This window comes from Pseudomonas sp. B6002 (assembly GCF_013385985.1).
Classification (GTDB): Bacteria; Pseudomonadota; Gammaproteobacteria; order Pseudomonadales; family Pseudomonadaceae; genus Aquipseudomonas.
In genome coordinates, this window is record NZ_JACAOY010000011.1 from 61329 (window position 1) to 117951 (window position 56623).

A 56623-nucleotide genomic window follows, 5' to 3' on the forward strand; every position below is an offset into this window, starting at 1 on the left:
AGTCCGGTTGTGGCCGGTGCGGACGATTCCAGCCTGGCTGGGCATGTTGGTAATCCGGCCTGGATGGTCGCGGGCGACGCCACTGCTGCGGGTGGTTTGCCTCGGGCGCTTGCAGTGGATTGCTCGTAGCCGCCGGAGTGCTGAAGTGCCAATGGCCGTGAGCCGATGCTCTGCTGATGTGTGTCGACATAAAAATCTCTTTCAGATTATGGGGTGCCCACCTTCACCAGGCAGGTACGTTATGGGTGGTCATAATCTGAGCGGCGTTCCTGACATATGCAGTTTGATAGCGGCGATTCCGACAATGCCTATTGCCTATTCCGAATCGCTGTCACGTAAACCCTCGGTTGTAGCCGCTGAGCGGTGAAGTGGACGACGGGCGCTGTCGACGGATCAGCGTGTAGACGGTAACGGCGAAGCAACAAATTCTCCCTGGCACACACCTCGTAACTGTTGCTCAAACTGCTCGATAATCGCCGGCCAGCCCTGACGGCTGGCATGTTGCCGGGCATTGAGGCGCATGCGGCGCAGGCTTTCGGCGTCTTCCAGCAACCAGTTGGCCGCCTCACAGAATGCGTTTTCGTCCCCCGGCATCGCCAACACGCCGTTGTAGCCATGACGAATATGCTGGGTCGCCGCGGCCTGGTCATAGGCCACCACTCCCAACCCCGACGCCATGGCTTCCAGCACCACATTGCCAAAGGTTTCAGTCAGGCTGGGGAACAGGAACACATCACCCGAGGCGTAATGCCGCGCCAGCTCTTCACCGCGCAAAGTGCCGCAGAAAATCGCCTCCGGCAGTTCCTTCTCCATGATTGCCCGTTGCGGCCCATCGCCGACGATGATCAGTTTCATCTGGCGCATGGGGTAGGTGTCTTGCAATGTCTCGAAGCAGCGCTTGAGCAGCCCCAGGTTTTTTTCCTGCGCCAATCGACCTACATACAACACAGCGGTTTGCTCGTCGTTCAAGGCCCAGCTTTCACGCAGCGCGTTATCGCGCTTTGCCGGGTGGAACAGCTGGCTGTCAACACCGCGCGACAGCATGCCCAAACGTTCGAAATGCCGGCGCTCCAGTTCCAGTCGCTGACTGGCACTGGGCACCAGGGTCAAAGTCGAGCGGTTGTGAAACCAGCGCAGGTAATGGGTGACCATCCGGCTCAACACACTCAAGCCGTATTGGTTGGAATACTGCTGGAAGTTGGTATGAAAACCGCTGACCACACTGATGCCCAGTCGCCGCGCTGCACGCAGGGCAGACAGGCCCAGTGGCCCTTCGGTTGCGATATACAGCACATCCGGGCGCTGGCGCGTCCAGCGCCTGAGCAACTTGTGCATTGACGACTGCCCCCACTGCAGGCCGGGGTAACCCGGCAACGGCCAGCCACGGCACAGCAGCAGTTCATCGTCGCTGGGCCGGCTCTGGTCACTGCCCTGGCGTGGGCGTACCAGCTCGACTTGATGGCCGCGCGCGCGCAAACCCTCGCACAGGCGGCCAAGGGTATTGGCCACCCCGTTGATCTCTGGCGGGAAGGTTTCGGTAATAAGGGTGATGTGAAGCGAGGCTGTCGTCATGACCCACAGTGTCACCGTGGGCCATGTCGTCATTGTGTCTTCCAGATGATGGATTTATGACGGGGTCACTTTTTGCTGCTGTGCCATGGCCTCGGCACCTTGTTCACGCACCCAAAACAACGTGGCGCCGGCCACTGCGGCCGGCATCATCAGCAGGTTGACCACCGGCACCAGCAACACCAGGTAAACGATCCCGCCGAAGCTCATGCTCTGCCAGCGTTTCTGGCGCAGCCAGGCGAGCATTTCGTTCCAGCCCAGCTTATGGTTGTCGGCCGGGTAGTCGATGTACTGGATCGCCATCATCCACACGCCGAACAACAGCCACAGCGGCGCGGCGACCAGGTTGACCACCGGAATGAACGACAGGATAAACAGGCCGATGGCCCGTGGCAGGAAGTAGCCCAGCTTGCGCATTTCCCGGGCCAGGGTGCGCGGCACCATGGCGATCAGTTCACCCCAGCTGAAGGCCGGGAAGTCATCCGTGCCGCGCACCACCACCTCAACTTTCTCCGAGAGAAAACCGTTGAACGGCGCGGCGATGATATTGGCCAGCATGGTGAAGGTGAAAAACACCATCAACACCACCAGCACCACAAACAGCGGCCACAAGAGGTAATTCAGAAAACCCAGCCAACTGGGCAGCGTCGGCATCAAATGGTCGACCCACACGCTGAACTGGTGGCCGGCGAAATAGATCAAGCCGACGAACAGCACCAGGTTGATTGCCAGCGGCAGCAGCACAAACAGGCGCAGGCCAGGGCTCAACACCAGTTTGAGGCCTTCACGCAGGTATTGCGGGCCGGAAAGAGCAGGGGCAGGCATGGAGAACTCCGAGCAGAGGGACGACCGCGCCGACCTTACCGGCTTTGCTTAACAGGCGAAAGCCACGACATCAGCAGTAACAAACCCATCGATCAACCGGGTCGACTGCATAGAGACCACCTATGAGCTGGATTGTTATTCCGTATTTCCTTAATCTTGCCCCCCTCTATACGCTGCACCCATTATTTTCAGGACGTGCGAGTTCAAGCCTTCCCCAAGTGCTTCGCGGTCCTTTTTTATTCCAGCCGCCCTGTTGCCCGGGTGGTCGATAGGAGTGAGTCATGTCTGATACCCGTCATTCGCGAGTGATTATTCTCGGTTCCGGCCCTGCCGGTTACAGCGCTGCCGTCTACGCTGCCCGGGCCAACCTCAAGCCGCTGCTGATCACCGGCATGCAGGCGGGCGGTCAGTTGACCACCACCACCGAAGTCGACAACTGGCCGGGCGACGTCCACGGCCTGACCGGCCCGGTGCTGATGGAACGCATGAAAGAGCACGCCGAGCGCTTCGAAACCGAGATCGTGTTCGACCACATCAACCAGGTCGACTTCTCCAAGAAGCCTTACAGCCTGACCGGCGACAGCGGCGTCTACACCTGTGACGCACTGATCATCGCCACCGGCGCCAGCGCCCGCTACCTGGGCCTGCCGTCGGAAGAAGCGTTCATGGGCAAGGGCGTTTCCGCCTGCGCGACCTGCGACGGTTTCTTCTACCGCAACAAGCCGGTGGCTGTGGTCGGTGGTGGTAACACCGCGGTGGAAGAGGCGCTGTACCTGGCCAACATCGCCAGCACCGTGACCCTGGTTCACCGTCGCGAAACCTTCCGCGCCGAGAAGATCCTGATCGACAAGCTGCACGCCCGTGTCGCCGAAGGCAAGATCATCCTCAAGCTCAACGCCACCCTGGACGAAGTCCTGGGCGACAACATGGGCGTGACCGGTGCCCGCCTGAAAAACAACGACGGCAGCTTCGACGAGCTGAAAGTCGACGGCGTGTTCATCGCCATCGGCCACACCCCGAACACGTCGCTGTTCGAAGGCGTGCTGGAAGCCAAAGACGGCTACCTGGTGGTGCAGGGCGGCCGTGAAGGCAACGCCACTGCTACCAACATCGAAGGCATCTTCGCCGCCGGTGACGTGGCTGACCACGTGTACCGCCAAGCCATCACTTCGGCCGGCGCCGGCTGCATGGCGGCCCTGGATGCCGAGCGTTACCTCGATGGGTTGAAGGACGCTTCGTTCTAAATCCGTTGAAATAAAAAACCGGCTGAAAAGCCGGTTTTTTTATGCCCGCGATCCAATCAACACCACAAGACAACTGTGGGAGCTGGCTTGCCTGCGATAGCGGTGTGTCAGCCACCACCGCCATCGCGGGCAAGCCCGGCTCCCACATTGACCGTGTTCCGTTGTTGATTCAGCGGCGGGTCAGTGGCTGCGCGGTGAACTTCACACCCGCCAGACCGTGCGCGATCAACGCACGAATGTTGCCATGGTCGCTGCCCTCAGGCGTGGCCACCACCGAGCGGTAATGCTCACCAAACGCCAGCAACGCTTCCTGATCGCTCAAGCCTTCCAGCAGTGCCAGGCCCAAGGTCTTGCACGAGCCTTCGTTCTGTCCGGCTGCGTTATCCACGGGACCATTGGTGAACGCTTGCGGCTGGTAGTCGTAACCGGCAGCGACAAAGGCCAGGGTATCGGCAAATACATGTTCGCCGCTGTTGAGGCTGGCACGCAGGGCATTCAAATCAGTCATGGGTTTTTCCTTTGGCAAACGCCGCCTGTTGGTCGGCGCTGGCTTCTTTCTGGTAGTGGGCTTTCCATTCGGCATACGGCATGCCGTACACCACTTCGCGGGCGTCATCGAGGCTCAGCTCGATGTGGCGTTCGTCGGCCTCGGCCTTGTACCACTTGGACAAGCAGTTGCGGCAGAAACCGGAGAGGTTCATCAGGTCGATGTTCTGCACATCCTTGCGGCTGTCCAGGTGGGCCACCAGCCGGCGGAAGGCGGCGGCTTCGAGTTCGAGGCGTTGTTGATCGTTCATAGGGCTCACGCAAATCTCAGGGGTTAGCGGCTGGCCGCCAGGGTAATCGACACCGATTCGGCAAAGCGTAGCGCATGGGGCTTGTCCACTTCGACTTCGGCATACAGCACAGACTCGTTGCTCATCACCAGGTCCAGCAGCTCCTGGGTCAGGCGCTCCAGCAGGGCAAAGCGGTTGCCTTCGACGTGGGCAATGATGGCCTTGGTGATGGTGCGGTAGTTCAGCGCGTGGTCGATATCGTTGTCGCGCACGGCTTCCTGCGCGGCGTACAGGATGGTCAGGTTGATCAGCACGTCCTGCTTGTTGAGGATCTCATCCTCGTTGATGCCGATGTACGTACGCAGGCACAGGTCCTTGACCCGGATGCGCGCCATGCCTGGTTGAAGTTGTGGCATTGCTACTTGCTCCGTCCAATCAGTTGCAGGAACTCCATGCGCGTGGTGTTCGACTCGCGGAACGCGCCGAGCATCACCGAGGTGTTCATGGTTGAATTCTGTTTTTCCACGCCGCGCATCATCATGCACATGTGCTGCGCCTCAATCACCACCGCCACGCCGGCCGCCTGGGTGACGCTCTGGATGGCGTCGGCGATTTGCCGCGTGAGGTTCTCCTGGATCTGCAGGCGCCGTGCATACATGTCGACAATGCGCGCCAGCTTCGACAGGCCCAGTACCTTGCCCGTCGGGATGTAGGCCACGTGGGCCTTGCCGATAAAGGGCAGCAGGTGGTGCTCGCACAGCGAGTACAGCTCGATGTCCTTGAGGATCACCATCTCGTCGTTATCGGAGGTGAACAGTGCACCGTTGACGATGGTTTCCAGGTTCTGCTCGTAGCCATGACACAGATACTGCATGGCCTTGGCGGCGCGCTTGGGCGTGTCGAGCAACCCTTCGCGCTCCGGGTCTTCGCCCAGGCTCTTGAGGATCTCGCGGTAGTGTTGGGGCAGGGACAAGGTCATACAACATCCTCACAAACGGCTTACTTGATATGCCGCCCGCCGTTGACGGTCAGGGTGGTACCAGTGACATAAGGGTTATCCAGCAGGTAACGCACGCTCTGGTAGATCACTTCGGGCCCGGGCTCGATGCCCAGGGCCGATTTGGCCAGGACCTTGGCGCGGTAGGCCGCGTCGTCGCCCTCGTTGAACATCACCATCGCCGGGGCGATGCCGTTGACCTTGATCAGCGGCGCGAACTGCGCGGCGAACGACAACGTGAGGCTGTCGAGCCCGGCCTTGGTGGCGCAGTAGGCGATGTGCTGGCGGCTGCCCTTGCGCACCACGTCATCGCTGATGTGCACGATGTCTGCCGGTGTCGAGCGTTGCAGCAAGGGTGAACAATGCAGGTTGATCAGGTAGGGCGCAAGCATGTGCACGCTGAACATGTCGCTAAACGCTTGGCTCTCGTCGCCTGGGGCTTCTGCGACCCACGCCGAGGCGTTGTGGATGATCGCGCGCAGGCTGTCGGTGTGAGTCTTCAGCTCAGCGATAAAGGCCAGGATCCCGGCCTCGCTGGAGAAATCGGCAAACACGCCCACGGCACCACGCTCGCGCAGGGCGTGTACGCCAGGGCGTTCGCTGCGGTAGCTGAAAATCACCGAGTGGCCGTCATCCAGCAGGCGCTCGGCACAATGCAGGCCGACACGCTGGCCGGCGCCGGTGATCAGGATCGGGGCGTTTGTTGCATTCATGGGGGGCTCGATTCGCTGGCAGGCTCAAATCATACCAGCGACCGCGCCCCCTGTACTCACGCGGCGGCTTCGGTGGCCTTGCGAGGTGCGGGTGCGGGATGCAGCCAGCTGGCGAGCAGGTGAGTCGACAGCGGAATGAACAGGTAAACCATCAATGGCGTGAGTGCCAGGGTGCTGACCAATACGCGGGGAGCCAGGTCCAACTCGCCGAGCAACGGGCCCAGTACAAAGTTGAAAATCAGCGACACCGGGAAAAACGCCAGCCAGATCGCCACCGCCTGCTTCCAGCGCGGTGGCCGTGAACCTGCCGCACCAAACCAGCCATCAATGCCGCTCACGCGATGCTCTGACGGGTCGGCAAACAGCTCACTGCCACGACCCAGCCAGGCGCTGCGGGAGGCGGAAAACTCCCAGGCATGCAGGGTCTTTTCGTCGGCAAAGCGGAAGATGATCTGGAATTCGTCATCGTGGGGCGGCGGGGCGAGCACGCCTGAGCCCAGGTAACCAGGGAAGTCGGTGGCCAGTTGTTCGCCTTCGCGCAGCCAGCTCATCAATTCTTCATAGCGCCCTTTGGCCACGCGGCGCGCAACCATCAGGGTGACGGGTGAGGTAGACATTGTGTATCTCCAAGTAATCAGGTGCGCTGGGCCGGGTAGGCGGCGCACAAACGTAGCGGCCGGGTGGGGCTGCTACGTAAAAACAGGCAAGGATTATTCCTGTTTTGCCCAAATACGCCAGAGACTTCGGACAGATCGCCGCAGACCTTGAATCGGCGACGGCAATCGGCGTTAAATAGGATCCACATTTGCACGGCTGTTTCCGACTCCAGATGCCCGAAATCATTGCCCCACAGCGTGAAACCACACAAGACAGCCAGGCTGACGACGTGGTGTTGTTTCCGATTCGCGAAGTCGCAAGGCTGACCGGCGTCAACCCGGTCACATTGCGTGCGTGGGAGCGACGGTACGGGCTGATCCAGCCCGTGCGCACCGAAAGCGGGCACCGGCTGTACTCAAGCACCGATATCGACACCGTGCACCGCATTCTCGACTGGATCGAGCGCGGCGTAGCGGTGAGCAAGGTGAGCAAGATCCTGGCGCGTGATGAGTTGCGCAGCGCGCCAACCAGCACATCGCGCGTCGATACCGAGATGGAGTGGAGCCAATGGCAAGTGCAATTGCGCCAGGCCATCAGTGCATTCGATGACCGCCAGCTTGACCGCCTATACGGCCAGATCTTCTCGGCCTACTCCATGGCCGTGGTGTTCCAGGACATCCTGATGCCGCTGTGGCAGCAATTGCTGCGGCACCATGGTGGCTTCGGCCAGGCCAGCGAGTGGCTGTTCTTCGACAACTTCCTGCGCTCACGTACCGCGCAACGGCTGCAAATGGCGACGGCAACGCCTGCGCCCAGGGTGCTGTTATCCGCCATCGCCGGGGAGTGCCGCGAGCTGGAGTTGTTGGTTGCAGGCTTGTTGATGTCGACGGAAAACCTCGCGGTCAAAGTCCTGGGGGTTGGTCAGCCCTTCGATGAGCTGACGCTGGTCTGCGAAAAGACCCGGCCCCAGGCGCTGGTGATGTTTTCCAATCGTTTTCCTGGCAGTGAGTTGCCGTTGCGCCTCAAGCGTCTCGCCATGACGCTGGATTGCCCGCTGCTGCTGGCCGGTGATGCATCAGACTTGGCAGAGGCGAGCCTGGCAGGCTCGTCGATTGGCTGCCTGGGCAACGACGCACGGCTGATGCAGCGCCGCTTGCAGCAGTTTCTCAGCGGTCAGCTGGATACCTGATCTCAGGCGTGCACCTGTGGATGCACCAAACGGTGCTGATGCAGGATGAACTGGCGTAGGCGCTCGGTCTCATCCGCATCGCCCTGGCTCAGGCGATAAGCGAACAAACCCCGGGCGGTTTCCCGCTCCAGCGTGCCGCGCAGTGCGATGCGTTCGTAACCGGAAGGGCTGAACCACAGCGAAAAGGTTTTCGGTGGTTTGATCCGGCCACGAATTTCCACCAACACACCCTTGAATGACACCTCGTGCACCCACAGCGCGCCCGGGTTGCCCTTGACGTTCTCCAGTGCCACCGGGGTTTCCAGTGCCAGCCGCCACGGGCGGATCATCGGCCCATCTTCAAAAATGCTCGGCACGCCCAGGCGCAAATGCACCGCGTGAAACTCATCCTCCACCAGATGCAGGGGGAAGGTGAGTTGCTGGTTGTCGAATTGTGCCTGGATGGTGAGGTGGTCGTGAGCGGCCAGCCGGGTGAGCAAGTCACGGATCTGCGCGCCGCCGTTGACGGTCAGGCTCGACGATGCGTCCCGCAGGTTGAGCTGCGGGTTGTGCTGCATGTTCTGGATGAAGTCCAGTTCGTCCTGGGTCAGTAGAGCGTCGCGATGCATGAGAGTGCTCACGGTGAGACATTAAAAAGCCATTATCGCTCTAAAGGCCGCGTTTTCTACAATTTGTTGGTTCCGCTCGTCGCCTGAAGGGCGGCCAACTGGTCTTTCAATTCGGCCACTTGTGCCTCCAACTGCGCAACGCGCTGCTGCGCCTTGACCTGCGTGGTCACGTCTTTTTGCACGCCCACAAAATAGGTCTGTTTGTCGGCCTCGTTATACACCGTCGAAATCGACAGCTCGTTCCAGAAGGGGGTGCCGTCCTTGCGATAGTTGCGCAGGGTTTCCCGGCAGGAATCGCCGCTGTCGAGGGCCTGGCGAATGGCGATCAAGGCGGGCTGGTCACGGTCGCCCGACTGCAGGAAGCGGCAATCCTGATAAAGGATGTCGTCCACACCATAGCCGGTTATCCGCTCGAACGCCGGGTTGACGTAGATCAGCGGTTTGTCCTTGCCTTCGCGCTCTGCGATGACGATGCCATCGTTGGAAGCGTTGATGACCATTTGCATCAGTTGGGCGTTGATCATTGAGCGGTCCATGGCTGGAGTTTGAAAAGTGGAGTTTATGGCATGCCTTGAATGTTGCACGACGCACGCCGAAACATTTGCGGTAGCTGCTAATATCCCACGCTTTCGCTCAACTACAGGATCAGATTGATGAAAGTCGCCATCCTTTCCGGCTCGGTGTACGGTACCGCAGAAGAAGTCGCCCGCCACGCCGCCGGCATCCTCAACGCCGCCGGTTTCGAAGCCTGGCACAACCCGCGCGCCACCTTGGCCGACGTGCAGGCCTTCGCTCCCGAGGCGTTCCTGGCGGTGACGTCCACCACCGGCATGGGTGAGCTGCCCGACAACCTGCAGCCGCTGTACTCGACTATTCGTGACCAACTGCCTGCCGCCTGGCGCGACCTGCCTGGCGCCGTGATCGGCTTGGGCGACGCGAGCTACGGCGATACCTTCTGCGGCGGCGGCGAGCAAATGCGCGAGCTGTTCGGCGAGTTGGGCGTGCGCGAAGTGCTGCCAATGCTGCGCCTGGACGCCAGCGAAAGCGTGACCCCCGAAGCCGATGCCGAGCCGTGGCTGGCGGAGTTGGTCACTGCACTGCGCGGCTGACCGGAAACTCGCGCAGCAACGCCAACCAGGCCTGGGCGGCTTTCGACAGATAGGCGCCCTCACGCCAGATAAAGGCGATGTCCCAGCGCAGATAGTCCGGCGCCTTGAGCGTCAGGCGCACCACCCCCGGTCGCACTAGCCCACGGGCGACCACACTGGGCAGCAGCACCACCCCCTGGCCGGCTGCCACCAGTGCCACGAGAAAATCCGCCTGCCCGCTGCGGCCGATCTCCTTCGGGGTGAAGCCCAACTGCTGACAGGCTTGCATCAACCGATCGTTCAACACAAAGCTGCGCTGGTACATCAGGAATGGCGTGTCGGCCAATTCTTCCAGGCGCACCTGGGCGTTTTCCGCCAGCGGGTGGTCCATCGGCAGCAGGGCATCCAGCGGTTCATCGCAGAAGGCTTGCCAGGCAAAGGCCGGGTCGCTCGGCATCAGGCTGCCACCCACGTCCAGTTCGCCACTCAAGATCGCCTGCTCGATGGTGCGGCTGCCGCCTTCCAGCAATTGGATAGTGACGTTTGGGTAGCGCCTGCGGTATTCGGCAAACAACCCGGCAAACAGCGTGTCTCCCGCCAGCAGCGGCAGGCCCAGGCGCAACTCGCCACGGGTCAGTTGCTGCATGTCATCCAGTTCGCTGAGCAATTCGGACTGCAGGCGCAACATGGCCTCGGCGCGCTGCAACACCACCTCGCCTGCGGCGGTCAGGCGGATCTGCGAACCCGTGCGCTCCAGCAACGGCACGCCCAGGTTTTGCTCCAGTTGCGCAACCTGTTTGCTCACGGCCGATTGGCTGATGTGCAGGGTTTTACCGGCCTGGGTAAAACCCCCTCGGTGGATCACTTCGACAAAGCTGCGAAGCTGTTTGAATTCCATGGGCCTGATTCCAGTTTGGAATAGTTGGCAGTCTAACAATTCGCTGTGGGGATGGGCATGGCCTCTTTAAAATGGCCTTCTGCGAGGAACCCAAGCCCATGAAACGTTTCACCCTCAAACATCTCGGCCGCCTGCTGACTGAGCTGGTCGTGCTATTGGCCATCTACCTGCTGGGCTGCGAACTGGCCGTGTGGCTGAACTGGCCAATCCCGGGCGGTGTGGTGGGCCTGGGCCTGTTGCTGGCGACCTTTGCCAGTGGGCTGGTCAAGCCGGCCGCCCTGCAATTGGGCGCCGGGGTGTTGATGGCGGAGATGCTGCTGTTCTTCATTCCGGCCTTGATGAGCCTGCTCGATTACGGCGGCCTGTTGCGCAACGATGGCTGGCGCATCCTGTTGGTGATCGGCTTCAGCACGTTGGCGGTGATGCTGGTGACCGCGTTCACCGTCGAGCTGGTGTGCCGCTGGAGAATGCGCCGTGAAGCTTGAGCTGATGCCGGTGTTCTGGCTCGCCCTGACCCTGGGTGCCTATATTTTCAGCCGCTGGATCTATCGCCGCACCGGGCGCTATCTGCTGTCGCCATTGATCCTGGTACCCGTGCTGTTGCTGGCGGTGGCCGTGCCGATGAAAACTGCCTATGCCGAATACGCCGCCGACACCCATTGGCTGATGCTCGTGCTGGGCCCGGTCACCGTGGCGTTCGCCGTGCCGATCTGGCAACAGCGCCGCTTGCTGGCACGTCACTGGTCGGCGTTGCTGTTGGGCATGGTCGCAGGCAGCGCGGCGTCCATCGCCACCTCGTTCGGCCTGGCCAAGGCGTTGGCGCTGGACAGCTCGGTGACGATGTCCTTGGTGCCGCGTTCCATCACCACACCGTTTGCCATGCCCGTATCTTCCGACCTCGGCGGCGTGCCGGAACTCACCGCCGTGTTCGTGATGTTTACCGGTGTGTTCGGCGCCATGCTCGGCGGTGTGCTGCTCAAGTGGTTGCCACTGCGCACACCGCTGGCGCGGGGCGCTCTGTTTGGCGTGGGCGCCCATGGCGCGGGTGTCAGCCGGGCGCGGGAAGTGGGCGGCGAAGAGGGCTCGGTGGCGGGCCTGGTGATGGTGTTGACGGGGTTGCTTAACCTGTTTGCCGTGCCTTTATTGGCGGCGCTTCTCTGACGCCATTTGGACTATTCTTCTGACTGACTCGTACGGTCATCAAGCTGGCTGCCAAGGCAACTACGGCGGCTGGGGTGTCTGACTAGACTGGCCCATCACTAAAAAAACAATAAATAAGAAGTGCGCCAAGGAGGTCATTGCCGTGAGCCTAGCCCCCGCTCTAACGCCACAGAATGTCAAAGCCCAAGTCAGCGCTGCCGAATGGCAAGCCCGTGTCGACTTGGCGGCCTGTTATCGCCTGGTGGCGTTGCATGGCTGGGACGACCTGATCTTCACCCACATATCGGCCAAGGTGCCGGGCACCGATGACTTCCTGATCAACCCTTATGGCCTGATGTTCCATGAGATCACCGCGTCGAGCCTGGTCAAGGTCGACCAGGCCGGCAACAAGCTGATGGACAGCCCCTACGAGATCAACCCGGCGGGCTACACCATCCACAGCGCCATCCATGAAGTGCGCCACGATGTGACCTGTGTGTTGCATACCCACACGGCTGCGGGTGTGGCGGTGGCCGCGCAGAAGCAGGGCGTGTTGCCGATCAGCCAGCAATCGATTTTCGTGCTGTCCAGCCTGGCTTACCACGCCTATGAAGGCGTGGCGCTGAACCACGAAGAGAAAGCCCGCTTGCAGGCCGACCTCGGCGAAAACAGCTTTTTGATGCTGCACAACCACGGCCTGCTCACCTGCGGCAGCACCATCGCCGACACCTTCCTGATGATGTTCACCTTCCAGCGCGCCTGCGAAATCCAGGTGCTGGCGCAAAACGGTGGGGCGGAACTGATTGCCATCGGGCCGCAGATTCTGGCCGGGGCCAAGGCGATGGTGGCCGCTGTCACAAAGAGCGCGCAAGGTATGGGAGGCGCGCTGGCCTGGCCGGCGCTGCTGCGTAAGCTGGACAGCCAAGACCCGGGGTATAAAAGCTGATGCCACTCGCCGAGATCCCGCTCAGAGCCTGGCGCAAACGCAGCCAGGCCTTCGACTTCCGTGGCCGCACGATCCGTTACTGGGTGGCCGGGCAAGGCGAACCGCTGCTGTTGATTCATGGCTTCCCCACCGCCAGCTGGGACTGGCATTACCTGTGGCAGCCCCTCGCCCAGCGCAACCTGGTGATTGCGTGCGACATGCTGGGGTTCGGCGAGTCCGCCAAGCCGCTGGATCACGACTATTGCCTGTTGGAACAGGCCGACTTGCAACAGGCCTTGCTCGACCACCTGCGGGTGGAACAGCCGGTGCACGTGTTGGCCCATGATTACGGCGACAGCGTCGCCCAGGAATTGTTGGCGCGGCACTACGAAGGCCGGTTTCAGATGGCCAGTTGTGTGTTCCTCAACGGTGGCTTGTTTCCGGAAACCCATCGCCCGGCCCTGGTGCAGAAACTGCTGCTCAGCCCTCTGGGCTGGATGATCGGCCGTACCTTCGGGCGCAACGCGCTGTCGAACAGCTTCAGCCAGATTTTCGGGCCTCACACACGTCCCAGCGAAAGTGCCCTGGATGACTTCTGGAGCCTGATCAATTGCAACGACGGCACGCGCATCCTGCACAAACTGATCGCCTACATTCCCCAGCGCCGTCGCCAGCGCGAGCGTTGGGTCGCGGCGATGCAGCGCGGTGACGTGCCTTTGCGGGTGATCGATGGCGAGGTCGACCCGATCTCCGGCGCGCACATGGTGGAGCGCTATCACCAGTTGGTGCCGCACGCTGACACGGTGCTGCTGGCCGGCATCGGTCATTACCCGCAGATCGAGGCGCCGGTGCAGGTACTCAAGCATTACCTGGCGTTTCGCGAGCGCATCGCCGGGCCTGTGTGGGAGCTGGCTTGCCTGCGATAGCATCACCTGGGTACAACTGAAAACCCGAGGTGCCTGCATCGCGGGCAAGCCCGGCTCCCACATAAGCCAGTGTCCAAACACGTGAACCTGCGCACAATCATCCCGCTGCCTTATCGAGCACCATTCAGCCTCGGCCGACTTTATTGTGACCGCAGGCGCTGTGCCTGACACTCAACCTATTCCCATTGTCGCCAGCGGAGTTCGGTATGAGTGAGTCAGTGCAGTTCCAGGATAAGGTCGTGATCGTCACCGGTGCCGGCGGCGGGTTGGGCCGGGCCCATGCGCTGCTGTTCGCCAGGCATGGGGCCAAAGTGCTGGTCAATGACCTGGGCGGATCCACTCAGGGCGAGGGCGCCAATGCCTCCGCTGCCGACCGCGTGGTCGCCGAAATCCGTGAAGCGGGCGGCATTGCCGAAGCCAACCATGACTCCGTCACCGATGGCGACAAGATCGTCCAGAACGCGCTGGATGCCTTCGGCCGCATCGACGTGGTGGTCAACAACGCCGGCATCCTGCGCGACAAGACCTTCCACAAAATGGACGACAGCGACTGGGACCTGGTTTACCGGGTGCATGTCGAAGGCGCCTACAAAGTCACCCGCGCCGCCTGGCCGCACCTGCGTGAACAAGCTTACGGCCGGGTGATCTTCACCGCGTCCACCTCGGGCATCTACGGCAACTTCGGCCAGTCCAACTACGGCATGGCCAAGCTTGGCCTGTATGGCCTGACCCGCACCCTGGCGCTGGAAGGGCGCAAGAACAACATTCTGGTCAACGCCATCGCCCCCACGGGCGGCACGCGCATGACCGAAGGCCTGATCCCGCCGCAAGTGTTCGAGCGGCTCAAGCCGGAACTGGTCAGCCCGTTGGTGGTGTACCTGGGCAGCGAGGCGTGCCAGGAAACGTCGGGGTTGTTTGAAGTGGGCGGCGGCTGGATCGGCAAGACCCGTTGGGAACGCAGCCTGGGCGTGGGCTTCGACCCGGAAGCCGGGTTCTCGCCGGATGATGTGGCTGCGCATTGGGCACAGATCTGCGACTTCGAAGGCGCCGCTCATCCCAAGGACAACATCGAAGCATTGAAGGAGATGATGGCCAACTTACAGAAGTTCAGCCTCTGATCGTTGCTGGAACACTGCTGAATCCCACGGGGCGCTGAGAGCGCCCCGTTTTATTTGGGGCATAAAAAAGGCCGCTGCAAAGGCAGCGGCCGAAGTAAGACGTTGGATCAAGGAGCGACAAATCAACGTCAGTGAACACCGATAACAGATTGAAAACAGGCATCAATCCATTTGAATCCAGCTGTTCTTCCGGTTGCGGAAGCGGGCGGTTCGCCCTGAAAGCCCGCTAAGAGTAGTCGGTTGTAACAGAATGAGTAATAGCGGATCGGGACAAGGACTGTTACTGAATCGGCAATAGTTGCTTTGCGTGCTATCCATGCCCCTGATAACCCACCATCCACCCGGTCCATGCCCCCGCGAAAACCCCGGCCAGAGCGCCGGCTAATCCTTTCGAGCGACAGCACGAATACCCCTTTGGTGCGCTTATCGCTCCTGATGCGCGGCAGTAGGGTGGGGCCTTCTGTCACTCACCGGGGAAGACGCATGACAAAAACAACAATGCGCGCCATCTTCACGCCGCAAGCGCTGGCGGCTGCGGTTGCACTGGGTTGCTGTGCCCAGGCGCAGGCTGTTTCGTTCAACATTGGCGAGATCGAAGGGCAATTCGACTCCTCGCTGTCGGTCGGCGCGAGTTGGGGCATGCGCGATGCCGACAAGAAGTTGGTGGGCACCGTCAACGGTGGTACTGGCCAGGCGTCTACCGGCGATGACGGACGCCTGAACTTCAAGAAAGGCGAGACCTTCTCCAAGATTTTCAAGGGCATTCACGACCTGGAACTCAAGTACGGTGACAGCGGCGTGTTTGTGCGCGGCAAGTACTGGTACGACTTCGAGTTGCAGGACGAAGACCGCGAATTCAAGCAGATCAGCAACCACCACCGTGACGAGGGCGCGCGTTCTTCGGGCTATGAATTGCTCGACGCCTTCGTTTATCACAACTACTCCATCGGCGATCAGCCGGGCAACGTGCGGCTGGGCAAGCAAGTGGTCAGCTGGGGCGAGAGCACCTTTATCGGTAACTCCATCAACAGCATCAACCCCATCGACGTTTCGGCGTTCCGACGCCCGGGCGCAGAGATCAAGGAAGGGCTGATCCCGGTGAACATGCTGTTCGCCTCCCAGAGCCTGACCAACCAGCTGACAGTGGAAGGCTTCTACCAGTTGAACTGGGAAAACACCGTCCTGGATAACTGCGGCACATTCTTTGGTGGGGATGTGGCGGCCCACGGCTGTAATGACAACTACACGGTCGGTAACCCGGCGATTGCGCCGTTGCAGCCCGTCGCCGCCGCGTTTGGGCAGGGCTTTCAAGTGACGCGCGAAGGGGTGATCGTGCAGCGTGCACAGGATCGCGACGCCCGTGACAGTGGCCAATTCGGTACGGCGTTGCGCTGGTTGGGGGATGATACGGAATACGGCCTGTACTTCATGAACTACCACAGCCGCACCCCGACCGTGGGCACCATCACCAACAACACGAGCCTGGCCAGGCTCGGTGCGATCGCCGGTGCAGCCAATGGTCTCGCGCCCGGCTCTGGCGCAGGTCTGGTCCAGAGCCTGATGCTTGGTCGTGGCCAGTATTACCTCGACTACCCGGAAGATATCCGCCTGTTCGGCGCCAGCTTCTCCACCACCTTGCCCACCGGCACGGCGTGGACCGGCGAGATCAGTTACCGCCCCAACGCTCCGGTGCAACTCAACACCACCGACCTGACCCTGGCCCTGATCAACCCGGTCGCCGGGCAACTGGCCTCGCCGATCCGCAGCAACTTCGGTGACGACAACAAAGGTTACCGCCGCAAGGAAATCACTCAGATTCAAAGCACCCTGACCCAGTTCTTCGACCAGGTGCTGGGCGCTGAACGCCTGACACTGGTAGGCGAAGCGGCTTACGTGCACGTCGGCGGGCTGGAAGACAAATCCAAACTGCGTTACGGCCGCGACTCGGTATACGGCGCCTACGGCTTCCAGGGTGACACCGACGGTTTCGTCACGGCCAACTCCTGGGGTTACCGCGCCCGGGCGATCCTCGACTACAACAACGCCATTGCCGGGGTGAACCTCAAGCCTAACCTGTCCTGGTCCCATGACGTGGCCGGCTATGGCCCCAACGGCCTGTTCAACAAAGGCGCCAAGGCCATCAGCGTTGGGGTGGATGCGGATTACCGCAGCACCTACACCGCAAGCCTGAGCTACACCGACTTTTTTGGCGGTGACTACAACACCCTGACCGACCGTGACTTTATCGCCCTCAGCTTCGGCGCGAACTTCTGATCTGGCTTAAAGAAGGATAAGACTCTATGCGTAAGATATTTGCGGTGATGGCCCTCAGCCTGTTGGCCGCCAACGTGATGGCGGCGGTGTCGCCTGAAGAAGCCGCCAAGCTCGGCACCACCCTGACCCCCATGGGCTCGGAAAAGGCGGGCAACGCCGATGGCTCGATCCCGGCCTGGACCGGCGGCATCCCGAAAAACGCCGGTGCGGTCGACAGCAAGGGCTTTCTCGCCGACCCGTTCGCCAGTGAGAAACCGCTGTTCGTGATCACCGCAGCCACCGTCGACAAGTACAAGGACAAACTCTCCGACGGCCAGGTAGCGATGTTCAAGCGCTACCCCGAGACCTACAAGATCCCGGTCTACCCCAGCCATCGCACGGTCAACCTGCCGGCGGACATCTACGAGTCGATCAAACGCAGCGCCTTGAACGTGCACGCGATCAACGACGGTAACGGCCTGGAGAACTTCACCGGCAATCGCTACTACGCGTTTCCGATTCCGAAGAACGGCGTGGAGGTGCTGTGGAACCACATCACCCGCTACCACGGTGGCAACCTGCGCCGCATCATCACCCAAGCCACCCCGCAGACCAACGGCAGCTACACCCCGATCCGCTTCGAAGAGGAGGTGGCGGTACCGCAATTGATCCCGGACATGGACCCGGCCAAGGGCGCCAACGTGCTGACCTTCTTCAAGCAGTCGGTGACCGCGCCGGCGCGCCTGGCCGGTAACGTGCTGTTGGTGCACGAGACCCTCGACCAGGTGAAGGAGCCGCGCCTGGCCTGGATCTACAACGCCGGCCAGCGCCGCGTGCGTCGCGCGCCGCAAGTGGCGTATGACGGGCCGGGCACGGCGTCCGACGGCCTGCGCACCTCGGACAACTTCGACATGTTCTCCGGCGCGCCCGACCGCTACGACTGGAAGTTGGTGGGCAAGAAGGAGATGTACATTCCCTACAACAGCTACAAGCTCGACCAGCCAACCCTCAAATACGACGACATCATCAAGGCCGGCCACATCAACCAGGATCTCACCCGCTATGAGCTGCACCGCGTGTGGGAAGTGGTCGGTACGGTCAAGCCTAGCGAGCGGCACATCTACGCCAAGCGCCACATGTACATCGACGAAGACAGCTGGCAGGTGGCGCTGGTCGATCACTACGACGGCCGTGGCCAACTGTGGCGGGTGGCCGAAGGTCATGCACAGTTCTACTACGACCATCAGGTGCCGGCCTACACCGTGGAAACCCTGTATGACCTCATCGCCGGACGCTACATCGCCCTGGGCATGAAAAACGAAGAGAAGAGCAGCTTCGTGTTCGGCTTCGCAGCGAAAGCGGCGGACTACACCCCGGCAGCCCTGAGGTCCGAGGGCATTCGCTGATCGCAATGTGAAATGTTGTTCAACTGTGGGAGCTGGCTTGCCTGCGATGACGATAGTGAATTCACTGCCGTCATCGCAGGCAAGCCAGCTCCCACAGTCGGTTTTATGCATGGCTTGAAATCAGTTCGCTGAATACTTCTTCAACAACCGCCGACCACAGGACTAGGGTAGGCGCCAGGTTGCATAACAATAAAAAAGCAGGATGCAGCAATGACCGCCATGACACGCTGCCTGGACCGTCCTGGATTCATGCCACGGCTGTCCTCCCACCATTTATTGCGCCCGCGCCTGGCCGAACCGTTGCTGGCGGCGCAGGTGCGCGTGAAATTGCTCTGCGCGCCCGGTGGCAGCGGCAAAAGTGCGTTGCTCGCCGAATGCGCCTTGCAGGCGCCCACGGGGTGCCAGGTGCACTGGCTGCCACTCAATGGCGTGGCCTTGAGCCCCCTCGATCTGTGCCAGCGGCTGGCGCAAAACCTGGGTCTGGCGTTCACCGATGAAGCCACGCTGTTGCTGGACCTCTCCCGCTGGCAAACCCCGGCGTGGATATTCCTCGATGATTTCTGCCGACTGCCTACGCCAGACACCGACGCCTTGCTCGACCGCCTGCTCACCGCCAGCAGCCCCACGCTGACGTGGTGGCTGGGTGCGCGCCGACGGCCGTTGTGCAACTGGCCACGCTTGCTGCTCGACGATGAGTTGCTGGAGTGCAGCGCCGAACTGGCATTCAACCCGGCAGAGGTCCAGTCACTGCTGCGGCATGCGCCAGGGCAGTCGGTTGAGCGTGTCATGCAGTTCAGCGGCGGCTGGTGCGCGGGCGTGCGCATCGCCTTGCTGGGCGATGGCCACCCTGAAAAGACCTTGCTCGACTACCTGCAACACGAACTGTTTGGCACCTTGCCGGCCGAGCTGGCGGAGGCCTGGCGCGTGCTCGCCCATCTGCCGCGCTTCAATGCGGGGCTGTGCGAGCACTTGTTCGGCTTTGGTGACGGTGACCACTACCTGCGCGATTTACAGGCGCTTGGCGCGTTCATCCAGCCGTGGGAGGACACTGACTGGCTTCAGGTCTTCCCACCGCTTGCCCGATTGCTTAGCGAGGAACCCTGGTCGGCCAAACGTTCCTGGCACCGACGGGCCTGCCAGTGGTTCACCGCCGAGCAGGACTGGCAGGCCGCCTTCGAACAGGCGCTGCTCGCTGAAGAATACGAAGTGGCCGTGAGCCTGTTGCAGCACTTCAGTTTCGAAGACCTGTTCCGCCAGCAGAACGCCGCGTTGCTGTTGCGCTTGCACGAGCAGCATGGCGATGAATTGATGCTCGGCTCGGCGCAATTGGTGGGCTTGGTCACGGCCGCGCTGCTGTTTGCCGGGCGCTTTGAACAGGCCGCGCAATGCATCGATCAACTGGCGCGCTTTGCGCCGCAACCGACGGCGGCCCAGCAACGTTACCTGCTCGCGCGCTGGCAGGCGCAGTGGGGCTGGTTGTTGCACCTGGGCGGCGATGCCGAGCGCTCCCGCGAGCACTTCCTGGAGGCGCTGCAAGCCTTGCCCGACAGTGCGTGGACTTCGCGCCTGATGTGCCTGTCCGGGCTGACCCAGCAAGCGTTGCTGCGCGGCGAGCTGGATACGGCCCAAGCCTTGAGCCGCGAAGCGTTGTGCCTGGCGCGTGCCCACGGTTCGCTGTTGCTGGAGGCTCTGCTCGAACTGGATCACGCGCAATTGCTGGAACAACGCGGTGCGCCGTACCGGGCGCAAAGCCTGCTTGAACAGGTGCAGGCGAGGTTGCTTGCGCAGCGGCTGAAGGCCGGCCCGCTGGTGGGGCGTATTGCGTTGCGGCGCGGGCATCTGGCGTTGCGCCAAGGCCAGGATGAAGTGGCGGCCGAGTGTTTCGACGCGGGTTTGAAGATGTGCCTGCACAGCCAGGACAAGCGCGTGCTGTACGGGTTTCTCGGGTTGGCGTTGCTGGCGGCGAACCGCGGCGATTACGCCCAGGCGTTTATCCAGTTGCGTGAGGCCGAGCGCTTGATGCAACAGCGTCATGTACCCGACACGGTGTATCGCGCCGTGTTGCTGTTGGTCAGCGGGCATTTCTGGCTGCAGCAAGGCCGCGCCGAATTGACGGTGGAAGCGGTTCGCCGGGTGTTGCGTCACTTCCGTGGGCCAAACGCCCGCCAGGCGCCACCGGCCACGCTGGAGTTGATCCCGCGCCTGGAATACCTGCTGGTGTTGGCCGAGGTCAAACTGGGCTGCGCCGAACAACCGATCCCACGACTCACTGCCTTGCTCGACGCCACCCGCGAACGCGGCATGCTGTGCCTGGAAACCGAGGTGCAATTGGTGTTGGGCGAAGTGGCGTGGCAACTGGGTGACCCGGCCCTGGCCCGTACAGCCTTGCGCGCGGGCTTGGAATTGGCGGGGCGTTGCCAGGTGCAGCAAGCCATCCGCGAGTTGCGCCTGCGTTCGCCTGGGCTGCTGAGTGAGTTGGGCCTGGAGCCACAGGCGTCGCCCGCCGGTGCGGTGGACAACCCGTTGAGCCAGCGTGAGCTGGAAGTGCTGCAGTTGATTGCCCTGGGCAACTCCAACCTGGAAATCGCCGACCGCTTGTTTATCTCCCTGCACACCGTGAAGACCCACGCACGGCGTATCCACAGCAAGCTGGGCGTGGAACGTCGCACGCAAGCGGTGGCCAAGGCCAAGACATTGGGCTTGATGGGCGGTTGAAGGTTAAGCGAACGCCTGGCGGTATTCCCCGGGCGTCGCGCCCATGGCCTGGCGGAAACGGTGGGTGAAGTGGCTGGCGCTGGAGAAACCGCACAACCAGGCGATCTCGCCCAGCGGCAGGGTGCCGCCGCGCAGCAAGGCCTGTGCGCGGGCCAGGCGACGTGCCAGCAGGTATTGATGGGGTGGCAGGCCGAAGCTTTGGCGGAACATCCGCGCAAAGTGGTATTCCGATAGCGCGCACAGGCCCGCCAATTGGCCGAGGCTGATCGGCTCTTCCAGGTGATGCTCGACGTAGTCCACCAACAGCCGCCGCTGGTGTGCGGCCAGCCCGCCTTTCAAACGCAGCCCTTCACGTGCGCCCACCTGGCTGAGCAAGGTGTGGCTGAGCATTTCATGGGCCAGGCTGCTGGTCAGCAAGCGCTCGGCCGGTTCCTGCCAGTTGAGCGCAATCAGTTGGTGAAAACGTTGGGCCTGGCGCGCGTCTTCAAGAAAAGTGCTTTCGCGCAATTGCAGCTCACGGGGTTCGCGGTCGAGCAGGGTGACGCAGCCGAGGGCAAATTGCTCCGGGCTGAAATACACGTGGGCCAGGCGGATCTCGCCGTTGATCACCCAGGCTGAACGGTGTTCAGCCGGCAGGATGCACAGCTTGTCGGGGCCGCCCTTGGTGCCCGGCTGATCGCGACGAAAGGTACCGGTGCCGCCACCGATGTAGCACGACAGGGTGTGGTGCCCAGGCGCCTGGTAATCCTGGGAGTCGTGATGGTTACTCCACAAGGCTGCAGACAAGCCGTCACCCAGCTCGGCGCAGGCCTCGAGGCGGGCGTGGGGCGAGCGGTTGAGGGCTTGAAAGACTTGCAGGGATTGCAGATCAGGCATGGTGTGTATTCTCCGACGCCTTGCATCCTACTCTGCACAGCGGCTGCTGTGATCCTGCCAGCCGACAAAAGCGCAAGAATGTGCAAGAGATCGGGGCTGGCTGCGAGGGACACTGTGGCTCAATCACCGGAGCCCACCATGAACCTTTTCCTGTATGTACTCACCGTGTTGATCTGGGGCACCACCTGGATCGCCCTCAAATGGCAATTGGGCGTCGTGGCGATTCCCGTGTCGATCGTCTACCGCTTTGGCCTGGCGGCCCTGGTGCTGTTTGTGCTGCTGTTGCTCAGCCGCAAGTTGCAGGTGATGAACCGGCGCGGGCATTTGATTTGCCTGGCCCAGGGCTTGTGCCTGTTCTGCGTGAACTTCATGTGCTTTCTCACCGCCAGCCAGTGGATCCCCAGCGGCCTGGTGGCCGTGGTGTTTTCCACCGCCACGCTGTGGAACGCGCTGAATGCCCGGGTGTTCTTTGGCCAACGCGTCGCGCGCAACGTATTGATGGGCGGCGCGCTGGGCTTGTTGGGGCTGGGCTTCTTGTTCTGGCCGGAACTGGTCGGGCATACCGCCAGCCCGCAGACCTTGCTGGGGTTGGGCCTGGCGTTGCTCGGCACGATGTGTTTCTCGGCGGGCAACATGCTCTCGAGCCTGCAACAGAAAGCCGGGCTCAAGCCGCTGACCACCAACGCCTGGGGCATGGCCTACGGTTCGGTGATGCTGGCGACCTACTGCGCGGTGCGCGGCATCCCGTTCGACATGGATTGGAGTGCGCGTTACATCGGCGCCCTGTGGTACCTGGTGATCCCGGGCTCGGTGATCGGCTTTACCGCCTACCTCACCCTGGTCGGGCGCATGGGGCCGGAGCGTGCGGCGTATTGCACGGTGTTGTTCCCGGTGGTGGCGCTGAACGTCTCGGCGTTTGCCGAGGGCTATCAGTGGACCGCTCCGGCCCTGGCGGGGTTGGTGCTGGTGATGCTGGGGAATGTGTTGGTGTTTCGTAAACCCAAGCCTGTGAGCCCGGCCTTCGAAGCTAAGCCGGTTTAAACCTGTGGGAGCTGGCTTGCCTGCGATAGCGTCACCTGGGTGCAACTGAGAGACCGAGGTGCTTGCATCGCAGGCAAGCCAGCTCCCACACAAGCCAGCCGCCACATATGATCCGCGTTGTGGTGTTTATTTGAGGCCCAGGCGCTTGGCCATGCGGCCGAGGTTGGCGCGGTCCAGCCCCAGTTCGCGGGCGGCGCTGGCCCAGTTGTGCTGATGGCGTTCCAGGCAGGCGCTGATCACCTGGCGCTGGTACTGCTCGGTGGCCTGGCGCAGGTCGCCGCTGACCACGGGCGCTGTTTCGGCCGCGGCTTCTATTGCAGGCGGCGCGCTGACGTCGGGCAGGTCGAGGTCCTGGGCGCTCAGGCTGAGAATCTTCGGACGCTCGCGGCAATTGCCCAGGGCCTTGAGGGCGCTGCGGCCAATCAAATGTTCCAGCTCCCGCACGTTACCTGGCCAGTTGTAGGCCAGCAGCGCCGCCTGGGCATCGCTGGTCAGGCGCAGGCTGCCCAGGCCCATACGCGAGCGGTTTTGTTCGAGGAAGTAACCCGCCAGCAACAACACATCACGGCCACGCTCGCGCAGCGCCGGCACTTGCAACGGGTACACGCTCAGGCGGTGGTAGAAATCGGCGCGATAGCGGCCGTTGCGCACTTCTTCGGCGAGGTCGCGGTTGGTGGCAGCGATCAGGCGCACATCCACCTGGTGCTCCTTGTCCGATCCCAGGCGCTGCAATTGGCCGCTTTGCAGCACGCGCAACAGCTTGGCCTGCACGGTCAGGGACAATTCGCCCACTTCGTCCAGGAACAGCGTGCCGCCATTGGCCAGCTCGAATTTGCCACGGCGCTCGTTCAGCGCGCCGGTAAACGCACCGCGCACATGGCCGAACAGTTCGCTCTCGACCAGGGTTTCCGGCAGAGCGGCGCAGTTAAGGCTGATCAAGGGTTTGTCGGCGCGCGCGGACGCGGCGTGGATCGCCTGCGCCACCAATTCTTTGCCCACACCGGTTTCGCCGGTGATCAGCACCGTCAGGTCGCTGCCGCCCACCAGTTTGATTTCTTCGACCAGGCGCTTGTGGGCCTTGCTCTGGCCGATCATTTCCTTGTGCTGCTGGCCGCTGGCCTGGCGGTAGATCTCGGCGCGCTGGTGTTCATCTTCGGCACGCAGGGCCAGGCGCTCGATGCGCTCGGCGACATTCACCGTGGCCGCCGCCAGACTGGCGAAGGCCTGCAGGGCGTCCAACTCGACCCGTTCGAAACGCTCGGTATCGAGGGCGTCCAGGGTCAGCAGGCCCCACGGCCGGTCGTCGACAAACAGCGGACAGCCCATGCAATCGTGGACTTCCAGGTGGCCGTGAATGCCGTCCACCAGACCGTCGTAGGGGTCGGGCAGTTGGCTGTCACTGTCAAAGCGGGTCGGACCGGGGCTGCTCAGCAGCACCTCGAAGCGCGGGTGCTCACTGACCTTGAAGCGTCGGCCCAGGGTGTCGGCGCTCAAGCCATCCACCGCCAGCGGTACCAGCCACTCGCCGTCCAGGCGCAGCAACGCGGCGGCATCGCAGGGCAGCAGGGCGCGCATGGCCTGCAGCAGGCGGCGGTAGCGCTCGCTCTCGGGCAGATCGCGGGACAGGTCGGCGACCAGGGGGAGCAGGGTGGTGAGCAGGGAATGTGCAGTCATAATGACTCCTTGTAGTCCTTATGACTATAAGGTGTAGGAAGTCAAAATGACTATTTTTTATTCAAGCCATTGAAATATAAGGATTAATAAGTTGGCACGAATACTGAGTAAGTAAAGGCAATCAGTCAAAAGACCCAGGAGTCTGCCATGCTTAGTGCCCAAGACCGTGCCATCGTCAAATCCACTGTGCCCCTGCTGGAAAGCGGCGGCGAAGCGCTGATCACCCATTTCTACCGCATGATGCTCTCCGAGTACCCGGAGGTTCGCCCGCTGTTCAACCAGGCCCACCAGGCCAGTGGCGACCAGCCGCGTGCCTTGGCCAACGGCGTGCTGATGTACGCACGGCACATCGACCAACTGGACCAGTTGGGCGACCTCGTCGCCAAGATCATCAACAAGCACGTGGCCCTGCAGATTCTGCCGGAGCACTACCCGATCGTGGGCGCCTGCCTGCTGCGTGCAATTTCCGAAGTGCTGGGCAGCGAGATCGCCACGCCTGAGGTGATGAGTGCCTGGGGCGCCGCCTATGGCCAGCTGGCCGACATCCTGATCGGTGCCGAAGCGGCCATCTATGACGAGAAAGCCCAAGCCCCGGGCGGCTGGCGCGGTGCGCGGCCGTTCATCCTGGTCAAGCGTGTGGAGGAGAGCGACGAAATCATCTCCTTCTATTTTGCCCCGGTGGACAACGGCCCGATCCTGGCGGCTGCGCCTGGCCAATACATCGGCATGAAGCTGGTGCTCGATGGCGAAGAAGTGCGCCGCAACTATTCCCTCTCGGCCCTGAGCGATGCGGGCCTGTACCGCATCAGCGTCAAACGTGAAGCCGGTGGGCGGGTGTCCAACTACCTGCATGACCAGATGCACGTCGGTGCGACTATCGACCTGTTCCCGCCTTCGGGCGAGTTCACCCTGGCGGCCAGCGACAAACCGCTGGTGCTGATCAGCGGCGGGGTCGGCATCACGCCGACATTGCCGATGCTCGAAGCGGCCCTGGCCACCGAGCGCCCGGTGCACTTTATCCACTGCGCGCGTAACGGCGGGGTGCATGCGTTCCGTGACTGGGTGGACGGCCTGGCCGCCAAGCACCCGCAACTCAAGCGCTTCTACTGCTATGCCGAGGACGATGGCGTGAGCCCTGCGGCAGACAAGGTGGGCATGCTGACCCAGGAGCAACTGGCCGCGTGGTTGCCGGAGCAGCGTGATGTGGATGCGTACTTCCTGGGGCCTAAAGGTTTCATGGGCGCGGTCAAGCGTCACCTCAAGGCGTTGGGTGTACCGGAAAAACAAAGCCGCTATGAATTCTTTGGCCCGGCAGCGGCACTGGAATAAGGTTTCGGCGTAAATCGCATCGGCATCATCGCGGGCAAGCCCGGCTCCCACATTAGACCGAGATCGAATGTGGGAGCCGGGCTTGCCCGCGATGGCGTCCGCACAGCCACAACATTTTCCCCGATTAATCCCCCGTTAACCCCCTTCTGTTTAAACCACTCTCTGTGTGTAAACTTGCGGCCATTGGCACAACCAAACAAAAGGATACGGGGATGAGTGACGAATTGCGTTTAGGCAGGGAGCGGCGCTTTCTGGTGTTGCTGGGCATCATCTGCCTGGCGCTGATCGGCGGTGCGTTGTACATGCAGGTGGTGTTGGGCGAGGCGCCTTGCCCGCTGTGTATCCTGCAGCGCTATGCGTTGCTGCTGATCGCCGTGTTCGCGTTTATCGGCGCGGCCATGCGCACCAAGGGCGCGGTCACGCTGTTCGAAGGGCTGGTGATCCTCAGCGCCCTGGGCGGTGTCGCGGCGGCCGGTCACCATGTGTACACCCAGTTCTTCCCTGAGGTCAGCTGCGGCGTGGATGTGCTACAGCCGATTGTCGATGAGCTGCCCCTGGCCAAGGTGTTCCCTTTGGGGTTCCAGGTGGATGGCTTCTGCAGCACGCCGTACCCACCGATCCTCGGCCTGTCCCTGGCCCAATGGGCGCTGGTGGCTTTCGTGCTGACGGTGATCCTGGTGCCGCTGGGCATCTACCGTAATCGCCAACGCAACGCCTGAGTCGGTTATGCAAAACGCCCCGGTTCTCCTGATGGGAGACCGGGGCGTTTTGCTTTGTAGGGATTTTGTGAAACTGCCGTGACGAGGAGCAATTTCAGGTGCGCGCAGCGTGCGACATGTTGTCACACGGAACCTGTCGCAGGACGTTTCTGACCCCGCGCGTAACCCATTAAATTTGCCTCGGACGCGTGATTTGTGCTGTCAGTTCGTCGTTTGAACGATCCCGCGAAACACCTGTCGTGCGAGCCGTTCGGTGATGTCCGAATGCCTTGTTTTATGGGGGGTTGGATCCGTTTTGCATGCCCTTACAGCGTGTAAGGGATGTGACGGTTTATCGAATAACACGGCAATTTTTGTGGTTTTTGTTGAGAATCGAACGCGATAAGATCGCGAACCGTTGCAATAATGGTGAAGGATTATTGCTGTAATCGATAAAAATTATTTCTTTATAAGACATGGTTTATACATCGCTAGCTAACTACAATCGCCCGCACTGAATGTCCGGTGCTGTTCAATATTTGAGCATTGGAGCGGTCGAGGGGCAGATGGATGGCTCTGTGCGACCCCAGGTTCCGGCAGCCTTTCAACTATCCGCACCAAATGGAATTGGTCTGTAACAAGGCCTTTAACCACGAAATCGAATAAGAACTCACCGCAGGTCCGTGAAACGCTCCGTTATGGCGTAGCGGGCAGGCTCTTATTCAATCGAAGAGAAATGCCAACCCTTGGCAGGGTGAAGTGTTGGCGATCAAAACCCAACTGCATTGCGCAAGCTGCTTTAGAGGTCGTGAGATGAGTAAAAACAGGTACCCCCGATTACTAGGCTTTTTGCCGCTGCTTGGCATGATGTTAATGCTCGGAGGCTGCAAGTGGACCTTGATGGACCCAAAAGGACAGATCGGTCTGGATCAACGCAACCTGATCATCACCGCTACTCTGCTGATGCTGCTGGTCGTGGTCCCTGTGATCATCATGACCTTCGCCTTCGCCTGGAAATACCGCGCGTCGAACACCAGCGCCACCTACGCGCCCAAGTGGTCGCACTCCACCAAGATTGAAATCGCGGTGTGGCTGGTACCGGTCCTCATCATCATCGCCCTGGGTTACATCACCTATAAGTCGACCCACGAGCTGGACCCGTACCGTCCGCTGGAATCCGACGTCAAGCCGATCAACATCGAAGTGGTCGCGCTGGACTGGAAGTGGCTGTTCATCTACCCGGATCTGGGTATCGCCACGGTCAACGAGATCAAGTTCCCAGAGAACACCCCGCTTAACTTCCGGATCACCTCCGACGCCGTGATGAACTCGTTCTTCATCCCAGCCCTGGGCGGTCAGATCTACGCGATGGCAGGCATGCAGACTCGCCTGCACCTGATCGCCAACGAAAAAGCTGAAATGGAAGGCATCTCCGCTAACTACAGCGGCGCTGGCTTCACCGGCATGAAATTCAAAGCGATCTCGACGAGCCAGGACGATTTCAACGCCTGGGTAGCCGAAGTCAAGGCCGCACCTAAACAGCTTGATCAAGCTGAATACGATGCCCTGACCAAACCAAGCCAGAACAACCCAGTCGCCCTGTACTCCACGTACGAGCCGAACCTGTTTCAGAAAATCGTCGACAAGTACGAAGGTATGAAGCCAGGCAAGCCGGTCAAGCACGAGAAGAAAGAAGTGGCCGCGGTTGAAGGTTCTGAAACGGGCGCGCATTCAACTGCTGGGGCAGAGGAGTAAACGATGTTTGGTAAATTAAGTTGGGATGCGGTCCCGTTCCACGAGCCGATCGTAATGGTGACTATCGCCATGATCGCGCTGGGTGGTCTGGCGCTCGTAGCAGGTATCACCTATTTCAAGAAATGGTCCTACCTGTGGACCGAGTGGTTGACGTCGGTCGACCACAAGAAAATCGGCGTCATGTACGTCATCGTTGCCATGGTCATGCTGCTGCGTGGTTTTGCCGACGCCATCATGATGCGTACCCAGCTGGCCATGGCCACCGAGGGTTCGCCTGGCTACCTGCCACCTGAACACTATGACCAGATCTTCACCGCTCACGGTGTGATCATGATCATCTTCATGGCGATGCCATTCTTCACCGGCCTGATGAACCTTGCCTTGCCGCTGCAGATCGGTGCCCGTGACGTTGCCTACCCGTTCCTGAACTCCCTGAGCTTCTGGCTGCTGGTTTCCGGCGTTGTGCTGATCAACGTTTCCCTGGGCGTCGGCGAATTCGCCAAGACCGGTTGGGTTGCGTATCCGCCACTGTCGGGCATTCAGTACAGTCCGGGCGTGGGTGTGGACTACTACATCTGGGCGCTACAGTTATCAGGGCTCGGGACGACGCTAACGGGGGTCAACTTCCTGGCCACCGTGCTGAAAATGCGCGCCCCTGGCATGAAACTGATGGACATGCCGATCTTCACCTGGACCTGCACCTGGGCCAACGTCCTGATCGTGGCTTCGTTCCCGATCCTGGCCGCTACCATGGCGCTGCTGTCGCTTGACCGTTACCTGGATTTCCACATTTTCACCAACGAACTTGGTGGCAATCCAATGATGTACGTGAACCTGTTCTGGGCATGGGGTCACCCTGAGGTGTACATCCTGATCCTGCCAGCGTTCGGTATCTTCTCTGAAGTGATCTCGACCTTTACCGGCAAGCGCCTGTTCGGTCACCACTCGATGGTCTACGCATCGGGCGCAATTTCTGTACTGGGCTTCATGGTGTGGCTGCACCACTTCTTCACCATGGGTTCGGGTGCCAGCGTCAACGCCTTCTTCGGCCTGGCAACGATGCTGATTTCCATCCCGACGGGGGTGAAGCTATTCAACTGGCTGTTCACCATCTACCACGGCCGTCTGCGTATCACCAGCCAGGTTCTGTGGACCCTGGGCTTCATGGTGACCTTCGCCATCGGCGGCATGACCGGCGTACTGCTGGCCATCCCGGGTGCTGACTTCGTCCTGCACAACAGCCTGTTCGTGATCGCTCACTTCCACAACGTGATCATTGGTGGTGCTGTATTCGGTTACATCGCTGGTTTCAGCTTCTACTTCCCGAAAGCGTTCGGCTTCAAGCTGCACGAAGGTTGGGGCAAGGCTGCATTCTGGTTCTGGATCTCGGGCTTCTTCGTCGCGTTCATGCCGCTCTACGCATTGGGCTTCATGGGCATGACCCGTCGTCTGAACGCCACGACCAACCCTGAGTGGGTGCCGTACCTGTACGTCGCCATGTTCGGTGCGGTGATGATCGCTGTGGGTATTGCCTGCCAGCTGATCCAGCTGTACGTGAGCGTCCGTGACCGTAAGCAGAACGCTTGCGACTCCGGCGACCCATGGAATGGCCACACCCTGGAATGGTCGACTTCGTCGCCACCGCCGTTCTACAACTTCGCCGTGATCCCTACTGCGAACACCATTGATGCGTTCACCGAAGCCAAGGAAGACGGTACTGCGTACCAGCGTCCGAAGCACTACGAGCCGATCCACATGCCAAACAACACCGCCACTGGCGTGGTGATGGGCGGCCTGCTGACCGTATTCGGTTTCGCGATGATCTGGCACATCTGGTGGCTGGCGATCGTGAGCCTGGTGGGCACTATCGGTTACTTCATCATTCACGCTGCCCGTGATGATCAAGGCTACATGGTGCCGGTCGAGACGATCGAGCGCATCGAAGCCGAGCAGCACGCTCGCCTGGTAGCCGAGAAGAAGATTCCGGCCAACCGTGTAGAAACCTCGTTGGAACAGGCTTAAACCATGTCGAACTTAGTGACCAATGCTGGACACGCCCATGTCGATGACCATGGGCACGATGACCATCACCACGACTCGGGGCCAATGACCGTTTTCGGTTTCTGGCTCTACCTGATGACCGACTGCATCTTGTTTGCGTCGATCTTCGCGGTGTACGCGGTACTGGTAAACAACGTAGCGGGTGGCCCGTCGGGCCACGACATCTTCGAACTGCCTTACGTGCTCGGCGAAACCGCCTTGCTGTTGTTCAGTTCGATCACCTACGGCTTCGCCATGTTGGCCTTCTACAAGGGCAACAAGAAAGGCGTTCTGAGCTGGTTGGCACTGACCTTCCTGTTCGGCCTGGGCTTCATCGGCATGGAGATCAACGAGTTCCACCTGCTGATCTCCGAAGGCTACGGCCCGCACCGTTCCGGCTTCCTGTCCGCGTTCTTCACGCTGGTAGGCACCCACGGTCTGCACGTTTCGGCTGGCCTGCTGTGGATGGCGGTGATGATGTATCAGGTCAATAAACACGGCCTGACCAACACCAACAAGACTCGCCTGACTTGCCTGAGCCTGTTCTGGCACTTCCTGGACGTGGTCTGGATCTGCGTATTCACCGTCGTCTACTTGATGGGGACTCTGTAATGGCTAATGCACACTCCCATGACCATGACAGCCATGATGCGAGCCACGGCAGCGTTAAGTCCTACGCTATCGGCTTCATCCTGTCGGTCATCCTGACGCTCATCCCGTTTGGTCTGGTGATGTACCCGACCCTGCCAAAGTCGGTCACCTTGATGATCGTGCTGGCATTCGCGGTGATTCAGGTTCTGGTTCACCTGGTGTACTTCCTGCACCTGGACCGTTCCAAGGAACAGCGCGATAACGTGGTTGCCTTCGTGTTCGCAGGCATCGTAATCGTGCTGCTGGTTGGCCTGTCGATATGGATCATGTTCAGCATCCATACGTTCATGATGGCGAAGTGAGGTAAGACCCGATGTCGCTTAAGCACTTTATCCAAATCACCAAACCGGGGATCATTTTCGGTAACGTGCTTTCTGTGGCGGGCGGTTTCTTCCTGGCCTCCAAGGGACATGTCGATCTGGCCATCTTCCTGGCTGCAATGATCGGCACGTCCCTGGTGGTAGCTTCCGGATGTGTGTTCAACAACTGCATCGACCGTGACATCGATATCAAGATGGAACGCACCAAGAACCGTGTGCTGGTCCAGGGCCTTATCTCCCTGAAACTGGCACTGGTCTACGCGACCGTCCTGGGTGTTGCCGGTGTGGCACTGTTGTACAAGGTGGCCAACCCGTTGGCGGCGCTGTTTGCCGTGATCGGGTTTGTTATCTACGTCGGCCTCTACAGCCTGTACCTCAAGCGCAAGTCGGTTCACGGCACGCTGGTGGGCAGTCTGTCGGGGGCGATGCCGCCGGTGATTGGTTATGTGGCTGTGACCAATAGCTTCGACATGGCCGCGCTGACGCTACTGGTGATGTTCAGCCTGTGGCAGATGCCGCACTCCTACGCCATTGCGATTTTCCGCTTCAATGACTACTTGGCTGCGTCGATTCCGGTATTGCCGGTCAAGCGTGGCATTCAGGTGGCCAAGAAACACATCCTGCTGTACATCCTGGCCTTCCTTCTGGCGACCTTGATGTTGACCTTCAGTGGCTACGCCGGCATGAGCTACCTCGCCGTCGCGGCTGCCATGGGCATGTACTGGTTGTACATGGCCTGGACCGGCTACAAGGCGGTGGATGACACCGTCTGGGCGCGCAAGCTGTTCGTGTTTTCGATCTTCACCATCACCGCGCTCAGCGTGATGATGTCCCTGGATTTCCAAGTGCCGAAAGAGCTGTTGCTGACCTACGCTCACTGAGTGGTCCTGCAGTGAAAAAGCCCCGCCTTCGAGAGAAGCGCGGGGCTTTTTCTTGGGCGCCGGTTAAATCAGCTGGGGCAATGCTCGTCATACCCCTCTGAATGAGTAGTGAGAATTCATCGCCCGCCTACAAGGAGTAGCTCCATGTTCAGCGTCAGTCGCCGGTCCCTTCTCACCGTGGGCGCAGCCCTGCCTCTGCTGGGGCGCCTGGATTGGGCGGTTGCCAGCCCGCCACCGGCCAAGGCCGAGAGGCTGCGGCTGAACTACAACGAAAGCCCCTACGGGCCCTCTGGCGCGGCGCGGGAGGCCATGCAGCGGGGGATCGCCACCGCTGCGCTGTATCCCTATGGCCATATGTATGCGCTGGCCGAACTGTTCGCCCAGCAACAAGGCATTGCCGAAGACCAGGTGGCGGTGTTTTCCGGCTCGATGGCGGCCCTGCGTTATGCCGTGCTGGCGTTTACCAGCACTACGCGCGGCCTGGTGATGGGCACGCCGTCCTATGAAGTGCCGCGCCAGGCAGCCGAAAACTGGAAGGCGCCGGTTCAGGAAGTGAACCTCAACGCTGCGCACGCCCACGACATTCCCGCCATGTTGGCTGCTGACCCCCAAGCCGGCATGCTCTACGTATGCAACCCCAACAACCCCACCGGCACCCTGACCCCCACCGACGCCATCCGCGAGGCACTGGCGAACAAGCCCAAGGGCAGCGTGCTGGTGGTGGATGAGGCCTATATCGACTTCTCCGATGCGCCCAGTTGCATCAGCTGGGTCAAAGAGCACGACGACCTGCTGGTGCTGCGCACCTTCTCGAAAATCTACGGCCTGGCCGGTGCCCGTGTGGGCGTGGCGATTGGCCATCCGGCGCTGCTGGAACGGCTGGCGGTATTCGGTGGCGACAACGTACCGGCCGGCTCCAGCCTGCTGGGTGCCCATGCCAGCCTGGAAGACGTGAAGCTGTTGCCCCAACGCAAGGCGCTCAATGCCCGGGCCCGCGATGAGACGGTCGCCTGGTTCAAGGCACGCGGTTTTACCTGCACGGTGTCGGCCAGCAACTGCTTCATGATCGACGTGAAACGCCCCGCCGAGCAGGTTATCGAGCGGCTGGCCGAGCACGGCGTGTTGATCGGGCGGGTGTGGAAGAACTGGCCGCAGTGGGTGCGGGTGACCGTTGGCAGTGCGCAGCAGATGCAGCGTTTCCGTGAAGTGTTTGCCGCACAGGTGGTCTGAGCTGAGGGATTGTCCTGCCCATGGTCGGCTTACCGTGGGAACCACTGGACAAGGCGTTTGGGGCATGTTTCATTCTTCTTGTTGTGTAGGGATATTTCCTACTGGGTGAGTCGACTCTGAATCGGGAGCTTCGGGATTGAAGCGCCCCGGCCAGAACGCTAGGCTCACCCGTAGTCACTCATCAGGGACGAGATTCATGCGAAGCAATGGTCAACCCAATAACAGCACGCCCATGCAGCCTGCCGACGTGCGCCAACTGCTCGATGCCGAGCTGACCCGACGGGGGCTTGGGCACTTTGAGGTCTATCAATGCGGGCCGACGCTGGATGAGGCGGAGATCATCTCCAACTACCCCGACGCCCTGGAGCGAGCGGACTCGGCCGATGACTTCTATCAGCGTGGCCAGTTGCTCTCTCTGTCCAAGGAACGGGTAAAACCCTTCTTCTGGAGCGATGAAAACCTGCTGACACCGGCTGAAGAGGCCGTGCCGGTGCCCGGGCCCTGCGCGCCGGTGGGGGAGGGCGCGAGTTTTATCGTGCACGGCAACCGTGGGTTTTACTCGATCCTCAACCTGTGCAGTTTCGGCGAAGGGCAACGGTTTCGTGACACCGTGCTGGCCAACAAAAGCGAGCTGCAGATGCTGCTGGTCTCGGTGTACGACGAGGCATTGGAAAGCTGCGCGCCCGCACTGACCCAGCAGACCGTGCTCACCCCCCGCGAAACCGAAGTGCTGTCGTGGACCAGCCTGGGCAAGACCTACAACGAAATTGCGCTGCTGACGTCGATGAGCCCGCGCACGGTCAAGTTCCACATGAAAAACGTCTTCGACAAGCTGGACGTCACCAACGGCAAATCTGCCATTCGCAAGGCCCTGCAACTGGGCTATATCCGCGAACAAGCCTGACCCATACCGGTTAACCCCACGCCCGCCTGCGATTTTTCGCAGGCGGGCGTTCGCGTGCGCGTGGCATTGGGGCCTACCTGTCTAAAAGGGCAGCTTGTTAGCGATAGGGCGGTGCTTTAGTTTTTTTCGCAGCCGAAGAGTCTAGCTCAGGCAAAAAAAACGTTAGCTGTAATACCTAAAAAAATGCCCGAGCCGGTAATGAGCCAGGAAGTCCAGTGCCACTCGCGCGGGTTGGGTGTTGCAGCGTGCCGCTTAATTAATGGAGTGATTATGCTGGTCGATCAGAACAAAGAAGCTGCTGGCGAATACGCCGCGGGTATCTCCCGCGAGACCTTCGGGATGCTCAAGCACTTATGCAAAAAAGATAACTATCACTGGGCCGTCGCGCTGGGCAAGGACTACGCCATCATCGCGTTTGCGATCTACCTGTCCCTGGGGATCAGCTACTGGTTCTACCCGGTTTCGCTGTTTCTGATTGGCACCACCCAACGGGCGTTGGCGAACGTGCTGCATGAGTCGGCGCACAAGATGTTGGCCAAGAACCGCTTTATCAACTGGTTTTCCGGCACCTTCCTCTCCGGTTATCTGATTTTCCACCTGCACCAGTCCTACAGCATCTCGCACATCAAGAACCACCACGTGCACCTGGGCCACCCGGAAAAAGACCCGGACTACAACTTCCACCTCAAGTGCGGGCTGTACGACGTCAAGCAGAGCGAGCGTGAGTTCTTCCTGAAAAACGTACTGCTGGCCCTGTCCGGCTACCGCACCGTGCAGTACATCCGTTACATCATCAAGGACCGCGTCAAGGCCCAGGGTTCGGACAAGAAGATCCGCAACGAACGCCTCATGCTGTGGACCTACTGGGCGGCGATCTTCGCCGTGGCCGCCAGCTTCGGCGTGGTCACCGAGTTGCTGCTGTTCTGGCTGGTGCCGCTGTTCACCACCGCCGTGGCTGTGGGCTGGATCATCGAGCTGGCCGAGCACTACCCGCTGCCCGCTGCGGAAACCGAGAAGCTGCTGTTGACCCGCAACCGCAAGGGCAACGCACTGGAGAACTTCTTCTTCGGCCGCCACGACGACAACTACCACCTGGTGCACCACCTGCACCCGGCCATTCCGCACTGGAACATGCGCAAGGCCCACGAGCTGCTGATGTCGCACCCCGAGTACGCCCGCTGGGACAACCTGTGGGCCGGGATTTTCACCCGCGACCGCCACAGCCCCAACAAGGAAACCATGCTCAGCTACGCGGCCAAGTTCCGCGCCCACAAGATTGCCAACCATGCCGACGACTCGAGCTTCGCCCGTCGCATGCTCAACCAGGCCTACGGGGTTTGACACCATGAACGACACAGACAACAGCCTGCTGGCGACCCTGGCCCTGAAAAAGCTTGCGGCCAACAAGACCTACCGCGACCTGTTCCTGGCCAGCGACACCCTGCGTGATTTCCTGCGCCCGGCCGCCTTGCGCTACATCATTTCCGAAGACCGCCTGGAGATGCTCGACAAGCTCGCTGCCCTGCAAGGCAAAGGCTATCGCACCGGGGTCGAATACGTGGGCGAAGAGGCCACCACCCTGGCCGAGGTGACCACCGCCACCGACGAATACCTCAAGCTGATCGACCTGATGGCGCTGCACCCTACGCTGAACGAGCCGCCGCAACTGGGCTTCGACCTGTCCAACGTCGGCACCATCATTTCCCGTGAACTGGCGATCGAGAACTGCTCGAAGATCCTCACCCATGCGGCCGACAAGGACGTCGGCGTGATCCTCAGCATGGAGCGGTCCCAGTGGACCGACTCGATCCTCGACATCTTCATGCACCTGAGTGCGCGGTTTCCCCACCTGGGCATCACCCTGCAGGCGCAGTTGAACCGCACGCCCGATGACCTGGGTGAGATCCTCGGTACCGGCTGCAAAATACGCCTGGTCAAAGGCGTCTACGCCGAGCCGGCTGCCATCGCCTTGCCCCGTGGTGCGCAGTTGGATGAGCGCTACCTGGGCCTGCTCGACCGCATCAACGGTGCCAGCAGCAACTACGCGTTCGCCACCCAGGACCCGCAACTGGTCGAGCAGATCCTCACCAGCGGCATCGCCAGCCGTGGCGAGCTGGAGATGCTCCACGGCGTGCGTCCCGAGTTGATCAAGGCCGTCAAGGACGCTGGCCAGGTCAAGACCCGCGTGTCGGCGGTGTACGGCACCAACTGGTACTTGCACCTGCTGCACCGCGTCGCCGAATTCCCGCAGAACATTTTCCTCGCGCTGGACGACGTGGCGTCGCCGCGCCCTTCCGAAACCGCCACTCATTACTGAAAAGGACATCCTCATGAAACAGTACGTCGCCTTGGTTGATGTCTACTCCAGCGGTAACTTCCTGCCTAAATTCTTTCGGGATGCCGGCCTGGGCCTGATCCATGTACAGAGCACCCCGGAACTGATGCCGAGCATGCTCGGGCCGAACCTGGATGAGTTCGAACACAATCTGATCTTCAACGGCAGCGCCGAAGCCGTGGCGCGCCGCCTGCGTGAGTTCGACGTGGTGGCGGTGGTCGCGGGCCAGGAGCCTGGCGTGCCGTTTGCCGACTACCTGAGCGAACAGCTGCAATTGCCGACTTCCAACGGTAGCGCGGGCTCCCGGGCGCGTCGCGACAAATTTGAAATGATCGGCAAGGTGGCCGCTGCCGGCCTGTTGACTGCGCGGCAGATCAAGTCCGCCGACCCCGCCGAGTTGCTGGCGTGGGTCGAGGCCGGCCAGGTGTTCCCGTGCGTGGTCAAGCCACTCAGCTCGGCGTCCACCGACGGGGTTTCGATCTGCCACAACGTCGAGGACGTGAAGCGCGCCTGCCAGGAAGTGGTGTCCAACCTGGACATCTTCGGCCTGGCCAACACCGAGATCCTCTGCCAGTCCTACCTCAAGGGGCCGGAGTTCATCGTCGATACGGTCAGCCGCGACGGGCAGGTGTATGTCTGCGGGATCTGGCGTTATGTGAAGCGCGAAGTCAGCGGTGGCAAAAACATCTATGACCGTGACGTGCTGATCGCCCCTGACAGCCCGGAAGCCAACGTGCTGGTGGACTACATCGTACAAGTGCTCAAGGCCCTGGGGATCAACAACGGCCCGGCCCACTCGGAAGTGATCCTGACCGAGGCCGGCCCTGCGCTGGTGGAAGTCGGCGCGCGCTTGAACGGCAACATGGAGCCCAACTTCCATGACATCAGCCTGGGCGGCAACCAGGCGCAGTTGACCTACCTGGCCTACTGCGAGGGCGAGGCGTTCAAGGCCGGTTACGCCGGCAAGCGCTACCACAAGCTCAAGGAAGCCTGCGTGATCAACACCGACACCACGCTGCAAGGCGAAGTGACCGGCTTCAACGAAGCGGCCATTCACCTGATCGAAGCGCTGCCCTCGGTGCACAAGCTGAGCGTGAAGTACAAGGCCGGCAAGCTGATGAAGAAGACCGTCGACCTGCTCAGCAGCCCGTTGCGCGTGTTCCTGCTGTCGGAGAACCAGCGGGATATCGACCAGGATTACGAACAGATCCGTCAGTACAAAGACAACGTCTACGTGATCCGCTGATGGGCACTTATCGCGCGTTACGCGGGCTCAACGCCCGGCTGCAGTCGCTGTTCATGATCACCCTGGTGTTCCGCATGGGCACCATGGCGTTCCCGTTCTACGCGGCGTACCTGATTCATCAGCACGCCGTGTCGGCGGGCACTGCCGGCCTGTTGGTCGGCGTGTATGGCGCGGGTGCGCTGTTCGTGGACCTGATCATCGGCGCGGTGATCAAGCGCCTGGGGGCTAACCGGGTGATCCTCGGCTCGTTGCTGCTCAACGCGTTGCTGCTGTTGATCATCCCGTCGGTGGACAACACCGCCGCGCTGTTCGTGCTGTCGTTCCTCTGGGGCGCCTGCTACGAAGCCTTCACGCCGGCGACGTTCTCCGAGACGGTGACCCACAGCAGCAGCGAGACGCGCAAGGTGGCGTTCTCCTGCAACCGGTTGGCGATCAACATCGGCATGGCGATCGGGCCGCTGTTGGGCAGCCTGATTTTCCTGAGCAACGCTGACGCGGTGTTCTACATCAACGCGGCGTTGTCCCTGGTGTCGTTTGCCGCCTGCCTGCGATTCGGCCGTGCGGTCACGGTTGATGCGGCGCAGGCAGCGCCATTGGCGAGCAAGGGCAATGGCTTGCCGGAAACGGCTCCGCACGAACGTTCGCGCTTGCTGGTGATTTTGCTGGCGGCGCTGCCGGTGCATGTGGCCTACGCCTTGCCGCCGACGTTTCTGTCGGCCTACATCATCACTTACACCGAACTGCCGGCGTATTACGTCGGCATCATTTTCTTCATCAACGCCTTGCTGGTGATCCTGTTCGAAGTGCCGATCAACCAGCGCATGGCGCACCTGTCGAGCAGCCGCTCACTGGTGGCGGGGTTCCTGGTGGCCGGGGTCGGGTTTTTCCTGATGGGCTTCAGCCATGTCGGCGCGGTGCTGTTGGTGGCCACCGTACTGTGGAGCCTGGGCGAGATGATCGTGTTTCCCGGCATTACTCATTACGTGAGCAGCATCTCCAGCCGGCACACCGTGGACCGCAACCTGGGTTACTACTCGGCGGGGGTCAACATCGGGGTGATGATCACGCCGTCGCTGGCGTTCATGTTGGTGGCGCAGCCGTCCCTGCCGTCGCCGTGGCTGCTGGCTGGCACCGTGTTGCTGCTGTTCGCGGTGGCAGTGGGCGTGATGAAAAGCTCAACCCTCTTGTGGAACAAGGAAGCGTGAAATGAGCATCGTGCACTTGAACACCGCTGGCGCGGGCCTGATGTCCACGGCCACATTGAATGCGATCCAGCGCTTTACCTCGATCGAAGCGCGCATTGGCAGTTATGAGACTGAACTGGCCTACGAGGAACTGCTCAACGTCGACCTGTACCGGGTCGCCGCTGGCCTGTTGAATGCGCAGCCGAGCGACATCGGTTTTTTCAGCAGTGCCACCGAGGCCTGGACCAGCATCCTCAGCAAGCTCAACTTCCCCCGGGGCAAGCGGGTGTGGGTGTCGGCCTCGGAGTACGCGGCCAACCTGATCTTCTTCAACTACCTCAAGCTGTCTCGCGACCTCCGTGTCGAGGTGATCCCGACCACCGCCACCAGCCCGTTGGACCTGGATTGGGTACAGCGCAACCTGGACGAGGACGTATTCCTGGTCAGCGTGTCGCACCTGCCGTCATGCTGCGGCGTGATCAACCCGGTGGAAGCGTTGGGCGCGTTGCTCAAGGACTCGAGCGCGTTGTATGTGGTCGACGCCTGCCAGTCCCTGGGCCAGTTGCCGCTGGACGTGCGTGACATTCACTGTGATGTGTTGACGGGCGCGGGGCGCAAGTTTCTCTGCGGGCCGCGTGGCAGCGGGATTGCCTATGTGTCGCCACGCTTGCTTGGACAGTTGGAACTGAATTTTGCCGACCTGCATGCGGCCAGCACCGATGGCCAGGTCAACCGTATCGAGGTGTCCAGTGCGCGGGTGTTGGAGATTGCCGAGAAAAGTTTTTCAGCCCTGGTGGGCTTGCACACGGCGATGCGCGAATACGCGGAGGTGGGGGCGGCGGTGAACACCGAACCTTATGCCTTGCTGGTGCAGGAGCTGCGGCGCTTGCCACAGGTGCAACTGCTGTGTGAGCCGTTCGAGCAGACCGGGACTGTGTCGTTCGTGCCGCGCAACAGCTCGGCCAAGGTGTTCGTCAGCCTGGCCCGCGAACTGGGCCTCAACCTGTGGGCGGGCACTGCCGCCCACACGCCGTTGCTGCTCAAGGACCTGGGCGCCACGCATTTCGTGCGCGCCTCGGTCGGCCGGCAGGTCACCCTGGCCCAGGTGGAACAGGCCCTGGTGACACTGCGCAGTTTGTAGCGTCAGGCAGTCACTGCGCGGCGATGGTGTAGCCGTCGAACGCGCTCTGCTGTTGCAGCGCGGTCACGATGCTTTTGCGCGTGACCGGCTGCTCGACGCCGCTGTTGTCGACGAAGGTTTCGCCTTCCAGCTCGGCTTCGCTGCCTTCGCCCACGAAGGCAAAGCCGAGGAACTCCAGCGCTTCACGGTCGACGTTGAGCTTGGAGCGCGGTGTGCGCAGCGGCAGGGTGACACTGATGCCGTCCTTGCTGATCACATACACTTCTTCTTTCTTGGCCCGTGTGGCCTTGCTCTTGCCGGCGCTCGGGTTGCTGATGGCCTGGTGGCTCTGGTTCAGCACCTTGAGGGCCAGGCCGTAGACCAGCTCCTGGAACTCAGGGTCGTCCTTGAAGCTGGACAGGATGCGGCTGATGGAGAATTGGCTGCTGAGGTTTTCCAGGGCGGCGTTGTCGGCAGCCTCGGCGTCTTTCAGCTGCTTGAGCTGGCCCATCAGGTCGTAGGCCTTGTCGTCATCGAAGGCATCGTGGGCCTGGCGGATGGCGACGCGCAGCTCGCGGATCTGGTCGCTTTCCTTGGAGGTGTGGAAGGCGTCCAGCACCATTTCGCTGATGATCTTGGCCGCTGGCACATGCTGTGAAAGATTGATGGCGTTTTCGTATTCAGCTTTGGATTGCAAGGCGACTACGGATTCTTCTTCGGTGTAGGAATCGGACATTGAAATTTCACTACTTCAGTAAACGGAGACAAAAAAGCGTCGCGCATTTTCAGGGGGGAGGGGGATCAGGTCAAGGCAGCACGCTGCCCACCTTGCCACGCAACGCGGCCAGCGCCCGGTGCAGGCGCACGGCCCGCCCGCAGAACAGACCAACGGTAAACCCCGAGACCGCGCCGACCGTCGCCAGCATCTCTGGCGTGCTCAACAGCAACGGATGCACCGCCTGCTGGTAGCCGAAATAGTACTTCACCGCAAAGAACAGCTGGGAGATCAACAGGGTTTTCCAGGTGCCCGCCAGCACCAGGGTTTCGCCATTGGCATCCAGGTGCGCGCCGTTGGCGTTGAACAACCGCATGCCCAACAGGCTGCCCACTACGGCGCCGCCCACCCAGGCGCTGCTCGACAGCAGCGAAGGCGGCAACGCCATCAGCGACCACACCACCAGCACCACCGGCAGGATCATCAACGAGCGACGACTCTCACGTCCACCCAGGCAGGCCTTGATGCCGTAGTAGCCAATCCACAGGTAAACGGCATAGACCCACAGGGGCGTGCCTTGGAGGATATCGAGCATGGGGTGCGTCCGTGCGGTAGGGGGGAGCGGTGGATAGTCGTCGAGCGTTCAGGGGTTTGTCTATCGAATTGAGCCTGACCCACATCAAAACGCCATGTCGACAAAACCGTTACAACACAGAGGCCTGATGAACCCATAAAAATGACCACAGACCTGCGCCGAGGGGCCCACCCCACGCCGGGTTATTAAAGGATTAATGTGATGGCGCTTTCCCTCTCCCGCCTGGCCTTGCTGGGGGCGACGCTGTGTCTGGCGCTACCCTTGCACGCCAGCCCACCCGATACCCCGTTGATCGAACACGGCCGATATGTTGCGCAACTGGGCGACTGCATTGCCTGCCACACCGCCCAGCAAGGCAAAGTGATGGCCGGCGGGCTGGCGTTGAGCACGCCCATGGGCACGATCTACTCCAGCAACATCACCCCGGACCGTGAGACGGGGATCGGCGCCTACACCTTCGAACAGTTCGACCGGGTGATGCGTGAAGGTGTTACCCCGGCCGGTATGAGCCTGTACCCGGCGATGCCGTATCCGTCCTACGCGAAGATGAGCGAAGCGGACATGCGCGCCTTGTACGCCTACCTGATGCAGGGCGTGGAGCCCGTGCAACAGGCTAACCTCGACGCCGACATGGGCTTCCCCTTCAACCAGCGTTGGGGCCTGGCGCTGTGGAATTTTGCCTTTCTCGACAAGCAACCGTTCACCCCGGACCCTGCCCGTAACGAGGTGCTCAACCGGGGCGCCTACCTGGTCCAGGGCTTGGGGCATTGCGGCTCCTGCCATACCCCACGCGGCATCGCCTTCCAGGAAAAGGCCATGAGCGATGACGGCCGCAGCGGCCGGTATTACCTGGCAGGTGAAACCGTCGAGCACTGGCGCGCCTTGAGCCTGCGCAACCTGTGGACCGTGGAGGACACCGTGCAACTGCTCAAGACCGGGCAGAACCGCTTTGCCACGGTGGCTGGCAACATGGCGGACGTGATTCACCACAGCACCCAGCACTTCAGTGATGACGACCTCACCGCCATCGCCAGCTACCTCAAATCCCTGCCACCGGGCAAAGACGACCTGCCGATGCCGGCTGTGGCCCGCGCTCCGGCCACGCCGCCTGCCGACTTGTTCACCAGTCGGGGCGGGCTGGGGTACATGCAGTTTTGCAGCGACTGCCACCGTGCCGATGGCGCCGGGGTGACGGGGCTATTTCCACCTTTGGCCGGCAACCCGAGCATTGCGTCCAACAACCCGACGTCGTTGCTGCACATCACCCTCACCGGTTGGGAAACCGCGCAAACGGCGGCCCACCCACGGGTCTACACCATGCCCGGTTTCGCACGCCTGGCGGACGCGGAAATTGCCGAGATCCTGAGCTTTGTGCGCACCCGCTGGGGCAATGAAGGCACGCCGATCAGCGCCGCCCAAGTGAAGAAACTGCGCGACCAGCTCAACCCGGCCACCACCGATTCATCGGCGTTCGAAACTCCGCGCCTGGCAGATCTGCTCGCCGCCCCCAACGCTGACCAGGTGGTGCGTGGCATGCGCCTGCACCTGCAAACCAAGGCGTTGCTGCCGGATAACGTGGGTAACTCACTCAATTGCACCAGCTGCCATCTCAACGCCGGCACCGTGGCGGACGGTTCGCCCTTTGTCGGCGTGTCGGCGTTTTTCCCCAGCTATGCGCCGCGTGCGGGCAAGGTGGTCAGCCTCGAAGAACGCATCAACGGCTGCTTCCGCCGTTCGATGAACGGCACGCCGTTGGCGCCGCAATCGGCTGACATGCAGGCCATGGTCGCGTACTTCGACTGGATGAAAAACAACACACGGCCCGAAGACAAGGTGGCCGGGCGCGGTGTGGGCAAGATCGACCCGGCGATCAAGCCGGACCTGGCCAATGGCAAGGCGGTCTACGCCAAACAGTGTGCGGTGTGCCATGGCGATAACGGCCAGGGCTTGGCGCGTGCCGATGGGGAACTGGTGTACCCGCCGCTGTGGGGCGAGCAGTCGTTCAATATCGGCGCTGGCATGGCCCGCCCTTACACGGCGGCGGCGTTCGTCAAACGCAACATGCCGATCGGCTTTCACGAAAAATTCCCGCTGGGCCAGGGCGGTCTGACGGACCAGGAAGCGGTGGACGTGGCGGCGTACTTCTCGGGCCAGCCACGCCCGGACTTCCCGGACAAGGTCAAGGACTGGCCGAGCGGCGGCAAACCCGCCGATGCGCGCTATTAGTCCAACTGCTTGAGGCAGGCCTGGAGAATATCCAGGCCTTCTTCGAGTACAGCAGGCTCGATGGTCAGTGGCGCCAGCAGGCGGATGATGTGCCGCGATTTGCCGCTGGGCATCAGCAGCAAACCGGCGTCACGCGCCAGGCTCAGTAATTGAGCCAGCTGTTTCGGCGCGGGTGAACCGTCGGCGTTGGCCAGCTCAATGCCGCGCATCGCTCCGACGCCGGTCAGGCGGCCGAGGTAGGGGGTGAGGCCTTGTGCGCGCCAGCCGTCATAACGGCTGACGATGGCTTCCTGTTGCTGTGAGCCCCAGGCTTGCAGGTGTTCATCGGTCATTGCATCGAGGGTGGCCAGCGCCGCTGCACAGGCGATGGGGTTGCCGGAATAGGTGCCGCCCAGGCCGCCCTTGGGCAGGTTGTCCATCAGCGCTTTGCGCCCCACCACCGCACCCAGTGGTACCCCACCGGCAATGCTTTTACCGAGCAGGAGCAGGTCCGGTTCGATCCCCAGGCGCGAGAACGCAAAGCGCTGGCCGGTACGCCCGAACCCCGACTGGATTTCATCGGCGATCAGCAGGATGTTTTTCTCGTCGCAGAAACGCCGCAGCGCCTGGGCGAACTCGACATCCAGGGCGAGGAAACCACCTTCGCCCTGTACCGGTTCGATGATGAAACAGGCGACATCGTCCACGTCGATTTCCACGCTGAACAGGCGCTCCATCGCCTTCAGGGCCTCGGCGCAGCTCACGCCGTTATCGGCGCTGGGGTAGGGCAGGTGGTACACCGGGCCCGGCAGCACGCCGACTTTTTGCTTGTAGGGCGCCACCTTGCCATTGAGGTTGAGGGTGGCCAGGGTACGCCCGTGGAACGCGCCATCGAAGGCGATCACCGCCGTGCGGCCGGTGGCGCCGCGCACAATCTTCAAGGCGTTTTCTGCGGCTTCTGCGCCGCTGTTGGTGAGCATGCCGCTGACCGGGTAGCCCACCGGTATGAATGCGGTCAGACGTTCCATCAGCTCAATGTAGGGCGCATGCGGGGCGGCGTTGAACGCGTAGTGCGTGAGCTGGGTGGCCTGTTCACGAATCGCCTCGACCACGCCGGGGTGGCAGTGGCCGAGGTTGAGCACGCCGATGCCGCCAACAAAGTCGATGTAGCGCTTGCCCGTGGTGTTCCACACTTCGGCGTTCTTGCCGTGGCTGAGGCTGATGGGGTGGACGATGGAAATCGATTGGCTGATGGTTTCGCGGCTCATGAATCGTGGACTCGGCAATGGCGGGCGTCTTTTTATCTAAGCCGTGCGCCCGGCCTTGCCGCAAACGAAATAAAGTCGCCGGGTCATTATTAAAAGTCGGGATGTGCCTTGATGTAGCTCACCATCCACTTCAGGAAGGCCTTCACTTTCGGTACTTCGCCGGCGTGTTCGGCGTGGGCGATAAAGTGCGCGCCGGCGCTGGGCATCGTGTAATTCCACGGGATCATCAGGCTGCCGTTGGCCAGCTCTTCGGCCACCAGGTATTGGGGCACCAGCGCCACCCCGTAGCCCGATTGCGCGGCGCGGATGCACATGTAGAACGTGTCGAAACGCGGCCCGTGGTAGCTGTTCTGCGAATGCAGGCCCTGTTCCAGAAACCACTCATGCCAGGCCTCCGGGCGCGAGGTGCATTGCAGCAGGGTGTGGCGCGAGGAGGCATCGCTGCCGTCGGCGACAAAACCCGGTGCACACACCGGCACCACGGCCTCACGGAACAGCTCGATGCACGTTGCCCCGGGCCATGAACCCTGGCCGAAGAAAAACGCGATATCGGCCTTGGCCTGCAGCACGTCGAAGGGCTCCAGCTCATTGCGCACATCGAGGTGGATGTTCGGGTGCTTGGCCGCGAAATCCTTGAGCTTGGGCACCAGCCAGCGGTCGCCGAAGGTCGGCTGGGTAGCGATGCGCAGCACTTCGGTCTCGCCGCCGTAGGTGAGGATGTAACGGCTGGAGATGTCCACCTGGGTCAGGATCTTGTGCACCTCGGCCAGGTACAGCGAACCCGCCGGTGACAGGTACAAGCGCTGGCGCACCCGTTCGAACAGGTTGTGGCAAAGCATCTCTTCCAACTGCGCGACTTGTTTGCTCACCGCGCTCTGGGTCAGGTGCAGCTCTTCGGCGGCGCGGGTGAAGCTCAGGTGGCGGGCGGCGGCTTCGAAGCATTGCAGGGCCGTCATCGAAGGGGTCAAGCGTTTTGAAATCATGCAGTTCATTCCAAATCGGAAGGAGCCTTTGCCTAAAGGTCGTTTGTGGCAGCGCCGTAAAGCCGTGGATACTGCCCGGCAGCACTATAAACCGGCGCGGGCTGTGAGGCGCCGAATAATAAGGAATGACAGGGAGTGCCTTGCATGAATCCATTCAAAACCACCTTGGCCGTACTCGGCACGAGCGCCGTATTGGGCTTGGCCGGCACCGCGCACGCGGGCGCCACACTGGATGCGATCCAGAAGAAAGGCTTTATCCAGTGCGGTGTCAGCGACGGCCTGCCAGGCTTTGGTGTGCCGGACAGCAAGGGCAAGATGACCGGCATCGACGTGGATGTGTGCCACGCCGTTGCGGCGGCCGTGTTTGGTGACGCCTCGAAAGTGAAGTTCAGCCAACTGACCGCCAAGGAGCGCTTCACCGCGCTGCAATCGGGCGAAGTGGATGTGATCTCGCGCAACACCACCTGGACCAGCTCCCGCGACTCAGGGATGGGCCTGGTGTTTACCGGCGTGACCTACTACGACGGCATCGGCTTCCTGGTGAACAACAAGCTGGGCGTGACCGGTGCCAAGCAACTGGACGGCGCGACCATCTGTATCCAGGCCGGCACCACCACGGAACTCAACGTGTCGGATTACTTTCGCACCAACGGCATGAAATACACACCGATCACCTTCGACACCGCCGATGAAAGCGCCAAGGGCCTGGAATCCGGACGCTGCGACGTGTTGACCACCGACCAATCGGGCCTGTACGCCCAGCGTATCAAGATGGCCCACCCGGACGAGTTCGTGGTGCTGCCGGAAGTGATTTCCAAGGAGCCGCTGGGGCCCCTGGTGCGCAAGGGCGATGATGAGTGGTTCAGCATCGTCAAATGGACCCTGTTCGCCATGCTCAACGCCGAGGAAATGGGCATTACCTCGCAGAACGTCGAGGAGCAGGCCAAGACCACCAGGAACCCGGATGTGGCGCGCTTGCTCGGTGCCGACGGTGAATACGGGCGGGACCTGAAACTGCGCAAGGATTGGGTGGTGCAGATCGTCAAGCAGGTGGGTAACTACGACGAAGTGTTCGAGCGCAACATTGGCCAGGGCAGCGTGCTGAAGATCAAGCGCGGGCTTAATGCCCTGTGGAGCCAGGGCGGTATCCAGTACGCACCGCCCGTACGGTAGTTATTCCGACGCGGTGTCCTTCCCTGCCGCTTTGGCGCGGTACAACGCCTGATCGGCACGCGCCATCAGGGCTGCAGGGGATTCACCGCTATGGCGCTCGGCCAAGCCCAAGCTCAGCGTCACCTTGAAGTCGCCCACGGCGGGCATCCGGCTGATCTGCTGGCGAATGCTTTGGGCCACGCCCTTCGCCGCTTGCAGGTTGCTTTTGGGCAGGATCAGCATGAACTCGTCACCGCCCCAGCGGGCCAACAGGTCGCCGGGGCGCACGCACGCCTCCAGGTTTTGCACGGTGCGAACCAGTGTCTGGTCACCGACCGCGTGGCCATGTTTGTCATTGATTGGCTTGAAGTCATCGAGGTCCATGGCCACCAGCGTCAACGGCAGACGAAAGCGCTCGGCGCGGTCGCATTCTTCCAACAGCACTTTTTCGAGGCGGTAGCGGTTGGCCACGCGGGTCAGGGTGTCGAGTTCCGCCAGGGAGCGGTTTTCGTCGAGCTGCACTTGCAGTTGCTGGTTGACCCGCGACAACTCGCGAGTGCGCTCGGCCACCAGGGCTTCAAGGGATTGGTTGCGCCGTTCAAGCTGCTCGATCGATGACTTGCGCGTATGGATATCACGGTGTGCGCCCACCATACGCGCCACCGTACCGTCGGGGTTGCGTGCGATCACGTAGCCGCGGTCTTCAATCCACAGGTAGGAGCCATCTTCCTTACGGCAGCGGTATTCCACTCGATACTGGGGCGCACGGCGGCTGACGTAGTCATCAAACACCGTCATGACTTGCGGGTAGTCTTCGGGGTGGATCACGTTCTCCCAGGTGAACACACTGTTCTCCAGGGAGTGGCGGGGGTAACCGAGCATTTCGTACCAGCCGGGGTTGCGGTAGACGAACCCGGTATTGGCGTTCCAGTCCCAGATGCCGTCGCTGACCAACTCCATCACGGCATGCAGCATGTCGGCATTGAGGTCAGAAAAGTCATTGCGTAGCGGCTTGCTGTCGGATGTATCGTCCATCTGAACGCTTCCTGCGTGGGCTGGCTCCCAAGGCCAGTCAGGGTTGACGCCGATACTCCGTGGCTGGGGTTACTGTACAACGGGGCGGGTGTGGTTTGAATAGGGTGGGGGCGATGCTTTAGTAGCAGTGAAGCGTTATCACTTCGGCGCCACCATCCTCGTCCGAGGCTTCCCGTCGGCGTTGTGCTGGTAGATGTCCTCAGGCTGCCCCTGCTCATTGAAAAACACCTGGCCTATCCCTGCGCTGTTCCACAGCCGCTCGCCAGCTTCGGCATGCTCGGGAATATGGGGCACCACCTGCAGGGCACGGCGGCGGGTGAAGCCGTTGAGGGGCGAGCGTGGCGAGTAGAGCCAACGGTTGAGGCGGTCGAACCATTCCAGCAGGCGCGGCGGGAATTCGTTCTTGATGCCGCTGCTGGTGATCTGCCAGATCCTGGGGCCCGCGTTGCGGTGCCGGATCAGCACTTCGTACACGAACGAGTAATGCACATCGCCCGAAAGAATCACGTAGTTACCCGGCGTACGGGAGTGGCGGAAGATGTTGAGGATCGCGTGGGCGGCGCCGCGATGGGCCATCCAGTTTTCCGCGTCCACCAGCAATGGGTGGCCGCACCAGCTGAAGACTTTTTGCACGGTTTCGATCAGCTTGACCCCGAAGATCGGCGCGGGCGAGACGATGATGGCCGAGGGATGGTCCAGCAGCTCTTGTTGCAGTTCGCTCAAGGCTTCCCAGTCGAGCAGGCCAGAGGGTTGCTTGAGGGCGAACTCACTGCGCCAGCGTCGAGTGCGGGTGTCGAGCACCACGAGGGCCGGGGTCGTCGGCAGCACGTAGTGCCAGTGCTGGAATTTCAGCAGCACCTTGAGCAACTCGTCCTGTGCGGATGCGTCCAGGTGGTTGTCCTGTGTTCGGGTGGTCAATGCCTGGGTTTGGTTCAGCAGGTCGCCAAATACATCTGGCTGGTTACCCCAGCCCTGGCACAGCAGATAAGCGAGCAAAGCATTGCCGATGATGCGCCGGGAAAAGGGGTGGCTGTAGGCAGTTTGTTCCCACTGGGCGCTGAGGTTCCAGTCGTCGGTGATGTCGTGATCGTCAAAGATCATCAAGGTGGACAGGTGAGCGAATACCCGTGCAACACCGGGCAGTCCCTGGCGGAATTGGTCGATCTGCACTAGCTCGCGGGCGTAGCGCTGTTGTTCGGCTGCGCTCAGCGTCGGGGCCTGCGTGTCGATCAATGTCCAGGGGGTTGGCGACCAGACCAGCAAGTACATCGCGATCACTTCGGCGAAGGTCACGAGATGGTTGTCGGCGGTGCTGCTGGTAAAGATCGGCTTCTTCACGCCACCAAAAAAGCGTTCGCGCAGGGTCTCGTTGCTGTCCAGCGCAGGCAGCAGGTCGGCGCGATGGTAATAACTGGCGCGATGCCTGTAGAGGCTGGTGCTGTCGTCGACCACCGCACCTTCCAGGTATTCATCGAACAAGCCCAGGCGTGCGATCAAGGCATGAATCGCACGCAACATCGGCCCGGCGACATCGTCGGCGTAGATCTGGTCACCGCTCATCATCAGCAAGGTCGGGCGTTCGGCCGGGGTATGGGCTTCGGCCAGCAGGCGGTCGACACAGAGCAGGCCTTCGTCGGCGCGGTGATGGGGCTTGCGGCAGGAACCGTGGACCAGTTGGTGAATGCGGCTGTGTACAACGAAGTGGGGCATTGAGGCCCCTGCGTAAAGCAAGTGAGGGGCCCACTCGGCAATACCGTGATTGTCGATCAGCACATCAAAGCCGATGTTTACATCGCTGGGCATTTCCTCTGCCAGCGGTACATCGATCAAATAGATAAATGCGTGACGACCGACAGCAATGACCTGGCTATGAGCTGCCAGGGGAATAGCCAATATTGTTTGAGGAAGTTGCAACCTTAGGGTCAGCGTCAACTGCCGACTGGCCACGAGCCATAACACCAGGCGCTTGGGTTCTACACGGCGTAGCAATGGGCCGGCGAGTATGGCGGGTAGCGATGATGACGCTGGCATCAAACGGATAACTCAAGTTAAGAGGTAGGCCGGCAGGGTACAATAATGAATGTAGAAGTTTCGTTAATAGGTGGCGTTGTATTAAGGTGCCGACGTGAAAATAGAAAAGCAGCGTATTGAACGCTGCTTTTCAACAAACTACTGAACGGGCGGTAGGGTTACAGTATGTTTCCCCGGCCGAGGCTGTCCATACCTCCGCCATTGCGCCTGCGGGGCTTGTCTGCACTGGAGGTGGTTTCAAAGGCCGAAACCTGAAGGTCTTGCTCTTCAAGGCTGCGCTTTTGGCGAGAACGGGTGGATGGGGTGTGTTGAGTGTCTGGGCTAACAGGGAATTGAACGGGGTAAGTGCTGATAGCGCTGATCATAAGGGTGTCTCTTTTTTAAAAGTTGATAATGAGTTCTACATGGCATGTTCTTCCCTGTAACAGTGCGGGAGTTAAGCTAGTTGTTTTTGTTCGGGCAGGCGAGGTCGCGAGTGTTGCGGATTGTAATGTGCTGGATGGAGACTTTTTAATAAAAAAGTTAAGAGTGTGTGGGATGTTTATTAACTGTCGCTTAACGGCATCAGTGTTCAGGTACGCGGATGAATACAAGGTATTTATCCGGTAAGAGGGAAGGCCGGGGCAGCAAGGCTGCCCGGCGGGGTGATCGATTATCGGTGCACGTCGTCTGTCACTTTAGGCACGGTGAACCGGAACTCGCTGCCACGGCCCACTTCACTTTCAGCAACAATCTTGCCGCCATGGGCCTGGACGATGCCTTGCGTGATGTACAGCCCAAGGCCGCTGCCGGTCGGGTTGTTTTCCGTCTGGGTCCAATAGCGATCAAACACGTGAGGCAGTTGTTCCGGCGCAATCCCTTCGCCGGAATCGCGCACCGAAAACACAATCTCCTCGCCATTGCTCATGGCGCTGATGCCGATATTGCCTTGGCGCGGGGTGAACTTGATGGCATTGCCGATCAGGTTCGACAGTACCTGGAACAAGCGCTCCGGGTCGGCGTTGATCTGCAGGCCAGGCTCGGTGTTGAACGACAGGTCGATGCCTTTCTCCATCGCCAACGGCGCCAGCAGTGAATAGGCCTCTTCAAAGATCTGGCTGACATCCAGCGGCACCGGTTTGACCACGTAGCGCCCGGCTTCGATTTTCGAGGTGTCGAGCAAATCTTCCAGCAGCACATTCATGCGCCCGGCGGCCTGTTGCATGGTGTCGATGGCCGAGGAAATCCGTCGCGAGGTGTGCGGGCCGTCGGAGCTGAAAGCCTTTTGCATCATGCCGCACAGCATGGAGATCACGGTCATCGGGTTGCGCAGGTCGTGGGAGACTACCGCCACCAGCTCGTCACGAGCGCGCACGGCTTGTTGCTCGCGCAACACTTGGCGGGCCAGGTCGTTTTCCAGGGCTGAGCGACGCAGGTCATTGGCGGCAAAGCGGTCGCCGTGGCTCCACTTGGTGGAGATGCCGGCCATTTCCACTTTCCAGATTTCAAACGATGTGCGTGGGCGAAGGCGCAAGCCCGCGTCGGAGTTTTCCAGGTCCAGCGGTTTGCTCGGGTCGCCACTCCAGTTGATGTTCTCTTTGACTTCCGGGCGGAACCACAGCACGCCGTTATCCACAGGCTTGGGCAGGCTCATGGCCAATACGCCGCTGGCCACTTGTTGATACTCGGCGGCAGGCGGGTACACCGACGCCAGGTTGTGGCTGGAAAACACCGGCTCGCCGGTCTCGATCAGCCACTTGTGCAGGGCGCGAATCTGCGCCGGCTCCGGGCAGTTGCCATAGCGATGCAGTTGTTTGTCTTCGATGATCGCCACACCGCCGGCCAGGGCCAGGTCCATCAGCACTTGCGGCTGTTGGGCCAGGCCGTCGAAGACGTTTGCTTCGCTGGCCTTCATTGCCTGAGCCAGCAGGGCCAAAGCCTCGACCTTCTCTTCACGCTGACGGCTCAGGTCCAGGGCTTCCATGGCGCTGATCTGCAGCGACAACACCTGGCCGATGGTCTGGCAGGCCGTACGCAGCTCATTGGGCACCAACAACGGCTCGCGGTTGCCGCAACTGATCAGACCCCACAGTGTGTCGCCCTTCATCAACGAAATGCTCATGGACGACAGCACGCCCATGTTCTGCATGTACTGGCAGTGAATCGGCGACACGCTGCGCAGAGTGGCGAAACTCAGGTCCAGCGGCTGTCCGGTGTCCGGGCGCAGCTTGGGCAGCAGCGGCACCGGCTCATAGGCGGCATTCGGGATGATGCGCAGCCAGTTGGTGCGGTACAGCTCGCGGGCCTGCTCCGGAATGTCGGACGCGGGGAAGAACAACCCGTTGAACAGCTCCATGGACGGCGCCGATGCCTCGGCGATCACCTGGCCGTGGCCTTCCTCTTCGAAACGGTAGATCAGCACCCGGTCATAACCGGTCATGGCCTGGATTTCATTCACACTGATTTCGTACAACGCTTGCAGGGTTTTCGCCGACTGCAAGCGCTGCAACATTTTGCCCAGGTCGCTGGTGCGGCCGTTCAGTGCGCGTGGTTTGAAGTCTTCAATACGCAGTTCGAATTCCAGCACCAGTACGTTCTGATGGCGATGCAGCAGACCTTCGAACGACGCGCCGTTGAGGGTGACATGCAGGGGCGGCGCGTCGAAAAAGCTGTTGCTCTCAGCCATGGATTGCACAGCGTTAGCGTGTTCAACCCCCAACAGAGTGTGCAGAGGCTTGCCTAGCAGCGCCTCAGGCGCCTGGCCGAACAACGTGCCCACGTTGGCGCTGACCTGGATGATATTCAGGTCGGGTTCCGACAAGGTCAGCAGCACACCGTGAGGTTGGATCGCCCCCGGAAAACGGATGGGCTCGTCGGCGCAGTTGGCAAGCAGCTCTTCAAAATCTTCGGGTTTCATAGCAGTACCTCTTGGCGGTCGAGCCATTGCTCAAAGCCGCTGAATGTCGAACGGGCAGCCTCTACCGCGTGCTGTTTGGCGGGTGCATCCAGCGGCAGGCGGCCCAGGTAGTCGAGAAAGTCTTTCCAGCGTCGACCGGTCTCGGCGCCATATACGTTGAGAAATGCGCCACCGTTGTCAGCATCCAGGCCCAGGCGCTGGGCCATTTCCCGGCGCAGCACTTGGCCGCCCAACGTCGCGCCTTCGAGCACATACAGGGCGCCGAGGCAGGCAGCGGGAGTGTTGAAGGTGGGCAAATCGGTGCAACGAGGCAGGGCGTCGAGAGTGTCGTTGTCCAGGCCTAGGGCATGGAGGTCTTTCACCAATGTTGGCGTTTTCACACGCATCACTGTGTCGAAGCCCTCGGGAATCAAACCACTGCCGTACAGCGCTGTTTCCATCGGGCGGTAAAAGCCGTAGTACGCCTGGAGCAGTCGCCGATACCAGTTGGCATCCAGGCGCTCGGAGAAGAACGGCAGGCGCTTTTCCAACGCCACATGCAACAGGGCAGTGCCTGTACGCAGTGTTTCCAGCAGTGAGGGCGCACTGACGTCATGGGCCTGTGAATGCATGCAATGAGCTCGAACAGTGGGCCTTGCGGCCATGAATGACGCGTGAAAAGGGGCGACGATTCTACACAACTCATTCGCTTCGACTGTACGCACAAGGCGAAAAGCCTGACCAGCGGATCAGAAAAGTCGCTCCTTGCTCATTGCAATGACCACAACTCCCCGTCTCAAGTTCGGTTTAAGTGATATCGCGGGGCTATCAATGCATGGACGATCCTTGTTGAGTCAGCGCCGTTTGCACACATTCAAGCAAGTGCTCGGCGCTCCACGGCTTGGGCAGGAAACGTACGCTGCTGCCCAGTTGCGCTGCCAGCTTGGTATTGCCGGACGTCAGCACCACCGGCACTGACGGCCAGCGGTGGGCCACGACCCGGCTCAAGTCATAACCGTTGAGCAAACCCGGCATCTGGATATCGCTGACAATCAGGTCCACCGGGTCATCGGCCCGCTCGAGAAAAATCATCCCTTCGTCCGCCGAAGGAAACGAGGTGACATGGGCACCAAACTCCTCCAGCACGTCCACCATCAACGAGCGAATGATCTCGTCGTCTTCCAACACTAAAATCGATGGCTGAGCCATGATCCTTACTCCACCATCAGGGTTCAATTGGGTGGAGTGGGACACGCTTCAATAGGTTCGATTGGATATTCGCTAAACGATGGGTGGTCGTGCAAACGCTCTGGCTTGCGCGGTTGCCAGCTGTTACTGCACGATACCCGCGCATCAACTACAGAGGACCGGCCTGACCTCTCACAGGCTTTCGCACAAGGCTGCCCCCGTGAATGCTCCCGTTGCCCCACTTATCGACCACGACCTCGGCAACCGCATGATCAAAGTCGACCATGCCGGAGAGCATGGCGCGATCTGCATCTACAGCGGCCAACTGTTCATGGCGCGTTTTTTTGCGCGCAGCATGGTGGCCGAACTGCAGGAGTTTCTCTCCCACGAGCGCCGCCACCGCGCAGTGTTCCAGGCCGAGTTGCAACGCCGCGCTTACCGTCGCTGCCGCAGTTATTGGCTGTGTGGCCTGGGTGGCCTGGTGCTGGGGTTGGTGACTGGCCTGTGCGGGCGCAAGGCGATTGTCGCCACGACGGTCGCGGTCGAAAGCGTGGTGCTCAAGCATCTGGCCCATCAACTGCACACCTTGCAGGGCATCGACCCCTTGGCGGTGGCTGCTATTGCGTCCATCGTCGAGGAAGAACAACACCATCATGACCACTCGGCCGCGCAGATTGATGAGCGCGACCCGTGGTTCCGGGCGCTGGCGCCGGTGGTCACGGCATGGACCGAAACCGTGATCTGGATGGGCATGCGCTCCTGATTGGGCATAATGACCGCTACCTTGATGTGGAGCCTTCCATGAAACGCCTCGCCTTGTTGACCCTTGCCATGATCCTCAGCGCGCCGGCCTTCGCCGCCGGCGATGCCGAGGCCGGTGGCAAGCTCTTCACCAAGACCTGCGGCGGCTGCCATAGCATCGGCGAAGGTGCACGCGGCGGCTTCGGGCCTCAGCTCAACGGCATCATCGACCGCCCGGCCGGCACCACCACCGACTATCAATATTCCGACGCGATGAAGAACTCGGGCGTGGTCTGGACCCGCGACAAACTCGCCGCCTACATCGAGGCACCAAAGAAAGTCGTCAGCGGCACGCGCATGATTTTCTGGGGGATCAGCGACCAGGAAAAAATCCAGGACATCCTGGCGTACCTCGAGACATTCCAGGCCAAGTGATCACTCGCGCACATTCCTGAACAGCATCAGCCGCGCACTCTCATGCAGCCCGCGCGTCAGCCCCTGCAGGCGCTCGAACTCTTCGGGATGTTGCTGCGCCACGTCTTCCCTCGGTGTTTGCGACGCCAGGTCGTGCAGGGTGGGTGAACTGCCGTCGTGCTGCATCTGCAGCAGGAAGTCCTTGGTCACGCCACCAATCACCGGGAACGTGCCCTCCTGCAACACCAGCGGCACCATGCGTTCGCCCTCGGGCGCGGGTTGCTGGATGTCGCGGCCCATGGCGCCATTGCGAAACGGCACGCCCGCCATACCGGCGACGGTGGGCAACAGGTCGGCCAGGCCCACGGCGTCTTCGATCACCCGGGGCGCCAGGCCCGGGGCATGAATCAGCAGCGGTACGTTATTGCTCTCCAAACCCAGCTGTTCGAAGGCCGGTGCCATGTGCGGGATCTGGCTGATGCGGGTGTTGTGGTCGCCGAAGAACACAAAGATGCTGTTGTCGTACCAGCCACCGGCCTTGGCGATGTCCATCAGGCGCCCGATGTTGTAGTCCAGCAAGCGCACGGCCTGGTACTGCTCGACGCTGCGGGAGCCAGCCGCCTGCACCTGTTCCAGCGTCACGTCGCTTACCTGGAACCCGTCGTTGTGTTTGGGGATGGTGAACGGTCGGTGATTGCCTGAGGTTTGCAGGAAGGCAAAGAACGGCTGGCCGTCGGGCACGGCTTGCAGCAGCGCGTCGCTTTCCTTGAACAGGTCCAGGTCGGAGATGCCCCACACATCCACCCGTGGCGAGCGCCAGTGGCTTTCTTCAAACAACTGCACGCCGTCGATGCTCTGGCGGATCAGCGCGTTGATGTTCGCCCAGCCGGCGTTGCCGCCAATCATGTAGAACTTCTGGTAACCCTCGAACGCGTTGATCAGCGTGTGTTGCCGCGTGATCAGCGGGTTGCGCGTGGCCGTCTCCTGGCGGGTCACGTCCGGTACGCCGGTGATGCTCGCCCACACCGTCTTGGCGGTGCCAGTGACGGGCACGTAGAAGTGTTTGAAAAACAGGCTTTGCGTGGCCAGTTTGTCCAGGTTCGGCGTGGGGTTGAGCGGGTTGCCATAGGCCCCCACGGCGCTGGTGCCG

53 protein-coding genes and 1 pseudogene (1 of these 54 running past the window's edge) are annotated in these 56623 nt (G+C 61.2%); 30 read left to right on the forward strand and 24 right to left on the reverse strand.

Features of this window, described 5'->3' with window-relative positions:
* Positions 1-393: 393 nt before the first annotated feature.
* Entirely contained in the window at positions 394-1572 is a 1179-nt protein-coding gene (locus tag HX792_RS15715) for a glycosyltransferase family 1 protein (protein WP_176997038.1), read from the reverse strand.
* A 54-nt stretch (positions 1573-1626) separates the two neighbouring features.
* Positions 1627-2394 (reverse strand): sulfate transporter CysZ, encoded by a 768-nt coding sequence (gene cysZ / locus HX792_RS15720; RefSeq protein WP_176996951.1) that lies wholly within the window; start codon positions 2392-2394, stop codon positions 1627-1629.
* Positions 2395-2675: 281 nt separating this feature from the next.
* Here cysZ and trxB point away from each other — a divergent pair, with 281 nt between their 5' ends.
* The gene (gene trxB, locus HX792_RS15725; RefSeq protein ID WP_010206474.1) at positions 2676-3638 is read left to right on the forward strand and encodes a thioredoxin-disulfide reductase; all 963 of its coding nucleotides are present in this window, start codon (positions 2676-2678) and stop codon (positions 3636-3638) included.
* 169 nt (positions 3639-3807) lie between these two features.
* On the opposite strand, the gene HX792_RS15730 is transcribed toward trxB, so the two are convergent.
* From HX792_RS15730 to HX792_RS15755, 6 genes are read right to left on the reverse strand one after another with little or no spacing between them, the layout of a single operon-like run.
* Positions 3808-4146, reverse strand: coding sequence for a HopJ type III effector protein (locus HX792_RS15730; protein ID WP_176996952.1), 339 nt, complete (start codon positions 4144-4146; stop codon positions 3808-3810).
* A complete protein-coding gene (locus HX792_RS15735; protein ID WP_176996953.1) occupies positions 4139-4435 on the reverse strand; it encodes a DUF1244 domain-containing protein in 297 nt (98 codons plus the stop codon). Before HX792_RS15735 ends, HX792_RS15730 begins: the two co-directional genes overlap by 8 nt.
* Positions 4436-4458: 23 nt before the next feature.
* On the reverse strand, positions 4459-4830 hold the full coding sequence (gene folX / locus HX792_RS15740) for a dihydroneopterin triphosphate 2'-epimerase (RefSeq protein WP_003176029.1): 372 nt from the start codon (positions 4828-4830) through the stop codon (positions 4459-4461).
* A 2-nt stretch (positions 4831-4832) separates the two neighbouring features.
* Positions 4833-5393, reverse strand: a complete 561-nt coding sequence (gene folE, locus HX792_RS15745; protein WP_176996954.1) for a GTP cyclohydrolase I FolE — start codon at positions 5391-5393, stop codon at positions 4833-4835.
* A 20-nt stretch (positions 5394-5413) separates the two neighbouring features.
* Positions 5414-6124 (reverse strand): dihydromonapterin reductase, encoded by a 711-nt coding sequence (gene folM / locus HX792_RS15750; RefSeq protein ID WP_176996955.1) that lies wholly within the window; start codon positions 6122-6124, stop codon positions 5414-5416.
* A gap of 56 nt (positions 6125-6180) precedes the next feature.
* Complete coding sequence (locus tag HX792_RS15755; RefSeq protein ID WP_176996956.1) at positions 6181-6741, reverse strand: antibiotic biosynthesis monooxygenase; 561 nt, start codon at positions 6739-6741, stop codon at positions 6181-6183.
* A 212-nt stretch (positions 6742-6953) separates the two neighbouring features.
* Here HX792_RS15755 and HX792_RS15760 point away from each other — a divergent pair, with 212 nt between their 5' ends.
* The gene (locus HX792_RS15760; RefSeq protein WP_176996957.1) at positions 6954-7910 is read left to right on the forward strand and encodes a MerR family transcriptional regulator; all 957 of its coding nucleotides are present in this window, start codon (positions 6954-6956) and stop codon (positions 7908-7910) included.
* Positions 7911-7912: 2 nt separating this feature from the next.
* Here the strand turns inward: HX792_RS15760 and HX792_RS15765 are convergent, their stop codons facing one another.
* Positions 7913-8518, reverse strand: a complete 606-nt coding sequence (locus tag HX792_RS15765) for a hypothetical protein (protein WP_176996958.1) — start codon at positions 8516-8518, stop codon at positions 7913-7915.
* Between the two features lie 56 nt (positions 8519-8574).
* Entirely contained in the window at positions 8575-9042 is a 468-nt protein-coding gene (locus HX792_RS15770; protein WP_176996959.1) for a PAS domain-containing protein, read from the reverse strand.
* 129 nt (positions 9043-9171) lie between these two features.
* Between HX792_RS15770 and HX792_RS15775 the strand changes: the two genes are divergently transcribed.
* Positions 9172-9627: a flavodoxin gene (locus HX792_RS15775; protein ID WP_176996960.1), complete on the forward strand. Its 456-nt coding sequence runs from the start codon at positions 9172-9174 to the stop codon at positions 9625-9627.
* Here HX792_RS15775 and HX792_RS15780 read toward each other — a convergent pair.
* Complete coding sequence (locus HX792_RS15780; protein WP_176996961.1) at positions 9608-10504, reverse strand: LysR family transcriptional regulator; 897 nt, start codon at positions 10502-10504, stop codon at positions 9608-9610. The genes HX792_RS15775 and HX792_RS15780 overlap by 20 nt on opposite strands.
* 98 nt (positions 10505-10602) lie before the next feature.
* Between HX792_RS15780 and HX792_RS15785 the strand changes: the two genes are divergently transcribed.
* The 8 genes from HX792_RS15785 (at position 10603) to HX792_RS15820 (ending at position 20987) form a co-directional block, all read left to right on the forward strand.
* Entirely contained in the window at positions 10603-10989 is a 387-nt protein-coding gene (locus HX792_RS15785) for a CidA/LrgA family protein (RefSeq protein ID WP_176996962.1), read from the forward strand.
* The gene (locus HX792_RS15790; protein WP_176996963.1) at positions 10979-11665 is read left to right on the forward strand and encodes an LrgB family protein; all 687 of its coding nucleotides are present in this window, start codon (positions 10979-10981) and stop codon (positions 11663-11665) included. The genes HX792_RS15785 and HX792_RS15790 overlap by 11 nt, the downstream gene beginning before the upstream one ends.
* 142 nt (positions 11666-11807) lie before the next feature.
* Complete coding sequence (locus tag HX792_RS15795) at positions 11808-12590, forward strand: class II aldolase/adducin family protein (RefSeq protein ID WP_176996964.1); 783 nt, start codon at positions 11808-11810, stop codon at positions 12588-12590.
* Positions 12590-13495 (forward strand): alpha/beta fold hydrolase, encoded by a 906-nt coding sequence (locus HX792_RS15800; protein ID WP_176996965.1) that lies wholly within the window; start codon positions 12590-12592, stop codon positions 13493-13495. Before HX792_RS15795 ends, HX792_RS15800 begins: the two co-directional genes overlap by 1 nt.
* A gap of 206 nt (positions 13496-13701) precedes the next feature.
* Positions 13702-14613: an SDR family oxidoreductase gene (locus HX792_RS15805; RefSeq protein ID WP_176996966.1), complete on the forward strand. Its 912-nt coding sequence runs from the start codon at positions 13702-13704 to the stop codon at positions 14611-14613.
* A gap of 483 nt (positions 14614-15096) precedes the next feature.
* On the forward strand, positions 15097-16887 hold the full coding sequence (locus HX792_RS15810; protein ID WP_176996967.1) for a DUF1302 domain-containing protein: 1791 nt from the start codon (positions 15097-15099) through the stop codon (positions 16885-16887).
* A gap of 26 nt (positions 16888-16913) precedes the next feature.
* Positions 16914-18272 (forward strand): DUF1329 domain-containing protein, encoded by a 1359-nt coding sequence (locus HX792_RS15815; RefSeq protein WP_176996968.1) that lies wholly within the window; start codon positions 16914-16916, stop codon positions 18270-18272.
* Positions 18273-18482: 210 nt separating this feature from the next.
* The gene (locus tag HX792_RS15820; protein WP_176996969.1) at positions 18483-20987 is read left to right on the forward strand and encodes a LuxR C-terminal-related transcriptional regulator; all 2505 of its coding nucleotides are present in this window, start codon (positions 18483-18485) and stop codon (positions 20985-20987) included.
* Positions 20988-20990: 3 nt separating this feature from the next.
* Here the strand turns inward: HX792_RS15820 and HX792_RS15825 are convergent, their stop codons facing one another.
* The gene (locus HX792_RS15825) at positions 20991-21863 is read right to left on the reverse strand and encodes a helix-turn-helix domain-containing protein (protein ID WP_176996970.1); all 873 of its coding nucleotides are present in this window, start codon (positions 21861-21863) and stop codon (positions 20991-20993) included.
* A gap of 138 nt (positions 21864-22001) precedes the next feature.
* On the opposite strand from HX792_RS15825, the gene HX792_RS15830 reads away from it, so the two are divergent.
* A complete protein-coding gene (locus tag HX792_RS15830) occupies positions 22002-22904 on the forward strand; it encodes a DMT family transporter (protein WP_176996971.1) in 903 nt (300 codons plus the stop codon).
* 126 nt (positions 22905-23030) lie between these two features.
* On the opposite strand, the gene norR is transcribed toward HX792_RS15830, so the two are convergent.
* Positions 23031-24578, reverse strand: a complete 1548-nt coding sequence (norR, locus tag HX792_RS15835; RefSeq protein WP_176996972.1) for a nitric oxide reductase transcriptional regulator NorR — start codon at positions 24576-24578, stop codon at positions 23031-23033.
* 147 nt (positions 24579-24725) lie between these two features.
* Here norR and hmpA point away from each other — a divergent pair, with 147 nt between their 5' ends.
* Positions 24726-25907 (forward strand): NO-inducible flavohemoprotein, encoded by a 1182-nt coding sequence (gene hmpA / locus HX792_RS15840; protein ID WP_176996973.1) that lies wholly within the window; start codon positions 24726-24728, stop codon positions 25905-25907.
* A 212-nt stretch (positions 25908-26119) separates the two neighbouring features.
* Complete coding sequence (locus HX792_RS15845) at positions 26120-26626, forward strand: disulfide bond formation protein B (RefSeq protein ID WP_176996974.1); 507 nt, start codon at positions 26120-26122, stop codon at positions 26624-26626.
* A 474-nt stretch (positions 26627-27100) separates the two neighbouring features.
* Here the strand turns inward: HX792_RS15845 and HX792_RS30640 are convergent.
* Positions 27101-27391, reverse strand: a pseudogene (locus HX792_RS30640) (hypothetical protein).
* Positions 27392-27418: 27 nt separating this feature from the next.
* Between HX792_RS30640 and cyoA the strand changes: the two are divergent.
* The 12 genes from cyoA to HX792_RS15905 all read left to right on the forward strand — a co-directional run bounded on the left by cyoA (position 27419) and on the right by HX792_RS15905 (position 40292).
* Positions 27419-28360, forward strand: a complete 942-nt coding sequence (gene cyoA, locus HX792_RS15850; RefSeq protein ID WP_176996975.1) for a ubiquinol oxidase subunit II — start codon at positions 27419-27421, stop codon at positions 28358-28360.
* Between the two features lie 3 nt (positions 28361-28363).
* A complete protein-coding gene (gene cyoB / locus HX792_RS15855) occupies positions 28364-30382 on the forward strand; it encodes a cytochrome o ubiquinol oxidase subunit I (protein WP_176996976.1) in 2019 nt (672 codons plus the stop codon).
* A gap of 3 nt (positions 30383-30385) precedes the next feature.
* Positions 30386-31012 carry a cytochrome o ubiquinol oxidase subunit III gene (locus HX792_RS15860; protein WP_058426759.1) on the forward strand — a complete coding sequence of 209 codons (627 nt, stop codon included), beginning with the start codon at positions 30386-30388 and terminating at the stop codon, positions 31010-31012.
* Complete coding sequence (gene cyoD, locus HX792_RS15865; RefSeq protein ID WP_176996977.1) at positions 31012-31353, forward strand: cytochrome o ubiquinol oxidase subunit IV; 342 nt, start codon at positions 31012-31014, stop codon at positions 31351-31353. Before HX792_RS15860 ends, cyoD begins: the two co-directional genes overlap by 1 nt.
* An 11-nt stretch (positions 31354-31364) precedes the next feature.
* Entirely contained in the window at positions 31365-32252 is an 888-nt protein-coding gene (gene cyoE, locus HX792_RS15870; RefSeq protein WP_060754363.1) for a heme o synthase, read from the forward strand.
* A 144-nt stretch (positions 32253-32396) separates the two neighbouring features.
* Positions 32397-33482: a pyridoxal phosphate-dependent aminotransferase gene (locus HX792_RS15875; protein ID WP_176996978.1), complete on the forward strand. Its 1086-nt coding sequence runs from the start codon at positions 32397-32399 to the stop codon at positions 33480-33482.
* Positions 33483-33678: 196 nt separating this feature from the next.
* The gene (locus HX792_RS15880; protein ID WP_176996979.1) at positions 33679-34386 is read left to right on the forward strand and encodes a LuxR family transcriptional regulator; all 708 of its coding nucleotides are present in this window, start codon (positions 33679-33681) and stop codon (positions 34384-34386) included.
* A gap of 270 nt (positions 34387-34656) precedes the next feature.
* Positions 34657-35727, forward strand: coding sequence for a fatty acid desaturase family protein (locus HX792_RS15885; protein ID WP_176996980.1), 1071 nt, complete (start codon positions 34657-34659; stop codon positions 35725-35727).
* Positions 35728-35731: 4 nt separating this feature from the next.
* Complete coding sequence (locus HX792_RS15890; RefSeq protein WP_176996981.1) at positions 35732-36703, forward strand: proline dehydrogenase family protein; 972 nt, start codon at positions 35732-35734, stop codon at positions 36701-36703.
* 13 nt (positions 36704-36716) lie between these two features.
* Entirely contained in the window at positions 36717-37967 is a 1251-nt protein-coding gene (locus HX792_RS15895; protein WP_176996982.1) for an ATP-grasp domain-containing protein, read from the forward strand.
* Entirely contained in the window at positions 37967-39172 is a 1206-nt protein-coding gene (locus HX792_RS15900) for an MFS transporter (RefSeq protein WP_176996983.1), read from the forward strand. Before HX792_RS15895 ends, HX792_RS15900 begins: the two co-directional genes overlap by 1 nt.
* 1 nt (position 39173) lies before the next feature.
* Positions 39174-40292, forward strand: a complete 1119-nt coding sequence (locus HX792_RS15905) for an aminotransferase class V-fold PLP-dependent enzyme (RefSeq protein WP_176996984.1) — start codon at positions 39174-39176, stop codon at positions 40290-40292.
* A 10-nt stretch (positions 40293-40302) separates the two neighbouring features.
* On the opposite strand, the gene HX792_RS15910 is transcribed toward HX792_RS15905, so the two are convergent.
* Together HX792_RS15910 and HX792_RS15915 are read right to left on the reverse strand one after the other, a co-directional pair.
* Positions 40303-41007 (reverse strand): hypothetical protein, encoded by a 705-nt coding sequence (locus HX792_RS15910; protein WP_176996985.1) that lies wholly within the window; start codon positions 41005-41007, stop codon positions 40303-40305.
* A gap of 70 nt (positions 41008-41077) precedes the next feature.
* Entirely contained in the window at positions 41078-41581 is a 504-nt protein-coding gene (locus tag HX792_RS15915) for a DUF6622 family protein (protein WP_176996986.1), read from the reverse strand.
* A gap of 201 nt (positions 41582-41782) precedes the next feature.
* Between HX792_RS15915 and HX792_RS15920 the strand changes: the two genes are divergently transcribed.
* Positions 41783-43807: a c-type cytochrome gene (locus HX792_RS15920; protein WP_176996987.1), complete on the forward strand. Its 2025-nt coding sequence runs from the start codon at positions 41783-41785 to the stop codon at positions 43805-43807.
* Here HX792_RS15920 and HX792_RS15925 read toward each other — a convergent pair.
* Positions 43804-45054 carry an aspartate aminotransferase family protein gene (locus tag HX792_RS15925; protein WP_176996988.1) on the reverse strand — a complete coding sequence of 417 codons (1251 nt, stop codon included), beginning with the start codon at positions 45052-45054 and terminating at the stop codon, positions 43804-43806. The two genes, HX792_RS15920 and HX792_RS15925, sit on opposite strands and share 4 nt — an antisense overlap.
* Before the next feature lie 89 nt (positions 45055-45143).
* Entirely contained in the window at positions 45144-46037 is an 894-nt protein-coding gene (locus HX792_RS15930; RefSeq protein WP_176996989.1) for a LysR substrate-binding domain-containing protein, read from the reverse strand.
* Positions 46038-46181: 144 nt separating this feature from the next.
* On the opposite strand from HX792_RS15930, the gene HX792_RS15935 reads away from it, so the two are divergent.
* Positions 46182-47210 carry an amino acid ABC transporter substrate-binding protein gene (locus HX792_RS15935; RefSeq protein WP_176996990.1) on the forward strand — a complete coding sequence of 343 codons (1029 nt, stop codon included), beginning with the start codon at positions 46182-46184 and terminating at the stop codon, positions 47208-47210.
* Here the strand turns inward: HX792_RS15935 and HX792_RS15940 are convergent, their stop codons facing one another.
* The 5 genes from HX792_RS15940 to HX792_RS15960 all read right to left on the reverse strand — a co-directional run bounded on the left by HX792_RS15940 (position 47211) and on the right by HX792_RS15960 (position 54339).
* Entirely contained in the window at positions 47211-48224 is a 1014-nt protein-coding gene (locus HX792_RS15940) for a sensor domain-containing diguanylate cyclase (RefSeq protein ID WP_176996991.1), read from the reverse strand.
* Positions 48225-48362: 138 nt separating this feature from the next.
* Positions 48363-50255, reverse strand: a complete 1893-nt coding sequence (locus HX792_RS15945) for an alkaline phosphatase D family protein (RefSeq protein WP_176996992.1) — start codon at positions 50253-50255, stop codon at positions 48363-48365.
* Positions 50256-50907: 652 nt separating this feature from the next.
* Complete coding sequence (locus HX792_RS15950) at positions 50908-53151, reverse strand: ATP-binding protein (RefSeq protein WP_176996993.1); 2244 nt, start codon at positions 53149-53151, stop codon at positions 50908-50910.
* Entirely contained in the window at positions 53148-53762 is a 615-nt protein-coding gene (locus HX792_RS15955; RefSeq protein ID WP_176996994.1) for a biliverdin-producing heme oxygenase, read from the reverse strand. The genes HX792_RS15950 and HX792_RS15955 overlap by 4 nt, the downstream gene beginning before the upstream one ends.
* A gap of 196 nt (positions 53763-53958) precedes the next feature.
* Positions 53959-54339, reverse strand: a complete 381-nt coding sequence (locus HX792_RS15960; protein ID WP_176996995.1) for a response regulator — start codon at positions 54337-54339, stop codon at positions 53959-53961.
* Between the two features lie 199 nt (positions 54340-54538).
* On the opposite strand from HX792_RS15960, the gene HX792_RS15965 reads away from it, so the two are divergent.
* Both HX792_RS15965 and HX792_RS15970 read left to right on the forward strand, forming a co-directional pair.
* Positions 54539-55081, forward strand: a complete 543-nt coding sequence (locus HX792_RS15965) for a demethoxyubiquinone hydroxylase family protein (RefSeq protein WP_371319358.1) — start codon at positions 54539-54541, stop codon at positions 55079-55081.
* Positions 55082-55119: 38 nt separating this feature from the next.
* A complete protein-coding gene (locus tag HX792_RS15970; RefSeq protein WP_176996996.1) occupies positions 55120-55494 on the forward strand; it encodes a cytochrome c family protein in 375 nt (124 codons plus the stop codon).
* On the opposite strand, the gene HX792_RS15975 is transcribed toward HX792_RS15970, so the two are convergent.
* On the reverse strand, positions 55495-56623 hold the 3' portion of the coding sequence (locus HX792_RS15975) for an LTA synthase family protein (protein ID WP_176996997.1). The gene runs 893 nt beyond the window's last position; only the last 1129 of its 2022 coding nucleotides appear in the window; its start codon lies off the right edge, out of view — the gene reads right to left on this strand; it ends in the stop codon at positions 55495-55497. It lies immediately after the preceding gene.

Excerpts from the sequence above, each read along its gene's own strand:
- HX792_RS15715 (WP_176997038.1), bottom strand. The coding sequence starts at position 1,572 with ATGACGACAGCCTCGCTTCACATCACCCTTATTACCGAAACCTTCCCG.
- cysZ (WP_176996951.1), bottom strand. The coding sequence starts at position 2,394 with ATGCCTGCCCCTGCTCTTTCCGGCCCGCAATACCTGCGTGAAGGCCTC.
- trxB (WP_010206474.1), top strand. The coding sequence starts at position 2,676 with ATGTCTGATACCCGTCATTCGCGAGTGATTATTCTCGGTTCCGGCCCT.
- HX792_RS15730 (WP_176996952.1), bottom strand. The coding sequence starts at position 4,146 with ATGACTGATTTGAATGCCCTGCGTGCCAGCCTCAACAGCGGCGAACAT.
- HX792_RS15735 (WP_176996953.1), bottom strand. The coding sequence starts at position 4,435 with ATGAACGATCAACAACGCCTCGAACTCGAAGCCGCCGCCTTCCGCCGG.
- folX (WP_003176029.1), bottom strand. The coding sequence starts at position 4,830 with ATGCCACAACTTCAACCAGGCATGGCGCGCATCCGGGTCAAGGACCTG.
- folE (WP_176996954.1), bottom strand. The coding sequence starts at position 5,393 with ATGACCTTGTCCCTGCCCCAACACTACCGCGAGATCCTCAAGAGCCTG.
- folM (WP_176996955.1), bottom strand. The coding sequence starts at position 6,124 with ATGAATGCAACAAACGCCCCGATCCTGATCACCGGCGCCGGCCAGCGT.
- HX792_RS15755 (WP_176996956.1), bottom strand. The coding sequence starts at position 6,741 with ATGTCTACCTCACCCGTCACCCTGATGGTTGCGCGCCGCGTGGCCAAA.
- HX792_RS15760 (WP_176996957.1), top strand. The coding sequence starts at position 6,954 with ATGCCCGAAATCATTGCCCCACAGCGTGAAACCACACAAGACAGCCAG.
- HX792_RS15765 (WP_176996958.1), bottom strand. The coding sequence starts at position 8,518 with ATGCATCGCGACGCTCTACTGACCCAGGACGAACTGGACTTCATCCAG.
- HX792_RS15770 (WP_176996959.1), bottom strand. The coding sequence starts at position 9,042 with ATGATCAACGCCCAACTGATGCAAATGGTCATCAACGCTTCCAACGAT.
- HX792_RS15775 (WP_176996960.1), top strand. The coding sequence starts at position 9,172 with ATGAAAGTCGCCATCCTTTCCGGCTCGGTGTACGGTACCGCAGAAGAA.
- HX792_RS15780 (WP_176996961.1), bottom strand. The coding sequence starts at position 10,504 with ATGGAATTCAAACAGCTTCGCAGCTTTGTCGAAGTGATCCACCGAGGG.
- HX792_RS15785 (WP_176996962.1), top strand. The coding sequence starts at position 10,603 with ATGAAACGTTTCACCCTCAAACATCTCGGCCGCCTGCTGACTGAGCTG.
- HX792_RS15800 (WP_176996965.1), top strand. The coding sequence starts at position 12,590 with ATGCCACTCGCCGAGATCCCGCTCAGAGCCTGGCGCAAACGCAGCCAG.
- HX792_RS15805 (WP_176996966.1), top strand. The coding sequence starts at position 13,702 with ATGAGTGAGTCAGTGCAGTTCCAGGATAAGGTCGTGATCGTCACCGGT.
- HX792_RS15810 (WP_176996967.1), top strand. The coding sequence starts at position 15,097 with ATGACAAAAACAACAATGCGCGCCATCTTCACGCCGCAAGCGCTGGCG.
- HX792_RS15815 (WP_176996968.1), top strand. The coding sequence starts at position 16,914 with ATGCGTAAGATATTTGCGGTGATGGCCCTCAGCCTGTTGGCCGCCAAC.
- HX792_RS15820 (WP_176996969.1), top strand. The coding sequence starts at position 18,483 with ATGACCGCCATGACACGCTGCCTGGACCGTCCTGGATTCATGCCACGG.
- HX792_RS15825 (WP_176996970.1), bottom strand. The coding sequence starts at position 21,863 with ATGCCTGATCTGCAATCCCTGCAAGTCTTTCAAGCCCTCAACCGCTCG.
- HX792_RS15830 (WP_176996971.1), top strand. The coding sequence starts at position 22,002 with ATGAACCTTTTCCTGTATGTACTCACCGTGTTGATCTGGGGCACCACC.
- norR (WP_176996972.1), bottom strand. The coding sequence starts at position 24,578 with ATGACTGCACATTCCCTGCTCACCACCCTGCTCCCCCTGGTCGCCGAC.
- hmpA (WP_176996973.1), top strand. The coding sequence starts at position 24,726 with ATGCTTAGTGCCCAAGACCGTGCCATCGTCAAATCCACTGTGCCCCTG.
- HX792_RS15845 (WP_176996974.1), top strand. The coding sequence starts at position 26,120 with ATGAGTGACGAATTGCGTTTAGGCAGGGAGCGGCGCTTTCTGGTGTTG.
- cyoA (WP_176996975.1), top strand. The coding sequence starts at position 27,419 with ATGAGTAAAAACAGGTACCCCCGATTACTAGGCTTTTTGCCGCTGCTT.
- cyoB (WP_176996976.1), top strand. The coding sequence starts at position 28,364 with ATGTTTGGTAAATTAAGTTGGGATGCGGTCCCGTTCCACGAGCCGATC.
- HX792_RS15860 (WP_058426759.1), top strand. The coding sequence starts at position 30,386 with ATGTCGAACTTAGTGACCAATGCTGGACACGCCCATGTCGATGACCAT.
- cyoD (WP_176996977.1), top strand. The coding sequence starts at position 31,012 with ATGGCTAATGCACACTCCCATGACCATGACAGCCATGATGCGAGCCAC.
- cyoE (WP_060754363.1), top strand. The coding sequence starts at position 31,365 with ATGTCGCTTAAGCACTTTATCCAAATCACCAAACCGGGGATCATTTTC.
- HX792_RS15875 (WP_176996978.1), top strand. The coding sequence starts at position 32,397 with ATGTTCAGCGTCAGTCGCCGGTCCCTTCTCACCGTGGGCGCAGCCCTG.
- HX792_RS15880 (WP_176996979.1), top strand. The coding sequence starts at position 33,679 with ATGCGAAGCAATGGTCAACCCAATAACAGCACGCCCATGCAGCCTGCC.
- HX792_RS15885 (WP_176996980.1), top strand. The coding sequence starts at position 34,657 with ATGCTGGTCGATCAGAACAAAGAAGCTGCTGGCGAATACGCCGCGGGT.
- HX792_RS15890 (WP_176996981.1), top strand. The coding sequence starts at position 35,732 with ATGAACGACACAGACAACAGCCTGCTGGCGACCCTGGCCCTGAAAAAG.
- HX792_RS15895 (WP_176996982.1), top strand. The coding sequence starts at position 36,717 with ATGAAACAGTACGTCGCCTTGGTTGATGTCTACTCCAGCGGTAACTTC.
- HX792_RS15900 (WP_176996983.1), top strand. The coding sequence starts at position 37,967 with ATGGGCACTTATCGCGCGTTACGCGGGCTCAACGCCCGGCTGCAGTCG.
- HX792_RS15905 (WP_176996984.1), top strand. The coding sequence starts at position 39,174 with ATGAGCATCGTGCACTTGAACACCGCTGGCGCGGGCCTGATGTCCACG.
- HX792_RS15910 (WP_176996985.1), bottom strand. The coding sequence starts at position 41,007 with ATGTCCGATTCCTACACCGAAGAAGAATCCGTAGTCGCCTTGCAATCC.
- HX792_RS15915 (WP_176996986.1), bottom strand. The coding sequence starts at position 41,581 with ATGCTCGATATCCTCCAAGGCACGCCCCTGTGGGTCTATGCCGTTTAC.
- HX792_RS15920 (WP_176996987.1), top strand. The coding sequence starts at position 41,783 with ATGGCGCTTTCCCTCTCCCGCCTGGCCTTGCTGGGGGCGACGCTGTGT.
- HX792_RS15925 (WP_176996988.1), bottom strand. The coding sequence starts at position 45,054 with ATGAGCCGCGAAACCATCAGCCAATCGATTTCCATCGTCCACCCCATC.
- HX792_RS15930 (WP_176996989.1), bottom strand. The coding sequence starts at position 46,037 with ATGATTTCAAAACGCTTGACCCCTTCGATGACGGCCCTGCAATGCTTC.
- HX792_RS15935 (WP_176996990.1), top strand. The coding sequence starts at position 46,182 with ATGAATCCATTCAAAACCACCTTGGCCGTACTCGGCACGAGCGCCGTA.
- HX792_RS15940 (WP_176996991.1), bottom strand. The coding sequence starts at position 48,224 with ATGGACGATACATCCGACAGCAAGCCGCTACGCAATGACTTTTCTGAC.
- HX792_RS15945 (WP_176996992.1), bottom strand. The coding sequence starts at position 50,255 with ATGCCAGCGTCATCATCGCTACCCGCCATACTCGCCGGCCCATTGCTA.
- HX792_RS15950 (WP_176996993.1), bottom strand. The coding sequence starts at position 53,151 with ATGAAACCCGAAGATTTTGAAGAGCTGCTTGCCAACTGCGCCGACGAG.
- HX792_RS15955 (WP_176996994.1), bottom strand. The coding sequence starts at position 53,762 with ATGCATTCACAGGCCCATGACGTCAGTGCGCCCTCACTGCTGGAAACA.
- HX792_RS15960 (WP_176996995.1), bottom strand. The coding sequence starts at position 54,339 with ATGGCTCAGCCATCGATTTTAGTGTTGGAAGACGACGAGATCATTCGC.
- HX792_RS15970 (WP_176996996.1), top strand. The coding sequence starts at position 55,120 with ATGAAACGCCTCGCCTTGTTGACCCTTGCCATGATCCTCAGCGCGCCG.